At 63.7% G+C, this 53,329-nt stretch carries 52 protein-coding genes, 1 tRNA gene and 2 pseudogenes; 36 read left to right on the plus strand and 19 right to left on the minus strand.

Annotated features, from left to right (window positions below; all coding sequences use genetic code 11):
• A pseudogene (gene rpsI / locus H3V53_RS27625) lies at nt 1-98 on the plus strand (30S ribosomal protein S9); the annotation flags it as partial.
• Nucleotides 99-100: 2 nt separating this feature from the next.
• On the opposite strand, the pseudogene H3V53_RS27630 reads toward rpsI, so the two are convergent.
• Nucleotides 101-703 (minus strand): annotated as a pseudogene (locus H3V53_RS27630) (MFS transporter); the annotation flags it as partial.
• A gap of 137 nt (nt 704-840) precedes the next feature.
• Here H3V53_RS27630 and H3V53_RS27635 point away from each other — a divergent pair.
• From H3V53_RS27635 to H3V53_RS27665, 7 genes are all read left to right on the plus strand, one after another.
• Nucleotides 841-1,734, plus strand: a complete 894-nt coding sequence (locus tag H3V53_RS27635; RefSeq protein WP_336600646.1) for a LysR family transcriptional regulator — start codon at nt 841-843, stop codon at nt 1,732-1,734.
• 445 nt (nt 1,735-2,179) lie between these two features.
• On the plus strand, nt 2,180-2,902 hold the full coding sequence (locus H3V53_RS27640; RefSeq protein WP_336600647.1) for a c-type cytochrome: 723 nt from the start codon (nt 2,180-2,182) through the stop codon (nt 2,900-2,902).
• Nucleotides 2,899-4,272 carry a c-type cytochrome gene (locus tag H3V53_RS27645; protein WP_336600648.1) on the plus strand — a complete coding sequence of 458 codons (1,374 nt, stop codon included), beginning with the start codon at nt 2,899-2,901 and terminating at the stop codon, nt 4,270-4,272. The genes H3V53_RS27640 and H3V53_RS27645 overlap by 4 nt, the downstream gene beginning before the upstream one ends.
• Before the next feature lie 43 nt (nt 4,273-4,315).
• Nucleotides 4,316-4,498 (plus strand): hypothetical protein, encoded by a 183-nt coding sequence (locus H3V53_RS27650; protein WP_336600649.1) that lies wholly within the window; start codon nt 4,316-4,318, stop codon nt 4,496-4,498.
• A gap of 2 nt (nt 4,499-4,500) precedes the next feature.
• The gene (locus H3V53_RS27655; protein WP_336600650.1) at nt 4,501-5,073 is read left to right on the plus strand and encodes a cupredoxin domain-containing protein; all 573 of its coding nucleotides are present in this window, start codon (nt 4,501-4,503) and stop codon (nt 5,071-5,073) included.
• Nucleotides 5,060-6,685: a b(o/a)3-type cytochrome-c oxidase subunit 1 gene (locus H3V53_RS27660; protein WP_336600651.1), complete on the plus strand. Its 1,626-nt coding sequence runs from the start codon at nt 5,060-5,062 to the stop codon at nt 6,683-6,685. Before H3V53_RS27655 ends, H3V53_RS27660 begins: the two co-directional genes overlap by 14 nt.
• On the plus strand, nt 6,682-7,494 hold the full coding sequence (locus H3V53_RS27665; RefSeq protein ID WP_336600652.1) for a c-type cytochrome: 813 nt from the start codon (nt 6,682-6,684) through the stop codon (nt 7,492-7,494). Before H3V53_RS27660 ends, H3V53_RS27665 begins: the two co-directional genes overlap by 4 nt.
• Before the next feature lie 137 nt (nt 7,495-7,631).
• Here the strand turns inward: H3V53_RS27665 and H3V53_RS27670 are convergent, their stop codons facing one another.
• Nucleotides 7,632-9,278 carry a methyl-accepting chemotaxis protein gene (locus tag H3V53_RS27670; RefSeq protein ID WP_336600653.1) on the minus strand — a complete coding sequence of 549 codons (1,647 nt, stop codon included), beginning with the start codon at nt 9,276-9,278 and terminating at the stop codon, nt 7,632-7,634.
• Between H3V53_RS27670 and H3V53_RS27675 the strand changes: the two genes are divergently transcribed.
• Nucleotides 9,277-9,588 carry a hypothetical protein gene (locus H3V53_RS27675; RefSeq protein WP_336600654.1) on the plus strand — a complete coding sequence of 104 codons (312 nt, stop codon included), beginning with the start codon at nt 9,277-9,279 and terminating at the stop codon, nt 9,586-9,588. The two genes, H3V53_RS27670 and H3V53_RS27675, sit on opposite strands and share 2 nt — an antisense overlap.
• Before the next feature lie 28 nt (nt 9,589-9,616).
• The gene (locus tag H3V53_RS27680) at nt 9,617-10,420 is read left to right on the plus strand and encodes a bestrophin-like domain (protein ID WP_336600655.1); all 804 of its coding nucleotides are present in this window, start codon (nt 9,617-9,619) and stop codon (nt 10,418-10,420) included.
• A gap of 7 nt (nt 10,421-10,427) precedes the next feature.
• Here the strand turns inward: H3V53_RS27680 and H3V53_RS27685 are convergent, their stop codons facing one another.
• Nucleotides 10,428-11,333, minus strand: a complete 906-nt coding sequence (locus H3V53_RS27685) for a LysR substrate-binding domain-containing protein (protein ID WP_054917421.1) — start codon at nt 11,331-11,333, stop codon at nt 10,428-10,430.
• A gap of 137 nt (nt 11,334-11,470) precedes the next feature.
• On the opposite strand from H3V53_RS27685, the gene H3V53_RS27690 reads away from it, so the two are divergent.
• On the plus strand, nt 11,471-12,214 hold the full coding sequence (locus tag H3V53_RS27690; protein ID WP_336600656.1) for an SDR family oxidoreductase: 744 nt from the start codon (nt 11,471-11,473) through the stop codon (nt 12,212-12,214).
• A 145-nt stretch (nt 12,215-12,359) separates the two neighbouring features.
• Here H3V53_RS27690 and H3V53_RS27695 read toward each other — a convergent pair whose 3' ends face one another.
• Both H3V53_RS27695 and H3V53_RS27700 read right to left on the minus strand, forming a co-directional pair.
• Nucleotides 12,360-12,890 (minus strand): single-stranded DNA-binding protein, encoded by a 531-nt coding sequence (locus tag H3V53_RS27695; RefSeq protein WP_054917353.1) that lies wholly within the window; start codon nt 12,888-12,890, stop codon nt 12,360-12,362.
• 130 nt (nt 12,891-13,020) lie between these two features.
• Nucleotides 13,021-14,208 carry an MFS transporter gene (locus tag H3V53_RS27700; protein WP_336600657.1) on the minus strand — a complete coding sequence of 396 codons (1,188 nt, stop codon included), beginning with the start codon at nt 14,206-14,208 and terminating at the stop codon, nt 13,021-13,023.
• Between the two features lie 283 nt (nt 14,209-14,491).
• Here H3V53_RS27700 and uvrA point away from each other — a divergent pair, with 283 nt between their 5' ends.
• The 3 genes from uvrA to H3V53_RS27715 all read left to right on the plus strand — a co-directional run bounded on the left by uvrA (nt 14,492) and on the right by H3V53_RS27715 (nt 20,231).
• Nucleotides 14,492-17,665: an excinuclease ABC subunit UvrA gene (gene uvrA / locus H3V53_RS27705; protein WP_336600658.1), complete on the plus strand. Its 3,174-nt coding sequence runs from the start codon at nt 14,492-14,494 to the stop codon at nt 17,663-17,665.
• Nucleotides 17,666-17,686: 21 nt separating this feature from the next.
• Nucleotides 17,687-18,772: an AI-2E family transporter gene (locus tag H3V53_RS27710; RefSeq protein ID WP_336600659.1), complete on the plus strand. Its 1,086-nt coding sequence runs from the start codon at nt 17,687-17,689 to the stop codon at nt 18,770-18,772.
• 217 nt (nt 18,773-18,989) lie between these two features.
• Entirely contained in the window at nt 18,990-20,231 is a 1,242-nt protein-coding gene (locus H3V53_RS27715; RefSeq protein ID WP_336600660.1) for a PepSY-associated TM helix domain-containing protein, read from the plus strand.
• A gap of 67 nt (nt 20,232-20,298) precedes the next feature.
• Here H3V53_RS27715 and purU read toward each other — a convergent pair whose 3' ends face one another.
• From purU to H3V53_RS27740, 5 genes are all read right to left on the minus strand, one after another.
• A complete protein-coding gene (purU, locus tag H3V53_RS27720) occupies nt 20,299-21,162 on the minus strand; it encodes a formyltetrahydrofolate deformylase (RefSeq protein WP_054917361.1) in 864 nt (287 codons plus the stop codon).
• Nucleotides 21,163-21,216: 54 nt separating this feature from the next.
• On the minus strand, nt 21,217-22,065 hold the full coding sequence (locus tag H3V53_RS27725; RefSeq protein WP_336600661.1) for an NUDIX hydrolase: 849 nt from the start codon (nt 22,063-22,065) through the stop codon (nt 21,217-21,219).
• Between the two features lie 39 nt (nt 22,066-22,104).
• The gene (locus H3V53_RS27730) at nt 22,105-22,719 is read right to left on the minus strand and encodes a LysE family translocator (RefSeq protein ID WP_336600662.1); all 615 of its coding nucleotides are present in this window, start codon (nt 22,717-22,719) and stop codon (nt 22,105-22,107) included.
• Nucleotides 22,720-22,741: 22 nt separating this feature from the next.
• Complete coding sequence (locus tag H3V53_RS27735) at nt 22,742-23,308, minus strand: adenine phosphoribosyltransferase (RefSeq protein WP_336600663.1); 567 nt, start codon at nt 23,306-23,308, stop codon at nt 22,742-22,744.
• A gap of 122 nt (nt 23,309-23,430) precedes the next feature.
• Complete coding sequence (locus H3V53_RS27740) at nt 23,431-25,434, minus strand: monovalent cation:proton antiporter family protein (RefSeq protein WP_336600664.1); 2,004 nt, start codon at nt 25,432-25,434, stop codon at nt 23,431-23,433.
• A 160-nt stretch (nt 25,435-25,594) separates the two neighbouring features.
• Between H3V53_RS27740 and kdsD the strand changes: the two genes are divergently transcribed.
• The 11 genes from kdsD (at nt 25,595) to H3V53_RS27795 (ending at nt 35,198) form a co-directional block, all read left to right on the plus strand.
• On the plus strand, nt 25,595-26,578 hold the full coding sequence (gene kdsD, locus H3V53_RS27745) for an arabinose 5-phosphate isomerase KdsD (RefSeq protein ID WP_336600665.1): 984 nt from the start codon (nt 25,595-25,597) through the stop codon (nt 26,576-26,578).
• Entirely contained in the window at nt 26,578-27,141 is a 564-nt protein-coding gene (locus tag H3V53_RS27750) for a KdsC family phosphatase (RefSeq protein WP_336600666.1), read from the plus strand. The genes kdsD and H3V53_RS27750 overlap by 1 nt, the downstream gene beginning before the upstream one ends.
• Complete coding sequence (lptC, locus tag H3V53_RS27755; RefSeq protein WP_054917376.1) at nt 27,138-27,743, plus strand: LPS export ABC transporter periplasmic protein LptC; 606 nt, start codon at nt 27,138-27,140, stop codon at nt 27,741-27,743. Before H3V53_RS27750 ends, lptC begins: the two co-directional genes overlap by 4 nt.
• Nucleotides 27,744-27,764: 21 nt before the next feature.
• Nucleotides 27,765-28,442 (plus strand): lipopolysaccharide transport periplasmic protein LptA, encoded by a 678-nt coding sequence (gene lptA / locus H3V53_RS27760; RefSeq protein ID WP_336600667.1) that lies wholly within the window; start codon nt 27,765-27,767, stop codon nt 28,440-28,442.
• Nucleotides 28,439-29,221: an LPS export ABC transporter ATP-binding protein gene (gene lptB, locus H3V53_RS27765; protein WP_336600668.1), complete on the plus strand. Its 783-nt coding sequence runs from the start codon at nt 28,439-28,441 to the stop codon at nt 29,219-29,221. The genes lptA and lptB overlap by 4 nt, the downstream gene beginning before the upstream one ends.
• Before the next feature lie 208 nt (nt 29,222-29,429).
• Complete coding sequence (locus H3V53_RS27770) at nt 29,430-30,947, plus strand: RNA polymerase factor sigma-54 (protein ID WP_336600669.1); 1,518 nt, start codon at nt 29,430-29,432, stop codon at nt 30,945-30,947.
• A gap of 174 nt (nt 30,948-31,121) precedes the next feature.
• Nucleotides 31,122-31,481, plus strand: coding sequence for a ribosome hibernation-promoting factor, HPF/YfiA family (gene hpf / locus H3V53_RS27775; RefSeq protein WP_054917384.1), 360 nt, complete (start codon nt 31,122-31,124; stop codon nt 31,479-31,481).
• A 375-nt stretch (nt 31,482-31,856) separates the two neighbouring features.
• Nucleotides 31,857-32,312: a PTS sugar transporter subunit IIA gene (locus H3V53_RS27780; RefSeq protein WP_054917385.1), complete on the plus strand. Its 456-nt coding sequence runs from the start codon at nt 31,857-31,859 to the stop codon at nt 32,310-32,312.
• Between the two features lie 228 nt (nt 32,313-32,540).
• Complete coding sequence (gene hprK, locus H3V53_RS27785) at nt 32,541-33,509, plus strand: HPr(Ser) kinase/phosphatase (protein ID WP_007579699.1); 969 nt, start codon at nt 32,541-32,543, stop codon at nt 33,507-33,509.
• Nucleotides 33,510-33,601: 92 nt separating this feature from the next.
• Nucleotides 33,602-34,495 (plus strand): RNase adapter RapZ, encoded by an 894-nt coding sequence (rapZ, locus tag H3V53_RS27790; protein ID WP_336600670.1) that lies wholly within the window; start codon nt 33,602-33,604, stop codon nt 34,493-34,495.
• Between the two features lie 67 nt (nt 34,496-34,562).
• Entirely contained in the window at nt 34,563-35,198 is a 636-nt protein-coding gene (locus tag H3V53_RS27795; protein WP_336600671.1) for an LON peptidase substrate-binding domain-containing protein, read from the plus strand.
• Nucleotides 35,199-35,207: 9 nt separating this feature from the next.
• Here the strand turns inward: H3V53_RS27795 and mutY are convergent, their stop codons facing one another.
• Both mutY and mutM read right to left on the minus strand, forming a co-directional pair.
• Nucleotides 35,208-36,320, minus strand: a complete 1,113-nt coding sequence (mutY, locus tag H3V53_RS27800) for an A/G-specific adenine glycosylase (RefSeq protein ID WP_336600672.1) — start codon at nt 36,318-36,320, stop codon at nt 35,208-35,210.
• Between the two features lie 7 nt (nt 36,321-36,327).
• On the minus strand, nt 36,328-37,158 hold the full coding sequence (gene mutM / locus H3V53_RS27805; protein WP_054917391.1) for a bifunctional DNA-formamidopyrimidine glycosylase/DNA-(apurinic or apyrimidinic site) lyase: 831 nt from the start codon (nt 37,156-37,158) through the stop codon (nt 36,328-36,330).
• 87 nt (nt 37,159-37,245) lie between these two features.
• Between mutM and H3V53_RS27810 the strand changes: the two genes are divergently transcribed.
• The 8 genes from H3V53_RS27810 (at nt 37,246) to hisC (ending at nt 44,362) form a co-directional block, all read left to right on the plus strand.
• A complete protein-coding gene (locus H3V53_RS27810; protein WP_336600673.1) occupies nt 37,246-39,087 on the plus strand; it encodes a tetratricopeptide repeat protein in 1,842 nt (613 codons plus the stop codon).
• On the plus strand, nt 39,087-39,719 hold the full coding sequence (gene lolB, locus H3V53_RS27815) for a lipoprotein insertase outer membrane protein LolB (protein WP_336600674.1): 633 nt from the start codon (nt 39,087-39,089) through the stop codon (nt 39,717-39,719). The genes H3V53_RS27810 and lolB overlap by 1 nt, the downstream gene beginning before the upstream one ends.
• 25 nt (nt 39,720-39,744) lie before the next feature.
• Complete coding sequence (ispE, locus tag H3V53_RS27820; protein ID WP_336600675.1) at nt 39,745-40,626, plus strand: 4-(cytidine 5'-diphospho)-2-C-methyl-D-erythritol kinase; 882 nt, start codon at nt 39,745-39,747, stop codon at nt 40,624-40,626.
• Between the two features lie 51 nt (nt 40,627-40,677).
• A tRNA-Gln gene (locus H3V53_RS27825) sits at nt 40,678-40,754 on the plus strand.
• A gap of 47 nt (nt 40,755-40,801) precedes the next feature.
• Entirely contained in the window at nt 40,802-41,758 is a 957-nt protein-coding gene (locus tag H3V53_RS27830) for a ribose-phosphate diphosphokinase (protein ID WP_054917427.1), read from the plus strand.
• A gap of 155 nt (nt 41,759-41,913) precedes the next feature.
• The gene (locus H3V53_RS27835) at nt 41,914-42,525 is read left to right on the plus strand and encodes a 50S ribosomal protein L25/general stress protein Ctc (protein ID WP_054917431.1); all 612 of its coding nucleotides are present in this window, start codon (nt 41,914-41,916) and stop codon (nt 42,523-42,525) included.
• Nucleotides 42,526-42,645: 120 nt separating this feature from the next.
• Nucleotides 42,646-43,248, plus strand: a complete 603-nt coding sequence (gene pth / locus H3V53_RS27840; RefSeq protein ID WP_054917401.1) for an aminoacyl-tRNA hydrolase — start codon at nt 42,646-42,648, stop codon at nt 43,246-43,248.
• A gap of 34 nt (nt 43,249-43,282) precedes the next feature.
• Entirely contained in the window at nt 43,283-44,362 is a 1,080-nt protein-coding gene (gene hisC / locus H3V53_RS27845; RefSeq protein WP_336600676.1) for a histidinol-phosphate transaminase, read from the plus strand.
• 85 nt (nt 44,363-44,447) lie between these two features.
• Here the strand turns inward: hisC and H3V53_RS27850 are convergent, their stop codons facing one another.
• The 3 genes from H3V53_RS27850 to rsmD all read right to left on the minus strand — a co-directional run bounded on the left by H3V53_RS27850 (nt 44,448) and on the right by rsmD (nt 46,090).
• Nucleotides 44,448-44,705: a YfhL family 4Fe-4S dicluster ferredoxin gene (locus tag H3V53_RS27850; protein WP_054917404.1), complete on the minus strand. Its 258-nt coding sequence runs from the start codon at nt 44,703-44,705 to the stop codon at nt 44,448-44,450.
• Between the two features lie 146 nt (nt 44,706-44,851).
• Nucleotides 44,852-45,358 (minus strand): pantetheine-phosphate adenylyltransferase, encoded by a 507-nt coding sequence (gene coaD, locus H3V53_RS27855; RefSeq protein ID WP_336600677.1) that lies wholly within the window; start codon nt 45,356-45,358, stop codon nt 44,852-44,854.
• Nucleotides 45,359-45,475: 117 nt separating this feature from the next.
• A complete protein-coding gene (rsmD, locus tag H3V53_RS27860; RefSeq protein ID WP_336600678.1) occupies nt 45,476-46,090 on the minus strand; it encodes a 16S rRNA (guanine(966)-N(2))-methyltransferase RsmD in 615 nt (204 codons plus the stop codon).
• Between the two features lie 325 nt (nt 46,091-46,415).
• Here rsmD and ftsY point away from each other — a divergent pair, with 325 nt between their 5' ends.
• Nucleotides 46,416-47,582 carry a signal recognition particle-docking protein FtsY gene (gene ftsY / locus H3V53_RS27865; protein ID WP_336600679.1) on the plus strand — a complete coding sequence of 389 codons (1,167 nt, stop codon included), beginning with the start codon at nt 46,416-46,418 and terminating at the stop codon, nt 47,580-47,582.
• 148 nt (nt 47,583-47,730) lie between these two features.
• Here ftsY and maiA read toward each other — a convergent pair whose 3' ends face one another.
• Both maiA and H3V53_RS27875 read right to left on the minus strand, forming a co-directional pair.
• Nucleotides 47,731-48,375 carry a maleylacetoacetate isomerase gene (maiA, locus tag H3V53_RS27870; protein WP_336600680.1) on the minus strand — a complete coding sequence of 215 codons (645 nt, stop codon included), beginning with the start codon at nt 48,373-48,375 and terminating at the stop codon, nt 47,731-47,733.
• 36 nt (nt 48,376-48,411) lie between these two features.
• On the minus strand, nt 48,412-49,110 hold the full coding sequence (locus H3V53_RS27875; protein ID WP_336600681.1) for a fumarylacetoacetate hydrolase family protein: 699 nt from the start codon (nt 49,108-49,110) through the stop codon (nt 48,412-48,414).
• A gap of 264 nt (nt 49,111-49,374) precedes the next feature.
• On the opposite strand from H3V53_RS27875, the gene ybiB reads away from it, so the two are divergent.
• Both ybiB and leuA read left to right on the plus strand, forming a co-directional pair.
• A complete protein-coding gene (ybiB, locus tag H3V53_RS27880) occupies nt 49,375-50,343 on the plus strand; it encodes a DNA-binding protein YbiB (protein WP_336600682.1) in 969 nt (322 codons plus the stop codon).
• A gap of 543 nt (nt 50,344-50,886) precedes the next feature.
• Nucleotides 50,887-52,545, plus strand: a complete 1,659-nt coding sequence (gene leuA, locus H3V53_RS27885; protein ID WP_336600683.1) for a 2-isopropylmalate synthase — start codon at nt 50,887-50,889, stop codon at nt 52,543-52,545.
• A gap of 131 nt (nt 52,546-52,676) precedes the next feature.
• Here leuA and H3V53_RS27890 read toward each other — a convergent pair whose 3' ends face one another.
• Both H3V53_RS27890 and H3V53_RS27895 read right to left on the minus strand, forming a co-directional pair.
• Nucleotides 52,677-53,060 carry a DUF4440 domain-containing protein gene (locus tag H3V53_RS27890; RefSeq protein WP_054917432.1) on the minus strand — a complete coding sequence of 128 codons (384 nt, stop codon included), beginning with the start codon at nt 53,058-53,060 and terminating at the stop codon, nt 52,677-52,679.
• A gap of 45 nt (nt 53,061-53,105) precedes the next feature.
• A partial coding sequence (locus H3V53_RS27895) for an acyloxyacyl hydrolase (protein WP_336600684.1) occupies nt 53,106-53,329 on the minus strand: 224 nt, incomplete at its 5' end.

Consider the following 53,329-nt stretch of genomic DNA (forward strand, 5'->3'; position numbering starts at 1 on the left):
TGAAGCCGGCGCTGTCGAACGCAGGCTTCGTGACGCGTGACGCACGTGAAGTCGAGCGTAAGAAGGTCGGTTTCCACAAGGCACGTCGCCGCAAGCAGTCGCCGGATGCCGCCGCCTCGGGCGGCTCATGCAGCCAGCGCCACGCGAACCAGGCCGTCGCCGCGCACAGTGCAGCGAGCACGCCATAGACCGCGCCGAAGCCGAAATGCGCGGCAAGCGACGGCAGCGCCATCGCGCCGAGCCCGCCGCCCGCCGGAACGGCCGTCTGCCGGATGCTCATCGCGAGTCCGCGCTCGCCTTCCCGGAACCACGCCATCACCGCGCGTCCGCTCGACCCGTTGACGCTGCCGCCGAGCAGCCCGACGGCCAGCAGACCGAGCGCGAGCGGTACGATGCCCGGCACGTCGCCGCCGCGCGGCACCACGAAGCCCGCCATCGCCGCGAGCGCGCCCGCCGTCGTCAGCAGTCCGAGCAGCAGCACACGCCGGTCGCCCCAACGATCGGTGAGCAGGCCCCACGGCAGCTCGCTGACGGCGATGCCGAGCCCCAGCATGCCCAGCACGAGCCCCAGCCCGCCATTGCCGATGTGATAGCCGTGGCGCAGGAAAACCGCCGTGGTCGGAATGCCGGAGAACGCCGCCGAAAAGCTCGCGTTCGCCGCAAAGCCCACGCCCAGCACCTTCCAGCGATGATTGCCGCGCATCTTGCCCGTCATGTTCGTCCTTTCAAAATTTTGTCCCACGTTTGCCTCCGCAAAAGTCCGCCGAAGCCCATCGTAGGGTTGGACGATCAATCGGAAAAGCGGGAAAATTGGATGCCATCCATCGGGGAATCCGAAACATGAACCAGCGTGCGTTCGACCTCGCCCAATTGCGCACCTTCGTGGCCGTCGCGGAAGCGGGCAGCGTGTCCGCGGGTGCGGAACGGGTGTTCCTGTCGCAGTCGTCGGCCAGCGAGCAGTTGAAGAAACTCGAAGAGCGCGCCGGCCAGCCGCTATTCCTGCGCGGCAAGCTCGGCGTCACGGCGACGCCCGCGGGCGCGAAATTGCTCGATCACGCGCGGCGCATTCTCGCGATGAGCGAAGCCGCGTTCGAAGACCTGCAAGGCCGCTCGCTCGACGGCGAGTTGCGCATCGCGATCACCGACTACTACCGGCCGCACGACATCGCGCGCGTGCTCAAGACGTTCTCGGAGCAGCACCCGCGCCTGCGTCTGCACGTGACGGTGCTGCCGAGCGCGGTGATCGACAGCAGCGCGGAAGACGACGCGACGTTCGACATCGGCCTGTCGCTGCGGATCGTCGCACCGGGCGCGAAGCGCGGCGCCGCGACCAGGCCGGGCGCATCGAGCACCGTCGTGCGACGCGAGAAGCTGCTGTGGGCCATGTCCGCCGACGCCGATCCGCAGCAGATCGTCGAACCGTTTCGTCTGGTGCTGCTGCCTGCGACCTGCCAGTTGCAGCGCTTCGTCGTCAGGTTGCTCGACGAGCGCCGCGTGCCGTATCTGCTGTCGCATTCGGCATCGGGCATGGCGGGGCTGCAGCTGGCATTGAAGGCGGGGCTCGGCATCTCGTGTCTGAACGAGTCGTCGCTGGGTTCGGGCATGGTGCCGTGTCCATCGGCGATCGGCCTGCCGCCGCTGCCGGCCATCGAGTTTCATCTGTTGCCTGCGCGTGCCGGCGAAAGCGCGCACGTCACCAACGCGCGCGCCGCCTTTGCGCGGCTGCTTGCATGACTGCGTGTGCAGTCATTGCACGAGTACTTAGTTGACACGACAAATTCTGCATGTGGCTCGGACCTTCGTTGAAACGCCGCCGATTGCCTCCTATGATGGTTGCAATGTCTGCGTCATTCTGACGCTTTAATGTATGAATGCCCTTGCCGTCATAGCACTGGCAAGTGCGAGGTGCGCGCGCGTCGGCGGGTGTACCGCTGTCCAGGCGCCCCCTCATCTGCACGGCTGCGTCGCGTTGAATAGACTGTCGGCGCGCGGCGCGTTGCACGTATCAGAACAATGGCGGGAAGAGTTCCCGCAGCAGTTGCAATTCGTTGACATAGATCAGACGCGCAAGCGAAGCAACCTGCAGTATCGAAGACTGGCGAAGCGTAGCCGCCAGTTTCTTCCGAGAGTGCAACACAACGATATCTAGAAACGTAACCCACTCCCTACGAGGCCAGTCGTGCATCGCAGAACCGTCGGCTCTTCGATCCAGTTGCTGTTTTACCTCTTGTGCGCGCTATGTTCGATGCCGTCGTTCGCGGCCTCGAACGATGCGCCGACACTCTCGCCGATGGACGAAAAAATGCGCGCGTGCACGAGCTGCCACGGCGTCCAGGGCCAAGGGCTCAACAACGATTACTTCCCGCGCATCGCAGGCAAGCCCGCCGACTATCTCTTCAACCAGTTGACGGCCTTCCGCGACGGCGGCCGCACCTTCCCGCCGATGGGCTATCTGCTCGCGTTCCTGCCCGACGACTATCTGCACAAGATCAGCCAGTACTTCGCGGATCTGCAGCCGCCGTATCCGAATCCCGACAGCAATCCGCTGCCGCAAGCCACACTCGATTACGGCAAGCAGATCGTCATGCGCGGCGATGCGAAGCGCGGCATTCCCGCCTGCGCGGCCTGTCACGGCGATCGTCTGACGGGGCAGCAGCCGGGCATTCCCGGCCTGCTCGGCTTGCACGCGAGCTACATCGCCGGACAGATGGGCACATGGCGCTCGGGCACGCGCCACGCGCTCGCGCCCGACTGCATGCATACGATCGCCGTGAAGCTGAACGACCGGGATATCACCGCCGTGTCGAGCTGGCTCGCGCGCCAGCCGCGCCCCGCCGATCCGCGCCCCGTCGCGCGATTGCCCGGCAAGCTGCCGCTCGCATGTGGGAGCCAACCGGAATGAAGACTCTCGCCCTCAGCTCTGTGCGCTTCGTGCCCTCCGTATCGGCGGCTTCCTCGAATCGCCTGCGCCGCGCCGCGGACCGGACGCGCCGCGCGGCGTCGTCGCTGGTTGCGGGCGCCGCGTTCGCGTTCGCCGCGATGGCGCCGCTTGCTTCATTGATACCGTGCGCGCAGGCGGCGGAAGCGACGGCGCCCGCAGGCGCCGACACGCGCCCCGCGAACGTCGTGCGCGGCGAGTATCTGGCGCGCGCGGGCGACTGCGTCGCGTGTCATACGGCGCCGCGCGGCAAGACGTTCGGCGGCGGCCTCGCGATGGAGACGCCGTTCGGCACGCTCTATACGCCGAACATCAGCCCCGACAACGAATTCGGCATCGGCAAGTGGACGGCCGACGAGTTCTTCAAGATGTTGCGCACGGGCAAGAGCCCGGACGGCAAGCTGATCTATCCGGCCATGCCGATCGCTGCTTACACCAAGGTCACGCGCGAAGACTCCGACGCGATCTTCGCTTACCTGAAGTCGGTGGAACCTGTCCATCAGCCCAATCGCAAGCAGGAGTTGCGCTTCCCGTTCAACCAGCGCGAACTGCTGATCGGCTGGCGTTCGCTGTATTTCCGCGAAGGCGAGTTCCAGCCGAATCCGAGCCGCTCGGTCGAATGGAACCGTGGCGCGTATCTGGTCGAAGGGCTCGGCCACTGCTCGATGTGCCATACGAAGATCAACCTGCTCGGCGGCTCGTCGAAGAGCGAGCAGTTCGCGGGCGGACTGATTCCCGTGCAGAACTGGTACGCGCCGTCGCTCACGTCGGACAAAGACGGCGGTCTCGGCGACTGGAGCATCAAGGACATCGTCGATCTGCTGCAAGCGGGCATCTCCGATCGCGGCGCGGTGTACGGCCCGATGGCGGAAGTCACGTATCACAGCCTGCAATACATGACCGACGACGACGTGAAGGCGATGGCCGTCTATCTGAAGACGCTGCCCGACAACGATCCCGGCCGCAAGACGGGCCCCTCGGCGACGGTGACGCCCGCCGTGTTCGAAAGCGGCCAGCGCATCTACATGCAGAAGTGCTCGATGTGTCACGGCGAGCATGGCGAGGGCAAGCTGCAGCACTATCCGCCCCTCGCGCGCAACCAGTCGATCGAAATGGATTCGGCCGTCAACCCGATCCGCATCGTGCTGAACGGCGGCTTTCCGCCCGGCACGCGGCGCAATCCCGAGCCGTACGGCATGCCGCCGTTCGCGCAGGAACTCAACGACACCGACGCCGCCGCCGTCGTCACGTACATCCGCACGGCGTGGGGCAATCACGGCCAGCCCGTGACGGCCAGACAGGTCAACGAACTGCGCAAGGCGCCGCTGCGCTGATCACCCATTACTGATTCGAACCTTGTCCTCGGAGACTTCGCAGATGGACCCTAACGATCACTCCGGCGACCGCTACGGCAACGCTTCGGACGACGAAGTCGATCGCATCGTCGCGCAAGGGCCGCACGGCGCCATCGCCGTCGCGGGCGTTGCGGCCGTGGTGGTGCTGGCGATCTGGATCGGCTTCTACTTTCTCGTGTTCGTGCCGCGCGGCGTCATTCACTGATCATGTCGAGCCAACCCTCCCACTCCCCTGACAGCAGTCATTCCGTCGCCGAGCGCTCAGAAAAACGCTGGGCCTGGTTCGTCATCGCGCTCGTCGTGTTCATGCTCGTAGTCGTCGTGTATTCGGGCGTGCACTACGCGATGATGCCGCCGTCGCGCGTCGAGACCATCGACCCGTCGCGGCTGCAACTGTCCGGCGAATTCGTCGAGAGCAATCTGGGCAGCGCCGTCGAGCCCGACGGCTCGGTGGTCGTGCGCTTCGTCGCGCAGCAGTATTCGTTCACGCCGCAATGCCTGCTCGTGCCCGCCGACACACCCATCACGTTTCGCACGACGAGCGCCGACGTCGTGCACGGCCTGCTGATCACCGACACGAACATCAACACGATGGTCGTGCCCGGCTACGTCGCGACGTTTTCCTCTTCCTTCGATAAACCCGTCGAGCATCTGATGCCCTGCCACGAATTCTGCGGCTTCGGCCACCAGACGATGTGGGCGCACGTGAAGGTCATCGACAAGGCCGCCTTCTTCGAGCAGGCAAAACAAAACCGGAGGCTCAGCTGTGTTTCACGCTAAGCGACTCGTTCTCGCGCACTTCTGGCTCGCGTTCATCGCGTTCGGAATCGCGCTGCTGCTGGGCGCATGGCAGATGCTCGTGCGCAGCCCGCTCCACCCGTGGATCGGCGAACCGGAGCTGTACTACCGTTCGGTGACGGCGCACGGCACCGTGATGGCCTACGTGTTGCCGACGCTCGTCGCGATGGGCTTCGGCTATGCGATCGTCGAGCTTGCGCTGCAGCAGGCGCTCGTCGGGCTGAAGTGGGCGTGGGGCGCGTTCATCCTGCTGGTGGTAGGCGCGGTGATGGCGATGATTCCTGTCGCGGCGGGCCAGGCGTCCGTGCTCTTCACGTTCTATCCGCCGATGATCGGCAGCCCGTTCTATTACCTCGGCGTGGTGCTCGTCGTGGTCGGCTCGTGGATCTGGGTCGCGCTGATGGGCATCAACCTGCGCATCTGGAAGCGCGCAAATCCCGGCAAACCGGTGCCGCTCGCGATGTACGCGAACGTGGCGGGCGCCTACCTGTGGGCCTGGACGGCCGTGGGCGCGGCGCTCGAAATCCTGTTCCAGATTCTGCCCGTCGCGCTCGGCCTGAAGTCGACCATCGACGCCGGCCTCGCGCGGGTGCTGTTCTCGTGGACGCTGCACGCGATCGTCTACTTCTGGCTGGTGCCGTCGTACATCGCGTACTACACGCTGGTGCCGCGCGCGATCGGCGGACGGCTCTACAGCGACTCGATGGCGCGCGTGTCGTTCATCCTGTTCCTCGTGTTCGCGATGCCGATCGGCATTCACCATCTGTTCGCCGATCCGCAGGTCGGCGCGGGCTTCAAGTTCGTGCACGCGGTGTTCACGGGCATGGTGTCGGTGCCGACGCTGCTGACTGTGTTCACGATCTGCGCATCGGTGGAAATCGCCGGGCGGCTGCGCGGCGGCAAGGGCGCGTTCGGCTGGCTGAAGGCGCTGCCGTGGGACAACCCGATGATGCTCGTGATTGCGTTCTCGTTCATCATGCTCGGCTTCGGCGGTGCGGGCGGGCTCATCAACATGAGCTACCAGCTGAACGAGACCGTCCACAACACGCAGTGGGTGACGGGGCACTTCCACCTGATCTTCGGCGGCGCGATCGTCATCATGTACTTCGCGATTGCGTATGAACTGTGGCCGCAACTGACGGGGCGCGCAATCGGATCGCTGAAGCTGATCCGCTGGCAGTTGTGGCTGTGGTTCATCGGCATGATGGTGGTGACGCTGCCGTGGCATTACGTCGGCCTGCTCGGCGCGCCGCGCCGGATGGCCTACTACGACTACAGTAATCCCGCCATCGCGCCACAGGCGATCTGGGTGGCCGTGTCGGCGTTCGGCGGCCTGATCCTTGTGATCTCCGGTCTGCTCTTTCTCTACATCCTCGCGAAGGCGCAATTCGGCGCGATCGAACAGCCGAAGCAGTTCCGCTTCAGCGCGCCCGTGCATCCCGTCGAGCGCGTGCCCGCTGCGCTGAACAGCTTCGGCCTGTGGGTCGCGCTGATGATCGGCCTCACGGTCATCAACTACAGCGTGCCGATCGCGCAGCTGCTCGGCTTGCAGCAGACGTCGGTGCCGGCTGTATCGGTGGGAGCGCGGTCATGAGCGACGAACGCGTTTTCAGCTTCAGCAACCGGTGGTTCACGACGAGTGTCGGCGGCGTGATCGCGATTGCGATCGTGTCGGGGCTGATTGGTTTTATCTGGCTGCCGTCGAAGCATCCCGACTTCACGCAGCGCGGACTCTGGGCGACGATCTGCAGCGCAGCAGGCGCACCGTCGTCGTGGTTCACGCAAAGCGGCAACATCGCCGGCCGCGCGCCGAGCAATGTGCTCGTGCTGCCGCCTTTGCCGCCGTGGGGACGCGAGCGGCCGAGCGCCGAGTCGATCGGACGCGGCGCGACGCTCGCGCAGAACTGCTCGATGTGCCACGGCGTCGAAAGCCTGATCCAGGTGACGGCGCCCGTGCTCGCCGGCCAATATGCGGATGTGATCTACAAGCAGTTGCGCGATTACCAGAGCGGCGCGCGCATGAACTCGATCATGCCGCCCATCATTGCGCGTCTGAACGACGGCGATCTGCACGATCTCGCGAACTACTACTCGACGCTGCCGCGTCCTCCCGCAGTCGAACAGCCTGCCGCCGAAGATGCCGCGATTCGCAAGCTCGTCAACGAAGGCTCGCCGATGCGCAACATCGCGCCTTGCGCAGCGTGTCACGGCGACCGCGACCGCAAGGGCGCGGCGCCATGGCTCGGCGGACAGTCGTCGGTGTACATGGCGGGACAGTTGAAAGCATTCGCCGACGGCACGCGCCACAACGACATCAATGAACAGATGCGCAACGTCGCGCGCAACATGACGCCGGAGGAGATCGATGGCGTCGCGAAGTATTACGCGCAGAGGCGGCCTTAGACTGCGTTAGACGGTCTTGGGCGGCCTTGGCGATCTCGCGCAGTCCTTGCGAGCTGCATTGAAAGACAAACGGCGGAGAGGCATGCATGCCTCTCCGCCGTTTTCGTTCGTGCCGCGCCGGTTTCGGCGCGCGACGATCAGACCGCTTCCGCCACTTCCAGCTTCAACGGTGCGTCCGCCTTCTGCGCGACACGGCGCGCGGCGGCGCGCGACGAACCCGTCTGGGCGCTATCCGTGCGGAACACCGACACCGCTTCCGTCAGCCGCCGCGCCTGCTCCTCGAGCGAACTCGCGGCAGCCGCCGCCTGCTCGACGAGCGCCGCGTTCTGCTGCGTCACTTCGTCCATCTGCGCGACAGCGAGGTTGACCTGATCGATGCCCGTGCTCTGCTCGGTCGCCGCCTCGGCGATCTCGCCCATGATCGCGCTCACGCGCGCAATCGCATCGACGATCTCCGTCATCGTCGAGCCCGAACGCTGCACGAGATCGGCGCCCGCCGTCACGCGCTCGTTCGATTCGCCGATCAACCCCTTGATCTCCTTCGCGGCCGCCGCGCTGCGCTGCGCAAGCGAGCGCACTTCGCTCGCGACGACAGCAAAGCCGCGCCCCTGCTCGCCCGCGCGCGCCGCCTCGACGGCTGCGTTCAGCGCGAGGATGTTGGTCTGGAACGCGATGCCTTCGATCACGCCGATGATGTCCGAAATGCGTCGCGAGTCGTCGACGATCTGCTGCATCGTGCCGACCACCTGCTGCGTGAGGTCGCCGCCTTGCGCCGCCAGCGTCGATGCGCCCTGCGCCAGCGTGCTGGCCTGCTTGGCGTTGTCGGCCGTCTGCTTGACGGTCGACGTCAACTCTTCGATGCTCGCCGCCGTTTCTTCGAGCGAAGCGGCCTGCTCTTCCGTGCGCTGCGACAGGTTCGTGTTGCCCGCGGCAATTTCGCTGACGCCCGTATCGATCGAATCGGTGCCGTGACGCACGGTGTTCACCGTCGAGATCAGCGAGTCCTGCATCTTGCGCAGCGCCGCCGCGAGACGGCCCATTTCGTTATCGCCGGAAACGTCGATGCGTCCCGTGAGATCGCCGTTGGCGATGCGCTGGAACTGCTCGATGGTGGCATCGACGGGATGCACGATCGCGCGAACCATCAGGACGCGGCCGATCCACGCGAAGATCAGCGTTGCCCCCATGCCGATCGCGACTGCCACGCTGATCGTGTAGAAGAGCTGCTGCGCGTCCTGATAGCGTTGCTCGGCGTGATCGAGCTGCAGCTTTTCGAGCGCCAGCATCGCCTTCTCATAGGCGCTGTAGAGCGGCGACAGCTTGTGGCCCTGCAACTGATGAAATGTCGGCTTGTCGCCTGACTTGAGCGCGGCGAAGGCGGGATCGATGCCTTCGTGCAGCAACGCGTCTCGCTTGTCCTGCATGTCCTTGATGAGGCGCTGTTCTTCGGGATCGTTGCTGGCCTTGCTGATGTAGTGGGCAAGCCGTTCGTTCGACACCTTCAGATAGTTGTCGTAACGCTTGAGCACGGCTTCGGCGCCTTCCTGATCGTTCAGCTCGATCAGCGACGAATACGTCGCCAGCGTGAGACGCAGACGAAGCAATTGCCCGGCGCTGCCTTCGAGATCGGCGACAGCGGGCGTATCGACCGTGTACATCTGCTGCAACGACGCATTGCTTGCACGCAGCGACAACAGCCCGGCCGCCGCGCCGATCAGCAATACGATGCCGAACAGCACGATCATCAACGTGAGGTATGCGCGAATTGAAAGACCTTTGAGCATGAAGCATGTCTCCAATGGCAGCCCGGCTGGAACCTCCGCGTTCCGCGACGGGCTTGCTGCGCCCAGGCCCATAGGCGAGGTCCGCAACTCGATTGAAATTAAGCAAACGCACCACGTTGTAAGTTACGGCCGAATCGCCGAAAACTTTATGGCCCGTGCGCCTGCTGCGCGCCGAAACGCATGCGGATTTGATCTCGCGCATCAGCACGCGCCGTTTGCCCGTTTTCTGTTCTCGCTATGTGGGTTTGACCGCGCCGACTTAACAGTTCGCGCCGGAACTTGCCCGCGCGTCGAAGTTGTTGGACATTAGCGAAGCGACGGCTACGCGGACCACGCTCATGCAGGAAACCTTGTCAGCGCTGGCGGTGTTCATCCTGCTTCTCGCGGGAACGGGCGTCGGCTTTTTCGGCAAGCCTTATCTGCCCGAAGAGCATCGCCGGCACGAAACCCTGCAACTGATCCAGCTCGTGATGACGATGCTCGTGACGTTCGCCGCGCTCGTGCTCGGCCTGCTGACGGCATCGGCGAAGAGCAGCTTCGACACGGTGGGCAACGACTTCCGCGCCTACGCGGCCGAGCTGATCCAGCTCGATACGGCGCTGCGCCAGTACGGCCCCGAAGCGCAACAGCCTCGGAGCTTGCTGCGCGCCTATACGGCGGCCGCGATCGCTGCGACGTGGCCCAGCGAGCGCCCGCCGGCCGGGAATTATCCGCGCTTCACGGCGGATCTGAATCACGACAAGCTCGAAGACGTATCGCTCGGCGATATGCTGAATGCGTCGTTTATCGCGGTGCGCAAGCTGCAGCCCGCCGACAGCTATCAGCAGCACACGCAGGCCGAATGCATCGCGCGTTTCGAGCGTGTGATCCGGGCGCGCTGGAAGCTGATCGAAGAAGCGCATAGCTCGATCTCGAAGCCGTTTCTCACGACGCTCACGTTCTGGCTGATGATCATCTTTTTGGGGTTCGGCATCGTCGCGCCTCGCAACGCGCTCGCGCTGGTGATGATCGTGCTGGGCGCGGTGTCGATCGCTTCGGCCGTCTATGTGATCGTCGATCTCGATACGCCGCTGACGGGTCCCATCGTGTCGTCCAGCCAGCCGATGCGCGACGCGCTCATCCATCTCGACCGCGCGCCGTAGTGCGCATTCAGCCGACCTTCAGTCCGCCTGCAGCATCGAACAGTTCGCGCAGCCATTGCGCGAACACGCGTACGCGCGACGATAACTGGCGGTTTTGCGGATAGAGCACGGTGACGGGCATCGGCGGCGGCGGAAATTGCGGCAGCACGACCACGAGGCTGCCCGCCGCGAGCTCGCTTTGCACGCGGTAGCGCGGCACCTGCACGAGACCGAGCCCGGCAGCGGCCGCGCCCGTATAGAGATCGGTGCCCGTCACGGACACGATCGATTCGAGATTCATCTCGACGACCTGCTCATCGACGGTGAATTCAAGCGGCAACGCGTTGCCCGTCGCGCTCGACACGTAGTTGACGGCGCGATGCGTGCTCAGCGCGGCCAGGTCGCCGGGCGTGCCGTGGCGCTCCAGATAGGCGGGACTTGCGACCGTCACCTGCGCGAGCCGCGCGACGCGCCGCCCGACCATCGACGAATCCTGCAGATTGCCCGCGCGCAGCACGCAATCGACGCCCTCGCGCACCAGATCGACGAGCCGGTCGTCTTCGCCGATATGCAGCTCGATGCCGGGATAACGCGCGAGAAAATCCGGCAGCGCCGGCACGACGAAGTGCCGCGCAAGCGTGCCTTGCAGATTGACGCGCAGAAGGCCTTTCGGCGCCGCGTTGCGAAACGAACCCTCTGCTTCTTCCATGTCCGCGAGCAGGCGCACGCAGCGGCGGTAATACGCTTCGCCGTCGTGCGTGAGGCGCACGGAGCGCGTCGTGCGCTCGAGCAGCCGCGCGCCGAGCCGCTCCTCCAGCCGCTTCATCAGGTTCGTGACGGTGGCGCGCGGGATCTGCAGGTCGTCGGCGGCGCGCGTGAAGCTCTGCCGCTCGGCGATACGGACGAACACTTGCATTTCCTGGAAACGGTCCATGACGGCTCGCCGCGATGAAATTTCGCGCGCCATTGTTAAAGTGAATGGAATGATGATACCAAATTAAGCCTGATTATCTCTGCGTAGATATGTCCGATCATGCTTCTCATCCACTCACCACTTCGAGGAACGGGATCATGAACAACGTGAAAAACGCACAGGTCGCAATCGTCACGGGCGCATCGCGCGGCATCGGCGCGGCTATCGCGCGGCGGCTCGCCAGCGACGGCTTTGCTGTCGTCGTGAATTACACGGCGAGTGCGCAAGAGGCGGAGGCGCTCGTCGCCGGGCTGAAGTCGGAGGGCGCGGCCGCCATTGCGGTGAGGGCGGACGTCTCGAACGCCGACGACGTGCGCCGCCTGTTCGACGCCGCCGAGCAGCAGCTCGGCAAGGTCGACGTGCTCGTGAACAACGCGGGCATCCTGAAGACGGCGCCGCTTGCCGACATCAGCGACGCGCTGTACGCGCAGAGCTTCGACATCAACGTGCGCGGCACCTTCAACACGCTGCGCGAAGCGGCCACGCGTATGAACAGCGGCGGGCGCATCGTCAACTTTTCGAGCACGACGCTCGTGCTGAACATGCCCGGCTACGCGATCTACAACGCGACGAAGGCGGCCGTCGAATCGTTCACGCATGTATTCGCGAAGGAACTGCGCGGCCGCAACATCACCGTGAACGCGGTGGCGCCTGGGCCTGTCGCGACGTCGCTGTTCCTGGACGGCAAGACGGACGAGCAGGTCCAGAACTTCGCGAAGATGGCGCCGCTGCAACGGCTGGGACAGCCGGACGATATTGCCTCTGTTGTCGCGTTTCTCGCCGGGCCGGATGGCGCGTGGATCAACGGGCAGGTTCTGCGCGCGAATGGGGGCGTGGCTTGAGCGTGCGTGTGCGCATGGTCGTCTCAGCACGATCCAGTCGGCAACTTGACGAAACGCTAGCCTGAAACGAAACACCCCGCTCGAAGGCGGGGTGTCTGCTGTGTTCTCGACGCACGGCTTTCGATGCGTCGTGGCGCTGGGGTAGTTAGAAGGGAATATCGTCGTCCATTTCGTCAAACCCGCCGCCGGCCGGCGCGCTCGGACGGCTCTGGCCGCCGCCACCGCCCGACATACGACCGCCACTACTGCCGCCACCGGACATGCGGCCGCCGCCGCCGCGTTCCATCGACTCACCGCGGCTGTAACCGCCTTCATCGCCGCCGCCACCGCCGCCCGCGCCGCCACGGCCGCCGAGCATCTGCATCTGGTCAGCGACGATTTCCGTCGAATAACGATCCGTGCCGTCCTGCGCCTGATACTTGCGCGTGCGAATGCGGCCCTCGATGTACACCGACGAACCCTTCTTCAGGTACTCCGACACGATTTCAGCCAGACGTCCGAAGAACGAAACGCGGTGCCATTCCGTCATTTCCTTGAATTCGCCCGACTGCTTGTCCTTGTAGCGATCGGTCGTGGCAAGGCGGATATTCGCCACGGCGTCGCCGCTCGGCAGATAACGAACTTCCGGGTCGGCGCCCAGATTGCCGACGAGAATGACCTTGTTCACGGATGCCATGAGTTTCTCCTGTTGATTCCGTTTCCGGCGACGCGTCACCGACGGCTCGATACGCCACGGCCGCCTGTGTCAGTGACCGGAAAAGCGCGCCCCGTTTGACCGCCGCCTGTAAATTCGTAACGTTTAAAGCTTATGCCTTGCGCGGCGGTGGCTTCATGTTTGCGGCGATTATAAGCCAGCAAGCCACGAGCCCTGAGCAGGCAAAAAAGACTGCACTCTGACCATCGACTTTCAGCAGCCAGCCGCCGATCACGCCGCCCATTGCGAGGCCGATCGACTGCGTCGTGTTGTAGACGCCCGCCGCCGCGCCCTTGCGGTTGCCCGGCGCCAGCTTCGACACCAGCGAAGGCTGAGAGGCTTCGAGAATATTGAAGCCGAGGAAGTAGACAAACAGAATCGCCGCCACAGACATGATGGTATGCGCAGCGACGCCGAGAAGTAACTGGCCGATCAGGATAAGCGCAATCGCACCCACCAGCACCGCCTTCATCTTGCCGCGCTTTTCTGCGGCGATGATCGCGGGAACCATCATCACGAACGCGAGGCCCATCACGGGCAGGTAAATTTTCCAGTGCGACGCGACGGGCAAGCCGCCCGCTTCGAGAATGCGCGGCACGACGAGGAACAGCGCCGTTTGCGTGGCGTGCAGCACGAGCACGCCGAAGTTCAGGCGCAGCAGCTCCGTGTTGTGCAGCACTTCGTGGAACGGCGCGGGCACGTGCACGGGCTTGGGGGCATCGGGCACGATCCACAGCACGACGCCGATCGCGAGAATCGAAAAGATGCCGACCAGCGTGAACAGGCCGCTCATGCCGAGCCAGTGAAACACGATCGGCGCGCCGACGATCGCCACCGCGAACGACACGCCGATCGAGCCGCCCACCATCGCCATCGCCTTCGTGCGATGTTCTTCGGCCGTCAGGTCCGCGATGAACGCGATCACAGCCGACGACACCGCGCCCATCCCCTGGATCACGCGGCCGACGATGATCCATGTCATGTCGTGCGCAAACGCGGCGACGAAGCTGCCGAGCGCGAAGATCAGCAGGCCCGCGGCAATCACCGGCTTGCGGCCGATCATGTCGGACACCCAGCCGTAGAAGATGTACAGCAGCGATTGCGTCACGCCGTACGCGCCCAGCGCAATGCCGACCAGCAGCACGTTGTCGCCGCCCGGAATCGTCTTCGCGTAGATCGAGAAGACGGGCATGATCATGAACAGGCCCAACATGCGCAGCGCGAAGATCGCGGCAAGCGACACGGTCGCGCGCAGCTCAGGCGCGCTCATGCGTGAAGAGGTGGCGGACGGATTGGACATCGGGAACGATTTTCGAATGAGCGCGCGGCGAATGCATGATGCCCTGCATGGACGGGCATGCGCGGCGTCTGTCGCGCGGAGCCGGCACGGACCGTGCACATGCTGCCTTGCAAACCGCGGAAAATGCCCTCATATGCACCGCATTCACCGCCACGCCAGACCGCAAAAAACGACGCTTTCGCCTTTGTCAGCACGCCGTTTGCGCGCTGTCAGGAAGCCGTAACGGCCGTCTGGAAAAGTCGTTATAGTAGCAGGTTTAGCCTTCTCCTCTTCCCGCCGGTTCATGGAACAAATCCGTATCCGTGGGGCTCGGACCCACAACCTGAAGAACGTCAATCTCGACTTGCCGCGTCACAAGCTCGTCGTGATTACCGGCCTGTCCGGCTCGGGCAAGTCGTCGCTCGCCTTCGACACGCTCTACGCCGAAGGCCAGCGCCGCTATGTGGAGAGCCTGTCCGCGTACGCCCGGCAATTCCTGCAACTGATGGAAAAGCCGGACGTCGATCTGATCGAGGGCCTGTCGCCCGCCATTTCCATCGAGCAGAAAGCGACGTCGCACAACCCGCGCTCGACGGTCGGCACCGTCACCGAAATCCACGACTACCTGCGGCTACTTTACGCACGCGTCGGTACGCCTTACTGCCCGGACCACGAGATTCCGCTGGAGGCACAAAGCGTCTCGCAGATGGTCGACGCCGCGCTCGCGCTGCCCGAAGACACGAAGCTGATGATCCTCGCGCCCGTGGTCGCGAACCGCAAGGGCGAGCACACCGAGCTGTTCGAGGACATGCAGGCGCAAGGTTTCATCCGTTTTCGCGTGCGCTCGGGCGGCGGCACGGCGAATGAAGGCGTCGCGAAGATCTACGAAGTGGATTCGCTGCCGCAGCTGAAAAAGAACGACAAGCATACGATCGACGTGGTCGTCGACCGTCTGAAGGTGCGCGCCGACGCGAAGCAGCGCCTGGCCGAATCGTTCGAAACGGCGCTGCGTCTCGCCGACGGCCGCGCGATCGCGCTCGAAATGGACACGGACAAAGAGCATCTGTTCAGCTCGAAGTTCGCGTGCCCGATCTGCTCGTACTCGCTGCAGGAGCTGGAGCCGCGCCTCTTCTCGTTCAACAACCCGATGGGCGCGTGCCCGGAATGCGACGGCCTCGGCCAGATCACGTTCTTCGATCCGAAACGGGTGGTCGCGCATCCGTCGCTGTCGCTCGCGGCGGGCGCCGTGAAGGGCTGGGACCGGCGCAACCAGTTCTACTTCCAGATGCTGCAAAGCCTCGCGGCGTTCTACGAATTCGATATCGATACCGCGTTCGAAGACCTGCCCGAAAAGGTGCGCAACATCCTGCTGTACGGCTCGGGCAAGCAGACCGTGCCGTTCTCGTACATCAACGAGCGCGGCCGCACGTCGGTGCGCGAGCATGTGTTCGAAGGGATCATTCCGAATCTGGAGCGGCGTTATCGCGAGACGGATTCCGTCGCGGTGCGCGAAGAACTCGCGAAGTATCAGAACAATCAGGCGTGTCCGTCGTGTGAAGGCACGCGTTTGCGCCGCGAAGCGCGTTTCGTGCGGATCGGCGTGGAGAAGGACGCGCGCGGCATCTATGAAATCAGCGGCTGGCCGCTACGCGACACGCTCGGCTATTTTCAGACGCTGCGCCTCGAAGGCGCAAAGCGCGAAATCGCCGACAAGGTGATCAAAGAGATCGTCGCGCGGCTGATGTTCCTGAATAACGTCGGGCTCGATTACCTGTCGCTGGAACGCAGCGCCGAAACGTTGTCGGGCGGCGAAGCGCAGCGCATCCGGCTCGCGTCGCAGATCGGCTCGGGGCTGACGGGCGTGATGTACGTGCTCGACGAGCCGTCCATCGGTCTGCATCAGCGCGACAACGACCGGCTCATCTCCACGCTCAAGCATTTGCGCGATCTCGGCAATTCGGTGATCGTCGTCGAGCACGACGAAGACATGATCCGCATGGCCGATTACGTCGTCGATATGGGGCCGGGCGCGGGCGAGCACGGCGGCATGGTGATCGCCGAAGGCACGCCCACGCAAGTTCAGGCCGATCCCGCTTCGATGACGGGCCAGTATCTGTCGGGCACGCGACGTATCGAATTCCCCGACGACCGCAAGCAGGCCGACGAGCGTCATCTGCGCATCGTCGAGGCGTACGGCAACAACCTGAAGCACGTGACGCTCGATCTGCCCGTCGGTCTCCTGACCTGCGTGACGGGCGTGTCGGGCTCGGGCAAGTCGACGCTGATCAACGACACGCTCTATCACGCCGTCGCGCAACACCTGTACGGTTCATCGACGGAGCCGTCGCCGTTCGAGGCAATCGAAGGCCTCGAGCATTTCGACAAGGTCATCAACGTCGATCAATCGCCGATCGGCCGCACGCCGCGCTCGAATCCCGCCACTTACACGGGCGTGTTCACGCCGATCCGTGAACTGTTCGCGGGCGTGCCCGCCGCGAAAGAACGCGGCTACGATCCGGGCCGCTTCTCGTTCAACGTGAAGGGCGGACGCTGCGAATCGTGCCAGGGCGATGGCGTGCTGAAAGTCGAAATGCACTTTCTGCCCGACGTCTACGTGCCGTGCGATGTGTGTCACGGCAAACGGTACAACCGCGAGACGCTGGATATTCTCTACAAAGGCCAGAACATCAGCGAAGTGCTGGAGATGACGGTCGAGCACGCGTACGACTTCTTCAAGGCAGTGCCCGTCGTCGCGCGCAAGCTGAAGACGCTGCTGGATGTGGGGCTCGGCTATATCCGGCTCGGCCAGTCGGCGACCACGCTGTCGGGCGGCGAGGCGCAGCGCGTGAAGCTGTCGCTGGAGCTGAGCAAGCGCGATACGGGCCGCACGCTGTATATCCTCGACGAACCGACCACGGGCCTGCACTTCCACGACATCGCGCTGCTGCTGGAAGTGATCCACCGGTTGCGCGATCAAGGAAATACGGTGGTCATCATCGAGCATAATCTCGATGTGATAAAAACGGCCGACTGGGTCATCGATCTCGGTCCCGAAGGCGGCGCCGGCGGCGGGCAGATCATCGCGCAAGGCACGCCGGAGCAGATCGCGAAGTCGAAGGCAAGTTTTACCGGCCGCTATCTCGCGCCGCTGTTGCAGCGCGACATGGCGGGCGCGGCGGCAGCGAGCCGGGCGCCGACGGAAAAACGGGCAGACGAAGTAGCCGATGCCACCGTGAGCGAAGCAGCGGAAGAAGCCGCCGAAGAAGCGGCCGAAGAAACGATTGAAGAATCGGCGGCACCTGCCGTCAAACCGGCAAAGGCGAAAAAAGCCGTTGCCGCGGATGCATCCAAACCGGCTTCCAAATCGACGGCGAAGCCAGCGGTAGCGGTCAAAACGGCGGTTAAAACGGCGGTTAAAGCGACGGCCAAAACGACGGCCAGGACGACCAAAGCCGGCAAGCCGAGTGTCAAAACCTGAAGTTGGAGACGATAGAGAGCCATGGCCAAGCGTAATCAGGCCCGCGATGACGGGCAGGTGCAGGATCTGCGCCCTCGCCCGGTCAGGCTGACCAGCGACATGAGCCTGCCGAAGCTGTCGGCGGTCGAAATCGGCAGCTATCTCGTTGCGCTCCTCGCGATGTGGGCGGTGCTCGAACTCAAACTGCTCGGCGCGCTGCTCGCCGGCATGCTGGTGTTCCAGCTCGTCCACGTGCTCGCGCCGCGCATCGAGAAGCACATGTCAGGCGGGCGCGCGCGCTGGCTCTCGGTGGTGATTCTGTCCGTGGTGATCGTCGGCGCCTTGACGGGCTTCACCCTCGCCATCATCGAGCACTTCGAGCAGGACGTGCCCAGCGTGCAAAAGCTGCTCGATCAGGCCATGTCGCTGATCGATCAGGCGCGCGGGCGGCTGCCGCAATTCATCGCGCAGAATCTGCCCGTTTCCACCGAACAGATGAAGGAAAAGGCCGCCGTGCTGATGCAGACGCACGCCAGCACGCTGTCGCAAGGCGGCAAGAATGCCGCGCGCATCTTCACGCATGTGCTGATCGGCATGATCATCGGCGCGATCATCGCGGTCGGCGCGCAAAAGCATATGCAACGGCTGCCGCTGTCGACGGCTTTCATCACGCGCGTCAGCCGTTTCGCCGATGCGTTCCGCCGTATCGTCTTCGCGCAAGTGAAGATCTCCGCGATCAACACCGTGTTCACGGGCATCTTCCTGTTGCTGCTGTTGCCCCTGTTTCATGCGCCACTGCCGATGGCGAAAACGCTCGTCATCATCACGTTCATCGTGGGCCTGCTGCCCGTGATCGGCAATCTGATCTCGAACACGCTGATCGTGGCCGTCGCGCTGTCGGTGAGCTTTCCGGCCGCCGTCACCGCACTGATCTTCCTGATCCTGATCCACAAGCTCGAATACTTCCTGAACGCGCGCATCATCGGCGGACAAATCGAGGCGCGCGCATGGGAACTGCTGATCGCGATGCTCGTGATGGAAGCGGCGTTCGGCATTCCCGGTGTGATTGCCGCGCCCATTTTCTATGCGTACATCAAGCGCGAGCTGATCTATTTGCGGCTCGTGTGATAGGCCGTTACACGCGCGTTTTCCTCTGATCCAACCAGCGGCCGACGTCTGATCGGTTTCCGCACACATTCCCGGCATCCGCCCGGCTTTACGAAACACTTGCGACACACGCGCTCACCCCATAAGATGCGAATAATTCTTATTTGCGAGTGAGTTGCGCTGTCATGTTCGTCATTTTTCCGCCCTCCGTGGCCGCCGCCTTCGACGGGAGCCGCGTATGAGAGCTGTGCTCGTGCGCCTGCATCGCTGGTTTGGCATCGGGACGGCGCTGTTTCTGTTCGTCGCCGGGCTGACGGGCGCGCTGATCGCGTGGGATCACGAACTCGACGCGCTGCTCAACCCGACGTTCTTCTATGCCCGCAGCGACGCGCCGCCGCTGTCTTCGCTGGAACTGGCGCGCCGCGTCGAGGCCAGCGACCCGCGCCTGCAGGTGACGTACCTGCCGATGTCCGTCGAGAAAGGTCACGCGTTGCAAATGATGGTATTGCCGCGCGTCGACCCAAAGACGAACCAGCCGTATCCGCTCGATTTCCATCAGATCGCCGTCGATCCCGCGACGGGCGACATCCAGAGCCGCCGCGAATGGGGCGCGTTGTCAGTGGCGCGGCTGAACCTGATGCCGTTCATCTACAAGCTGCACTACACGCTGTTCCTGCCTTTCGTGGGCGACATCGACATCGGCACGTGGCTGATGGGCATCGTCGGCATCGTGTGGATTTTCGACTGCGTGATTGCGCTCGTGCTGGCGTTTCCGAGCGTGAGGGCATGGAAGAAGTCGTTTGCGTTCCGCGTGCGGCGCGGCGGCTATGCCCTCACGTTCGATCTGCACCGCTCGGGCGGCGTATGGATCTGGGGATTGCTGCTGATGATGGCGGTGACGTCGGTATCGATGAATCTGTCGACGCCCGTCGTACAGCCCATCGTGAAGCTGTTTTCGACGCTCACGCCGACGCCGTTCACCGATCCGTCGCTGCTGCCCACTGCGAAGCCCAATGAAGCGCCCATCGCACGCGAGGACATTCTCAAGAAGGCCGAGCAGGCGCGCGTCGACAGGCATATCGAGGCGCCGCCAGGCGCGATCTACTACGCGCCGATGTTCCATGTGTACGGCATCGGCTACTTCGGTGCCGGCGACGATCACGGCGACGGCGGTCTCGGCAACGCGTGGACTTACTGGAATGCGCAGACGGGCCAACCACTCGGCGCGCAGATTCCCGGCAAAGGGACGGCGGGCGACCTCTTCACGCAGGCGCAATTCCCGCTGCACTCGGGGCGCATTCTCGGCATCGGCGGACGCATTCTGATCAGTTGCGTCGGTGTGCTGGTCGCCGTGCTGAGCGTGACGGGGCTGACGATCTGGCTGAAGAAGCTCAACGGACGACGCGCGGCATCGAGCGCGCGCAAAGCACCGACGCAGCGGGTCGGAACGCAGCAGACGGAACGCGCGGCGTCGCAATGACGCTGCGCCAATAAAAAACCGGCGCGTTCTCTTAGGACACGCGCCTGCTTCGTCGAAGAAAAACGAATCAGCGGAACACGACCGTCTTGCTGCCGTTCAGCACGATCCGATGCTCGACGTGCCACTTCACTGCGCGCGCGAGCGTCACGCATTCCACATCGCGACCGATCGCCGTCAGTTGATCCGGCGTCATGCTGTGATCGACACGCTCCACTTCCTGCTCGATGATCGGGCCTTCGTCGAGATCCGTCGTTACGTAGTGCGCCGTTGCGCCGATCAGCTTCACGCCGCGATCGAACGCCTGGTAATACGGCTTCGCGCCCTTGAAGCTCGGCAGGAACGAGTGGTGAATGTTGATCGCGCGGCCTTCGAGCTTCGCGCACAGCTCCGGCGACAGAATCTGCATGTAGCGCGCGAGCACCACGAGGTCGGCCTTGCATTCGTCGATCACTTCGAGCACACGCGCTTCCTGCTGCGCCTTCGTGTCCTTCGACGTCAGCGGGAAGTGGTGGAACGGAATGTCGTAGCTCGCGGCAAGCTGATAGAACTCCTTGTGGTTCGAGATGATCGCGGGAATCTCGATGTTCAGTTGCCCCGTGCGATAGCGGAACAGCAGATCGTTCAGGCAATGGCCGATCTTCGACACCATGATTACGACGCGCGGCTTCACGTTCGCGTCGTGCAATTCCCAACGCATGCCGAACTGCTCGGCGAGCGTTGCGAACGCGGCGCGCAGCGCATCGAGGCCGGGATCGCCGCCCACTTGCTGGAAGTGGACGCGCATGAAAAATTCACCCGTGTGGCTGTCGCCGAATTGCGCGGAGTCGAGGATGTTGCTGCCGCGCTCGAACAGAAAGCCCGACACGGCGTGAACGATGCCGGGCCGATCGGCGCACGACAGTTTGAGAATAAAGCTGTGTTCGGTCGACATGACCTCGGTGACTCCCTTCTTCAGTGCGTGTTTCGTGATTCGTGGCGTGCGCTTTCAATCGAAGACCGGCGGCGCGAACAATGTGTCGATACCGATGCACGCGTCTTCGTCGATCCAGCGGCGGCGCAGCATGCAATCGAGCGTCGCGAGGCTTGCATCGACGGTCATCGCGCCTTCTTCGATGGCCTGCGCGACATCTTCGATGCGCGCCAGCCGATGTTCGCCGACTTCGCCGTCCTGATTGCGCGGCGCAAAGTCTTCGGGCAGCGCGAGGTCGTAGATGAAAATCTGCTCGGCCTGCGTGCCTTCGGGCAACGATTGCAGCACGTGCGCTGTGCGCCCCGCAACGGCGCGAACGGCAATCGCTTCGGGAATGCCCGCTTCCTCCCAGCATTCCTTGACGATCGTCTCGGCCAGACTGAAACCCCAGCCGATGCCGCCCGCGACCACGTTGTCGAGCATGCCCGGATCGGTTGCCTTCGTGTCGCTGCGGCGCGCGATCCACAATTGCGGCGCGTGATCCGTATATTCTACGACGCCGTTCAGATGCACCGCGTACGTCATCGTGCCGAAGAAGCGCGACGCCGCGCGCTCGATGTACGCGAGCGGCGGCGCATCGAATGCATTGCGGATCGCGTAGGTTTCATCGCGCCAGCCGGGAATGCGGCCTTCGGCAGCGAACGCGCCGATCACCGAGCCGAGCGCCGCGCTGCGCAGTGCGATCGAATTGAAGTGCGGCGCGAGCGCGACCTTGTGCGCATCGATGTCGAACACGTCGGGCCAGCGTTCGAGCAGCGGCACGTCGCCCGCACGAATCCAGCCGACACGCTCGTCGTCGATCATGAACGGCCGATGCTGCGCAGGATCGAAACGGCGCGCGGCGACGATGCAAGGCAAAGACATGTGTGCTCCAGACAGCGCGTGAAAAATAAGGGCGTCGAATCAGTCGCGCAGCGCGACGCGAATGCCGATCGCGATGAACGTCGCGCCCGCCAGCCGGTCGAGCCACACGCCTGCGCGCGGACGACGCTTCAGCCATCCGCCGATCATGCCCGCGCACACGCCGAACAGCGAGAACACGACCACCGTCTGCAGCATGAACAGCGCACCGAGTTCGAGCATCTGCAGCGTGACGCTTTGCGCGCCGTGCGGATCGACGAATTGCGGCAGGAACACGACGAAGAACAGCGTCACCTTCGGGTTCAGCACGTTGCCGATCACGCTCTGACGGAAGATCGACGCGAGCGGCTGCGGCGCGCGCTCGTGCGCCGTCGCGAGGCCTTTGCTGCGAATCGCCTTGATGCCGATCCAGACCAGATACGCGGCGCCCGCGAGCTTGATGAGCTCGAACGCGACGGGCGACGAACGCAGCACGGCCGCAACGCCGAGCGCCGCGAGCGTCGTGTGAAACGAAATGCCTGCCGCGAAGCCGAGCGCCGCGACGAAGCCGGCCGCGCGGCCTTGCGAAATGCCACGCGCGAGCACCTGGAGATTGTCTGGACCGGGCGCGAACGTGATTGCTATCGACGTCGCGAGAAAGAGCAGGAAATTGGGCATTGCGTGTGTCGGTCAGCGAGGATCAGTGGCCAGCGAACGTGGTGACGGTGTAGAGCGGCAAGCCCGCGTCGCGCAGCAGCTTCGAGCCGCCGAGTTCGGGCAGATCGATGATCGCCGCGCCTTCGATCACGGTCGCGCCTAGCCGTTCGAGCAGCTTCTTGCCCGCCATCATCGTGCCGCCCGTCGCGATCAGGTCGTCGACGATCACGATACGGTCGCCGGGCTTGCAGGCGTCCTCGTGGATCTCGACGGTCGCCGTGCCGTATTCGAGTTCGTACGACTCGGACACCGTCTTGTACGGCAGCTTGCCGACCTTGCGGATGGGGATGAAGCCGAGGTTCAGCTCATACGCGAGAATCGGCCCGATGATGAAGCCGCGCGCGTCGAGTCCCGCAATGTAATCGAGCTTCTGGTCGATATAGCGCTGCACGAACAGATCGATCAGCACGCGCAGCGTCTTCGGCTTTTGCAGCAGCGGCGTGATGTCGCGAAACTGCACGCCCGCCTGCGGCCAGTCGGGCACCGTGCGGATCTGGCTGTTGATGTATTCGGCCGGATCGAACGGCTGGTTCGCGGGCGCGTTGGACATGATGACTCCAGACGGGTCGTCGACGACCCAGATAGTTCCAGTGAGTTGCTTGAATGTGGCGCTCATTCGTCAACGGCGTGAGCGCCGCGCGCCGCGTGAAATTTCGTGAACAGCAGCAAGCGTCAGGCCGCCGCCGCGCCGGGGCGCCGATGCTTCGACAGACGCTCTTCCGCTTCTGCCAGCGCTTCGGGCAAGCCGCGCAGCACGACGATGTCGCTCGCGCGCAGCTTGGTCGACGGATCGGGCTCGACGCCGCGAATACCGTGGCGGCGGATCGCCGTCACCTCGACGCCGAGATCGAACAGCCCGAGTTCTTCCAGCGTTCGGCCCACGGCATCCGACTTCTCGTCGACGGGCACCGATTGTAGCCGCACCTGTTCGTGGCCGTCGTCGTCATCGACGTCATCCGCGCCGTGAAAATAACCGCGCAGCAGACTGTAGCGCTCGTCGCGCAGTTCCTCGACGCGCCGTACGACGCGCCGCATCGGCACGCCCATCACGACGAGCGTGTGCGACGCGAGCATCAGACTGCCTTCGACGATCTCCGGAATCACCTCCGTCGCGCCGGCAGCGAGCAATTTTTCGAGATCGCTGTCGTCAACGGTGCGCACGATCACGGGCAGCGTCGGTTCGAGTTCGTGGATGTTGTGCAGCACGCGCAACGCCGACGGCGTGTTCGCATAGGTGATCGCCACCGTCGCCGCACGATGGATGCCCGCCGCGAGCAGCGACTCGCGCCGCCCGGCGTCGCCGAACACCACCGATTCGCCCGCCGCCGCCGCCGCCGCGACGCGGTCGGGATCGAGGTCGAGCGCGACATACGACAACCCTTCGTGCTCCAGCATGCGCGCGAGGTTCTGCCCGGCGCGCCCATAGCCGCAGATGATCACGTGGCCGCTTTGCTTCAGGCTTTGCGTCGCGATGCGCGTCATCTGCAACGACTGCATCATCCATTCAGTCGACGACAGCCGCAGCACGATCCGGTCCGCGTTCTGGATCAGGAATGGCGCAGCAAGCATCGACAGCAGCATGGCGGCGAGGATCGCCTGGAGCAAAGTGGCGTCGACCAAGTGTTTATCGAGAATCAGGTTCAACAGCACGAAGCCGAATTCGCCCGCTTGCGCCAGCCCGATGCCCGTGCGCATCGCCACGCCGGGCGTCGCGCCGAACAGGCGCGCGAGGCCCGTGATCATCACGGCCTTCAGCAGCACCGGGCCAATCAGGAACGCGAGCACGATCAGCGGATGCTGCCAGATCACCATCGGATTGAGCAGCATGCCCGTCGTCACGAAGAAGAGGCCGAGCAGCACGTCGCGAAACGGCTTGATGTCCTCTTCCACCTGATGGCGGTACGGCGTCTCCGCGATCAGCATGCCCGCGATGAACGCGCCCAGCGCGAGCGACAGGCCGAATTTGTCCGTGATGAACGCCGCGCCGAGCGTGACGAGCAGCAGGTTCAGGACGAACAGTTCCTGCGAGCGGCGCCGCGCGACCACGTTGAACCAGCGCGTCATGAACTTCTGCCCGACGATCAGCAGCAGCGCCAGCGCGATCACGATCTTGATCGACGCGATGCCGAGCGATTTCACCAGATCGTCCGAACTGCCGCCCAGCGCCGAAATGATGATCAACAGCGGCACGACGGCCAGATCCTGGAACAGCAGCACGCCAAAGATATTGCGGCCATGCTCGGTCTCGATTTCGAGCCGCTCCGCCAGCAGCTTGCTGACGATGGCCGTCGACGACATCGCGAGCGCGCCGCCCAGCGCGATGCTCGCCTGCCACGAAATATGCACCCAGCGCTCCAGCACGAAACCGAGCGACACGGCGACGGCAATCGTGCCGAGCACCTGCAGCAGCCCCATGCCGAACACGAGCCGGCGCATCGCGCGCAACTTCGCCAGCGAGAACTCCAGCCCGATCGAGAACATCAGGAACACGACGCCGAATTCGGCGAGATTCTGCGCACCGACCGAGTCCGGCACGATGCCGAACGCGTGCGGCCCGACGACGATGCCGACCGACAGATAGCCGAGCATCGGCGGCAGGTTCAGATAGCGGAACACGACGACGCCCACCACCGAAGCCAGCAGCAGGAACAGCGTCATTTCGAGCGGGGAAATCATCGGCAAAAGCGCATCGGAGCGAGCGTCCTGGTTCGTCGGCAAAGCGGCGCGAAACGCCCGCGCGGCAAGTTTGAGAGACCCGGTTGAGAACCGGCGACGGCAATGTCCGGAAAGGTCAGTCCCGGCGCGGCGAGCAAGCGCCTTTTGCTATACTCCCCGGATGATAGCGAAAATCAATGGCGATCGGGCACTTGCGCTCGCTCGCGACGTGCTCGACATCGAAGCGGACGCCGTGCGCTCCCTTCGCGACCATCTCGACGACGCCTTCGTCGAAGCGATCGACTTCATTCTCGGCTGCCGTGGACGCGTGGTCGTGTCGGGCATCGGCAAGTCCGGCCATATCGCGCGCAAGCTGGCGGCGACGCTTGCCAGCACGGGCACGCCCGCGTTCTTCGTGCATCCCGCCGAAGCCAGCCACGGCGATCTCGGCATGGTGACGGCCGACGACGTGTTCATCGGCATGTCGAATTCCGGCGAATCGGAAGAACTCGTCGCGATTCTGCCGCTCGTCAAGCGCCTCGGCGCGAAGATGATCGCGATGACGGGCCGCCCCGGTTCAAGCCTCGCCAGGATCGCCGACGTCCATCTATATTGCGGCGTCGAAAAAGAAGCATGTCCGAACAATCTCGCGCCGACGGCTAGCACGACGGCCGCGCTCGCGCTCGGCGACGCGCTCGCCGTGGCCGTACTCGAAGCGCGCGGCTTCGGCGCCGACGACTTCGCGCGCTCGCATCCGGGCGGCGCGCTCGGCCGGCGCCTGCTCACCTACGTACGCGATGTGATGCGCACGGGCGACCAGGTTCCGAAGGTGCTGGTGGACTCCACCGTGCGCGATGCGCTGTTCCAGCTGACGGCCAAGCGCATGGGCATGACGGCCATCGTCGACGAAAACGAACGCGTCAAAGGCATTTTCACCGACGGCGACCTGCGCCGCGTGCTCGAACGCGACGGCGATTTCCGCACGCTGTCGATCAGTTCCGTGATGACACATGGGCCGCGCACCATCGGCCCCGACCGGCTCGCCGTCGAAGCCGTGGAACTGATGGAGCGCCACCGGATCAATCAGATGCTCGTCGTCGATGAAGCAGGCAAGCTGATCGGCGCGCTCAACATGCACGATCTGTTTTCCAAGAAGGTGATCTGATGGCCCCTGCCGCCTTGACCGCGGCCGAACGCGCGAGCCGCGTGAAGCTGATGATTTTCGACGTCGACGGCGTGCTCACCGACGGCAGCCTGCTGTTTACGGCCGAAGGCGACACCATGAAGGCGTTCAACTCGATGGACGGTCACGGCGCCAAGCTGCTGCGCGAAGCGGGCATCGACACGGCGATCATCACGGGGCGCAAGTCGGAGATCGTCGCGAAGCGCGCGGAAAATCTGCGCATCACGCATGTGTATCAGGGCGTCGAACACAAGCTTGAGGCATTCGCGCAGTTGCTGAAGGAAACAGGCCGCACACCTGACGAATGCGGCTACATGGGCGACGACTGGGTCGATCTCGCCGTGATGCTGAAAGTCGGCTTCGCGGCCGCGCCGGCCAACTCGCATCCCGAAGTGATCGCGCGCGCCCATTGGGTCAGCGAAGCACGCGGCGGCCACGGCGCCGTGCGCGAAGTCTGCGACGCGCTGCTGCGCGCGCAAGGCCGTTATGACGCGCTGCTCGCGGCCGCATGCAGCGGCGAGACGCCGCGAGGCCTCGTCGGATGAACCAGTTTCGCTGGACTTCGCTGATACCCCTCGTTGCGATGGCGGCGCTCGCCGGCATCACGTACTGGCTGCTGCAGGCCACGCTGCCGCGCAAGGACGAGGGCCTCGTCAAGCCGAAGCAACATACGCCCGACTATTTCGCTGACAATTTCTCGGTGTCCGAACTCGACCAGTCGGGCTCGACGCAGTACCGGTTGACCGCGCAGAAGCTCGTTCACTATGAGGACAATGAAGTCAGTGACCTGACCATGCCCGCCATCCGCGCGTTCCAGCCGGGCAAGCCGACCGTGACGGCAACGGGCGACCGCGGCACGGTGAACGCCGATGCGTCGATCGTCGATCTGTACGACAACGCGCGCATCGTGCGCGATGCCGGCGGCGGCGATCCGCGCATGCAGGCCGACTCGTCGCATTTTCGCGTGCTCGTGAACGACGATGTGATCGAGACGGAAAAGCCGGTTAAACTGCTGCGCGGCCAGTCGATCATGACGGCCAACGGCATGAACTACAACAACGTGACCCGGGTCATGCAGCTCTTCGGCAACGTGCGTGGCGCAATCGCCCCCGTCGACTCCGGCGGCTCCCAGAAGCAACCCGGGTAATCCAAATTCCAGCGTGACTGCATGAACGAATCGTTCCCCCGTTTTGTATCCGGCCGCCTGCGCGCGCTTTGCGCGAGCCGCGCCGGGCTTGCGGCCCTGTTGATCGCATTGCCGCTCGCCGGTGTCGCGCCGCTCGCGCACGCCGAACGTGCCGACAAGGACAAGCCGCTCAATATCGAAGCGGACAACATGACTTACGACGACCTCAAGCAGGTCAACGTCTTCACCGGCCACGTGGTCGCGACCAAAGGCACGATCGTCATCAAGGCGGATCGCGTCGAAGTGACGCAGGACCCGCAGGGCTACCAGTATGCAACGGGCACGTCGACGGGCAAGAACCTCGCGTATTTCCGCCAGAAGCGCGATGGCGTCGACGAATATATCGACGGCGATGCCGAACGCATCGACTACGACGGCAAACAGGATCTGACCACGCTGACCACGCGCGCGACGGTGCGCCGCCTGCAAGGCCTGTCCACGGTAATGGACGAGGTGCACGGCAGCGTCATCACGTACGACGGCCAGAACGACTTCTACACGGCCAAGGCTGGCAAGGACGTCGCGGGTCCCGGCAATCCGGGCGGCCGGGTGCGCGCGATGCTGTCGCCGCGCAACGGCGGCGCGGCACCGCTCAGCGGGCCGCCCGCGACGCTGCAACCCTCCACGCAATTCCAGGGACAAGGAACGACGAAGCCGTGAGCGCCCCTGCCCTTCCCAACCGCAAGCCCGCCGGCACCAGCAGTTCGCTGGTCGTCCGCAATCTGAAAAAGCGCTATGGCTCGCGCACGGTCGTCAAGGACGTGTCGCTCGACGTCAAAAGCGGCGAAGTGGTCGGCCTGCTCGGCCCGAACGGCGCCGGCAAGACCACGTCGTTCTACATGATCGTCGGCCTCGTGCCGCTCGACGCCGGCGAGATCGACCTGGACGGCAAGTCGATCAGTCTGCTGCCCATCCACAAGCGCGCGTCGCTCGGCCTGTCGTATCTGCCGCAGGAAGCGTCCGTATTTCGCAAGCTCTCGGTCGAGCAGAACATTCGCGCGGTGCTCGAGCTGCAGGTCAGCGACGACGGCAAGCGCCTGTCGAAAGACGCCATCGCGTCGCGCACGGAAGCGCTGCTCGACGAACTGCAGATCGCCCATTTGCGCGAGAATCCGGCGCTGTCGCTGTCGGGTGGCGAGCGCCGCCGCGTCGAAATCGCGCGCGCGCTGGCCACCAATCCGAGCTTCATTCTGCTCGACGAGCCGTTCGCGGGCGTCGATCCCATCGCCGTGCTGGAAATTCAGAAGATCGTGAAATTTCTGAAACAGCGCAACATCGGCGTGCTCATCACGGATCACAACGTCCGGGAGACGCTCGGTATCTGCGATCACGCATATATCATCAGCGACGGCAGCGTGCTCGCGGCCGGCGCGCCCGGCGACATCATTGAGAACGAGAGTGTACGCCGCGTCTATCTGGGCGAACACTTCCGCATGTAACACGCGCACGCGGCGCGTGGACGCCGCGTGCCGCCCGCCCCTTCGGCCAGACATCTTTTGGCCGTGTCAAACAGGTTCAGTAATTTTGACGGGCTACGCTGCCGCGTGGTAGGGCCTGTCCGCGCCAAAATCTCGGCCCACGCGTTTTTGCGGGTGTCGCAAGGTATCGCGGTCGTGGCAAACTCTCTACAATGAATCACAACTTGCCATGAAAGCCAGCCTCCAACTCCGCCTGTCGCAGCATCTTGCGCTGACACCACAACTGCAGCAGTCAATCCGGCTGCTGCAGCTGTCTACGCTTGAACTGCAACAGGAAGTCTCGATGGCGATCTCCCAGAATCCGCTGCTCGAAGCGGAGGACGACTGGATCGCGAGTCCGTTGCGCGTTGCCGCCGACGGGACTGTCATCGCGCAGACGTCGCAGAATGCCGCGCCGGAGGAAATGTCGAGCGCGCCGCCGTCGTCGTCGTCCGCTTCGTCGGGCGAAAGCAGCGAAAGCGGCGAGCCGCAGGGCGTCGACGAATACAACGGCCTGGGCGCGGACGCGAATGCCGATTCGAACCAGTGGAATCTCGACGATTACGGCCGTTCGGGCAATGCATCGGACGACGACGATCTGCCGCCGCTGCAAATCCACGAATCGACCACAACGCTGCGCGATCACCTGACGGCACAACTGCGCGTGACGCAGGCCAGCCCGCGCGACCGTGCGCTCGTCACGTTCCTGATCGAATCGCTCGACGACGATGGTTATCTGACGGCCACATTCGACGAAATTCTCGCCGATCTGCCCGAAGAACTCGAAGTCGACACGGATGAACTGAACGCGGCGCTCGCGCTGCTGCATAGCTTCGATCCCGCGGGCGTTGGCGCGCGCTCGGCATCGGAATGCCTGCGCCTGCAACTTTGCCGGCTCGATCCTTCGCCCACGCGCACGCTCGCGCTGGATATCGTCGCGCATCATCTCGAACTGCTGGCCGCGCGCGACTTTACGCGCCTGCGCAAATACCTGAAGGCCAGCGACGACGATCTTCGCGAAGCCCATGCGCTGATCCGCTCGCTCGAACCGTTTCCCGGTGCGTCGTACGGCAAGGCGGAAGCGGACTATGTGGTGCCCGACATCATGGTGCGCAAAACGGCACAGGGATGGCTCGCCGAACTGAATCCCGAAGTCGTGCCGAAGCTGCGGATCAACCATCTGTACGCGAACATCCTGCGCAACAATCGCGGCGATCCGGGCAGCGGCTCGCTGCGCCAGCAACTGCAGGAAGCGCGTTGGCTGATCAAGAATATCCAGCAGCGTTTCGAGACGATCCTGCGTGTGGCGCAGGCAATTGTCGAGCGTCAAAAGAACTTTTTCGCCCACGGCGAAATTGCCATGCGCCCCTTGGTTTTGCGGGAAATAGCTGATACGCTGGGTTTACATGAGTCGACGGTCTCGCGTGTGACAACCGGCAAGTACATGCTCACCCCATTCGGGACGCTTGAATTTAAGTACTTCTTCGGATCGCACGTCTCCACCGACACCGGGGGCGCGGCCTCTTCAACGGCCATTCGCGCGCTCATCAAGCAACTGATAGGAGCAGAAGACACCAAATCTCCTCTTTCAGACAGCCGCATTGCCGAACTGCTGGCCGAACAGGGTTTCGTCGTCGCGCGCCGTACAGTTGCGAAATACCGCGAAGCACTGAAAATTCCGGCAGTCAATCTGCGCAAGTCTCTTTAGCCCGCTGCGTCCCGTGGCGGGTATTTTCCGGCCGCGCCGCTGTTTGGCGGAGCAGGCTGGCCGATGCGACCTGCCAGTAGCCTGTCAAACGGGGGACAGCGTGGCAGATCGAGCGATCGACCGGCGCTCGCGCGATTCATGCGGACCAAGCGGCCACTAGCTTGGAGAAGCACTATGAATCTGAAGATCAGTGGACACCATCTCGAAGTAACGCCAGCGTTGCGCGAATACGTGATCACCAAACTTGACAGGGTGCTAAGACATTTCGATCAGGTGATCGATGGCAGTGTGGTCCTCTCGGTCGACAACCACAAGGAAAAGGAAAAGAGACAAAAGGTTGAAATCAACCTGCATCTGAAGGGCAAGGACATTTTCGTCGAAAGCTGTGACGGCGACCTCTACGCCGCGATCGACCTGATGGTCGACAAGCTTGACCGGCAAGTCATTCGTCACAAGGATCGCCTGCAGGGCCATCAGCACGAAGCGATCAAGTATCAGCCGCTAGCGGCGCAGCCTGAAGTGCCACCGCAATAAGCGCGTTTAGAGGCTTTCCCCTTCCCCGCAAAACCGCCCTCCAAAAGGGCGGTTTTTGTTTTGTGCACACGTTGGCGCGCCGGGCGCCGCGACATCGCACGATATGCAAGGCACGCGCACGGTATGGGGCTGCTCGCACACCGGCTCATGGCGCGGCGCACCATACGCCGTAACCCTGTTCTATAATAAATCGGTTACCTTCGGGGTTTTTGTCCAGCCCGAGTCCTGCCCAAAGGGATCACGCGGCGATCATCTGCGGGTTTCAGAAGCAGGGCTCATTGCGCATCGCTGGGTTCGCCATGAGCAGTTGCCAGGCATGGAACGCTTTTAAACGCCACAGCGAGGAGAATCCAGGCGACCTTTGCGCCTGTCAACATGAATCGTTTAGCCAAATATCTTCCCCTCGAAAACGTCGTCGTCGGTCTATCGGTTACCAGCAAGAAGCGCGTATTCGAGCAAGCGGGCCTGATCTTCGAAAACCAGAACGGCATCGCCCGCAGCACAGTGACTGACAATCTGTTCGCGCGCGAGCGTCTCGGTTCAACGGGACTCGGCGAAGGCGTGGCGATACCGCACGGCCGCATCAAAGGCCTCAAGCAGCCGCTTGCCGCGTTCGTGCGCCTCGCTGATCCGATCCCGTTCGAGTCGCCGGACGGCCAGCCCGTTTCGCTGCTGATCTTCCTGCTCGTGCCCGAACAGGCGACGCAACAGCACCTCGAGATCCTGTCGGAGATCGCCCAACTGTTGTCGGATCGCGAAGCACGCGAACGGTTGCACACGGAAGAGGACCGCGAGGCGTTGCATCGTCTGCTGACTCAGTGGCAACCTTGATGTATCGGCGTAGCGCTTCGTGCCGGGAAAGCCGGAGCGAAGCGCCGCGTTAGACGGCTGCCGCGATGTCCGTCGAGCGGACGTCGTCGCGGGTCGAACAGATCGTGCACGCGGCGCCGCGCGGCGGACGACAGCATCGCGGCGCCACGGCCGCGGGTTAGCGGCACGACAGCAGCAGCACATGAGCGGCACACAGCGGCACATACGAGGTCAGGGAGTCAGGCATTCATGGATACGTCCAGCATCAACGCCCAAAGCATTTTCGACGACAACGCCGCCGCGCTGAAACTCAGCTGGCTGACGGGGCATGAGGGCTGGGAACGCGGCTTCTCGGCGGAGACGGTTGCGACTGCAACGTCCAGCGCCGACCTCGTCGGCCACCTCAACCTGATTCACCCGAACCGGATTCAGGTGCTCGGCGAGGCCGAGACCAACTACTACCAGCGTCAATCGGACGAAGACCGCTCGCGCCACATGGCCGAGCTGATCGCGCTGGAGCCGCCATTCCTCGTCGTGGCGGGCGGTGTCGCCGCGCCGCCGGAACTGGTCCTGCGCTGCACGCGCTCGTCCACGCCCCTCTTCACCACGCCGATGTCGCCCGCTGCCGTGATCGACAGCCTGCGTCTGTACATGTCGCGCATCCTTGCACCGCGCGCAACACTGCACGGCGTGTTTCTCGACATTCTTGGCATGGGCGTGCTGCTGACGGGCGATTCGGGCCTGGGAAAGAGCGAACTCGGCCTCGAACTGATTTCGCGCGGCCACGGCCTCGTCGCCGACGATGCCGTCGACTTCGTCCGCCTCGGCCCCGACTTCGTCGAAGGACGCTGCCCGCCTCTGCTGCAAAACCTGCTTGAAGTGCGCGGCCTCGGCCTGCTCGACATCAAGACGATCTTCGGTGAAACGGCCGTGCGCCGGAAAATGAAGCTGAAGCTGATCGTGCAGCTGGTGCGCCGCCCGGACGGCGAATTCCAGCGCCTGCCGCTAGAAAGCCAGACCGTCGACGTGCTCGGCCTGCCCATCAGCAAGGTCACGATCCAGGTGGCGGCCGGCCGAAACCTCGCGGTGCTCGTCGAGGCGGCGGTGCGCAACACGATCCTGCAACTGCGCGGCATCGACACGTTGCGCGATTTCATGGATCGCCAGCGTCTCGCGATGCAGGACCCCGACAGCCAGTTTCCCGGCAAGCTGATCTGACGCGAGGCGTGTGAGATCGCGGTACCACGGCGCGCGGTGCCACGGCGGGCTGCACCGGATGCTATGATGAACCGAACGGATTCCACGACTCCATGCGCATTATCCTGATCACCGGCATTTCCGGCTCCGGCAAGTCTGTCGCGTTGAACGCGCTCGAAGACGCGGGCTACTACTGCGTCGACAATCTGCCGCCGCGCTTTCTGCCCGAACTCGCCGCCTACGTCGCGAGCGACGGGCAGGACCGGCTCGCCGTCGCGATCGACGCGCGCTCGGGCGCCTCGCTCGACGAGATGCCGGAAATGATCCGCGGCCTGTCGGGCCAGCACGACGTCCGCGTGCTGTTCCTGAACGCCAGCACGCAGGCCCTGATCCAACGTTTTTCCGAAACACGCCGCCGCCACCCGCTGTCGGGCTCGCCCGCGCACGATGCCGACGTCGGCCTGCTGACCTCGCTCGCCGAAGCGATCGAGCGCGAGCGCGAACTCGTCGCGGGGCTGGCCGAATTCGGCCATCAGATCGATACCAGCAACTTGCGGGCAAACGTTTTGCGCGCGTGGGTCAAGCGCTTCATCGAGCAGGAGCACACGGGCATCGCGCTGATGTTCGAATCGTTCGGATTCAAGCGCGGCGTGCCGCTCGACGCCGATTTCGTATTCGACGTGCGCGCGCTGCCCAATCCGTACTACGACCGCGAACTGCGGCCGCTAACAGGGCTCGACAAGCCCGTGATCGATTTCCTCGATGCATTGCCCGTCGTCCAGCAGATGATCGGCGACATCGAGTCGTTCCTGCAGAAATGGCTGCCGCATTTCCGCGACGACAACCGCAGTTATCTGACCGTTGCAATCGGTTGTACGGGCGGGCAGCACCGCTCGGTATTCATCGCCGAAACGCTGGCCGCGCGTTTCGCGAGTGAAGGGAACGTGATAGTGCGGCATCGCGATGCGCCGATCAACGTCGACGAGTCATCGAAACTGGTCGCCTGAGGCTTCCGATGGCGGCTTGAACGGTCGCCACTCAAAGCGGCGGCGGCCCTAACCGAAGCGTTGCGCCATGTCCTCTACACCGTCCGTGCTTGCCGATGTGCCGCTGTTTCCATTGCACACCGTCCTCTTTCCCGATGGACTACTGCCGCTGAAAATCTTCGAGGCCCGCTATCTCGACATGGCGCGCGACTGTCTGCGCGACGGCACGCCATTCGGCGTGTGCCTGCTGAAAAGCGGCGCCGAAGTCGCGCAGCCCGATGAGCCCGCGGTACCCGAAAGCGTCGGCTGTCTCGCGCAAATCGACGTATGCGACGTCGACGAATTCGGCATGCTGCTGATCCGCGCGCGCGGCACCGAGCGCTTTCGTCTGCTGTCGCATCGCGTCGAATCGGGCGGGCTGCTGGTCGGCATGGCCGAACTCGTCGGCAGCGACGTGCCGCTCGAAGGCACCGCGCACATGGAAAAATTCGGCGCGTGCGCGGAAGTGCTCGAACGGATCATCGCGACGATCCGCGACCGTGATCCCGAGAGCCTGCCGTTCATCGAACCGTTCAGACTCGACGATCCCACGTGGGTATCGAACCGTCTCGCCGAAGTGCTGCCGATCCCGCTGAAGGCACGCCAAAAGCTGATGGAACTGCAGGACGCCGGCGCGCGCATCGACGTCGTGCATCACTACATGCAGCAACATCAATTGCTGTAGCGCCTGCGTTCAGATCAGCGAGCCCTGCAGACCTTCGAGCAGTTTGCGCACGGGCGCGGGCACGCCGTACGCGTCCAGTTCGTTCAGCGACATCCATACGGTGTCCGCATCGCGCGCACTCGCACACTTCGAAGAACGATCGAATTCGGCGATACGCGGCTCGATGTCGAGTCTGAAGTGCGTGAACACGTGAGTGAGCGGCGCGAGCGGCGACATCTGAGCGCGCGCGCCGAACGCACGCGCGCGCTGTGCGAGCGATGCTTCGTCGGCGGCTTCCGGCAGACTCCACAAGCCGCCCCAGATGCCCGACGGCGGGCGCTTCTCGAGCATCACGGTGTCGCCGTCGCGCAGCAGCAGCATCCAGGTGCGGCGCGTCGGCACCGTCTTTTTCGGGCGCGCGGCCGGTAACTCGCGCTGACGTCCCGTCACGTTCGCCACGCAATCGACAGCGAACGGACAACGCGCGCAATCGGGCTTGCCGCGCGCGCACAGCGTCGCGCCGAAATCCATCAGACCTTGCGTGTAGGCGCTGATGTCGTCCTCGGTTGCATTCACGGGCAGCAGCGATTCCGCCAGCAGCCACATGCCGTTCTCGACTTTCTTCTCGCCCGGAAATCCTTCGACGCCGAACACCCGCGCAAGCACGCGCTTCACGTTGCCATCGAGGATCGTCGCGCGCGCGCCGAAGGCAAACGATGCAATGGCAGCCGCCGTCGACCGGCCGATGCCGGGCAGTTCCGCGAGCGCTTCGACCGATTGCGGAAAGCGGCCGCCATGCCGTTCGACCACCACCTGCGCGCAGCGATGCAGATTGCGCGCGCGCGTGTAGTAGCCGAGGCCCGCCCATAACGTCATGACGTCGTCGGCGGGCGCGGCGGCGAGCGCGGCCACGTCGGGAAAACGCGCGAGAAAGCGCGCGTAGTACGGAATCACCGTCGACACCTGCGTCTGCTGCAACATGATTTCCGACAGCCAGATGCGATAGGGATCGCGTGTGTTCTGCCACGGCAGGTCGTGACGGCCATGCTCGCGCTGCCATGCGATCAGCCGCACAGAGAAATCGGCCAGCGCGGGTATGGTGGAGGGAGCGGCTGAAGCGGCGGAAGCGGCGGAAGCGGACATGAGTGAATCAGCGCTGACAGGTCGGACAGAAATAGGTGGAGCGTTGCCCCTGCACGATCTGTTTGATCGGCGTGCCGCATACGCGGCATGGCAGACCGGCGCGATCATAGACGAAATAATCGAGCTGGAAATAGCCGCTCTCACCGTTACTGCCGACGAAATCGCGCAATGTGCTGCCGCCCTTCTCGATTGCAGCGGCGAGCGTCGCGCGCACGGCGTCTGCAAGCAGATCGTAACGAACGAGTGAAATGCGGCCTGCGGGCGTGGTCGGCCGGATGCCGGCGCGAAACAGGCTTTCGGACGCGTAAATGTTCCCCACGCCGACGACGATGTCGCCCGCGAGCAGCGCCTGCTTCACCGACACCTTGCGTCCGCGCGTCCTACGATGCAGCAGGGCGCCGGAGAAAGACGGCGCAAACGGCTCGACGCCGAGGTCCGCCAGCAGCGGATGATCGAGAACGTCGCCTGCCGAGCGCGGGTGCCATAAGACAGCGCCGAAGCGGCGCGGGTCGCGAAAGCGCAGAATGAAGTCGTCGAAGATCCAGTCGACGTGATCGTGTTTCGCCGCCGCGGGAAGATGCGGCACGTTGCGTAGAACACGGAGCGTCCCCGTCATGCCGAGATGCACGATGAACCAGCCCTCGTCGATCTCGAACAGCAGGTATTTGCCGCGCCGTTCCACTTTGTGGACCAGCCGGCCGTGCAGCAGGCGAGCAAAACCGGTCGGGATCGGCCAGCGCAGCATTGGCGTGCGAACCTCGACGCGTTCGACGCGGCGTCCGGCGACGTACGGTTCGATCCCGCGTCGGGTAACCTCAACTTCTGGCAACTCTGGCATATCTAACTGGTCTGCAACTTGCGTCCATGGTTATGCGCGTATTGTAGCGAGCGCGTTACAATCGTCCGAAACATTGAACGGATCTGTATGAACCTGTCCTTCGTCAAGCTGTTTTTCAAGCGCCGGACCGGTGCGAACAGCGTGCCGCACGCTGTTTCCGCACGCCGGCTGCTGGGTGTGGCCGCTCTCGCCGTGTGGGCGCTCGCCGCATTGCCCGCGCATGCGCAGGACCCGTCGCCCGATTCGGATGACAACTCCGTCTCCGTGCAAGACGCCTTCGGTCCCGATTCCGCCGAAGAAAAGAACAATCTGCCCAACGTGGCGCTGTCGAGCCAGATCGTCTTTCAGGTGCTCGCGGCTGAAGTCGCGCTGCAACGCAATCAGCCGGCGCCAGCGTATCAAACCTATCTCTCGCTCGCTCGCGACACGCACGACCCGCGCATGGCACAGCGAGCGACGGAAATCGCGCTGGCGGCGCAAAGCCCTTCTGACGCGCTAACAGCCGCGCAACTGTGGCAACAGTACGCGCCGCAGTCGGAACGCGCCGCGCAACTGGATGCATCGCTGCTGGTGCTGTCGGGCAAGCCCGACGACGCGAAGCCCATGCTCGCGAAGGAACTCGCCAAGATCCCGCCCGAAAACCGCGGCAACGGCATTCTCGCGCTGCAACTGCTGATTTCGCGCGGGCCGAACCGCGTCGGCGGTCTGCATGTGCTGCAGGATCTGCTCGCGAACGACATGAACCGCCCAGAAGCGCAGTTTGCGATCGCGCGCCAGCAGCTTATCGCCGACGACGCGCCAGGCGCGCGCAAGTCGCTCGAGCAGGCGCTCAAGCTCAAGCCCGACTATCTGCCCGCCGCGATGATGCTGTCGCAGATGGGACCGGAGGAACGCAAGGAAGGGATCGCGTCGCTCGAAAAATACGTCCAGGCCAATCCGAAGTCGCACGAAGCACGGCTTGCGCTCGCGCAGATGTATCTGGCCAGCGATCGTCTCGACGACGCGCAGAAGCAGTTCGAGTACATGCAGAAGGACAACCCGAACGATCTGACGCCGCTGATGGCGCTTGCGCTCATCAGGATCCAGCAGAAAAATCTGCCGGAAGCGCAGAACTATCTGCAGCAATACGCGCAGAAGGCCGAGAAGACGCCGGGCGCCGACCCGGGCCAGGCGTATATCTATCTCGCGCAACTGTCGCTCGAACAGAAAGACGACGCGGGCGCGAATCGCTGGCTCGACAAGATTCCTCCCACCAGTTCGCAGTACCTGCCCGCGCAGATCACGCGCGCGCAACTGCTGCAACGGCAAGGCAAGGTCGACGACGCCCGCAGGCTGCTCGCGGGCATCCGCGCGCAAGACCCGCGCGACCAGGCGCTGATCGCGCGCACGGACGCGGCGATCCTGTTCGACGCGAAGCGCTATCCGGAAGCCGAGGCGCGCCTTGCGCAAGCCACCACCGATTTCCCCGACGACCCCGACCTCACGTACGACTACGCGATGGCCGCCGAGAAAAACGGCCATTTCGACGTGATGGAAACGCAGTTGCGCAAGCTCATGCGTACGCAACCCGATAACGCGCAGGCCTACAACGCGCTCGGCTATTCGCTCGCCGATCGCAACCAGCGTCTGCAGGAAGCCGACAAGCTGGTCGAGAAGGCGCTGTCGCTCGCACCGAACGATGCGTTCATCATGGACAGCGTCGGCTGGGTCAAGTACCGGCTCGGCGACACAACCGATGCGATCCGCGTGCTGCGCAAGGCCTACGATCTGCAGCCGAACGCCGAAATCGGCGCGCATCTCGGCGAAGTGCTGTGGAAGAGCGGGGATCAGGATCAGGCGCGCGCGGCATGGCGCGATGCCCGCAAGCTCGAACCCGACAACGATACGCTCGTCAAAACGCTCAAACGTTTTCAGGTGAACGATCTCTGATGCACTTTTCCCTTCCCGTGTTTGCCTTTCCAGCGCCGCGCCGCGCGGCGCTGGGTCTCGCAGCCGCAGCCATCGTCGCCTTGTCTGGCTGCGCGTCCGTCAAGCCGCAAGGTCCGTCGACGTCGAATGCCGCAACGGCCGTCACCGCGCAGACAAGCCGCGCGTATCACGGCCGCTTCGCGGTTCAGTACGTCGACCAGAACGGCCAGCAGCGCAACGCGTACGGCAATTTCGACTGGCAGGAACGTGGCGATACCGTCACGGTGCAATTGCGCAATCCGCTCGGCCAGACCATGGCGATTGTCACGTCTTCGCCGTCGGCCGCGACGCTCGAACTGCCGAACCGCCAGCCGCTCACGGCCGATAACGTCTCCACACTGATGCAGAACGCGCTTGGTTTTGCGCTGCCCGTCGAAGGGTTGCGCTATTGGCTGCAGCCATCGGTGGCGCCGACATCGAAAGCGACGACGGAGAATGATCCGCAACAGGCAACGCATCTGAAGCAGATCCAGCAGGACGGCTGGACGATCGACTATCTCGCCTATGCCGATGCGCCTGCAACGGGTGTGAAGCGCGTCAATCTCGAACGCGCCGAACCGCCGCTCGACATCAAGCTCGTGCTCGACCAGTAATCGCACGCGCATCCATTAAAGACTCATGATCGAAACGAACGACTCGCTGCGCGACTGTCTCGCTCCAGCGAAGCTGAACCTCTTCCTGCACATCACCGGCCGTTTGCCGAATGGCTATCACGCGCTGCAGACGGTATTCCAGTTGCTCGACTGGGGCGACACGCTGCATTTCACGCGTCGTGACGACGGCGCGATCACGCGCGGCACCGAAATCGCCGATGTGCCCGCCGACACCGACCTCACCGTACGCGCCGCAAGACTCCTGAAGGAGCACACAGGCACGGGCCAGGGCGTGAACATCGAGATCGACAAGCGGCTGCCGATGGGCGCGGGCCTTGGGGGCGGCAGTTCCGACGCGGCGACGACGCTGCTCGCGCTGAACCGTCTATGGAAGCTGGACTTGCCGCGCGCGGAACTGCAGGCGCTTGCGCTGAAACTCGGTGCCGACGTGCCGTTTTTCGTGTTTGGAAAAAATGCGTTCGCAGAGGGTGTCGGAGAAGCACTTGAGCATGTACAATTGCCGCCGCGCCACTTTCTGGTGGTGACACCGAGGGTTCACGTTCCAACCTCAGCGATTTTCTCAGAAAAAACGTTGACAAGAGATACGAAAGCCCTCACAATAGCAGACTTTCTTGCACAGCATAGTTGCAGCGCAGAATGGCCAGACAGTTTCGGTCGTAATGACATGCAGCAGGTAGTCGCAGGGAAATACGCGGAAGTAGCGCGGGTGCTTCGATGGTTTGACAACATCGCGCCGGCGCGGATGACAGGATCAGGCGCAAGCGTTTTTGCAGCGTTCCGTAGTAAAGATGAAGCAGTGGCGGCGCAAGCCAAACTGCCAGTCGAATGGAATAGTGCAGTTGCGGCAAGCCTGGATACGCATCCACTCTTCGCTTTCGCGGCATAAGTTTCGCGGCACTGAGTGACCTACACATTCAGTGAAGCTCAAAGTTAGTGTAGGGGAGTCGCCAAGTTGGTTAAGGCACCGGATTTTGATTCCGGCATGCGAGGGTTCGAGTCCTTCCTCCCCTGCCAAAATTTCTCGCAGTTCCTCGCCTCCCACAGCCTGAAGCAGGTGCATGATGAGCAGCCATGACGGCCTGATGGTTTTTACTGGCAACGCAAATCCCGCGCTTGCACAGGAAGTCGTCAAAATCCTCGGTATTCCCCTCGGTAAAGCAATGGTCTCCCGGTTCTCGGACGGTGAGATTCAGGTCGAGATCCAGGAAAACGTGCGTGGCAAGGACGTCTTCGTCCTCCAGTCCACCTGCGCGCCGACCAACGACAATCTGATGGAACTGATGATCATGGTCGATGCGCTCAAGCGTGCATCGGCAGGTCGGATCACTGCAGCCATCCCCTACTTCGGCTATGCCCGTCAGGATCGCCGCCCGCGTTCGGCGCGTGTGGCAATCTCGGCGAAGGTCGTGGCGAACATGCTGGAAATCGCCGGCGTCGAGCGGATCATCACGATGGATCTGCACGCCGACCAGATTCAAGGTTTCTTCGACATCCCCGTCGACAACATCTACGCAACGCCCGTTCTGCTCGGCGATCTGCGCAAGCAGAATCACGAGAACCTGATGGTCGTGTCGCCGGACGTCGGCGGCGTGGTGCGTGCGCGTGCACTGGCCAAGCAGCTCAATTGCGATCTGGCCATCATCGACAAGCGTCGTCCGAAGGCGAATGTCGCCGAAGTGATGAACATCATCGGTGAAGTCGAAGGCCGCACCTGCGTGATCATGGACGACATGGTCGATACGGCGGGAACGCTCTGCAAGGCAGCGCAAGTGCTGAAGGCGCGCGGCGCGATCAAGGTGTTCGCCTATGCGACGCACCCGGTCCTGTCAGGCGGCGCTGGCGAGCGTATCGCGGCATCGGCACTCGACGAACTCGTTGTCACCGACACGATTCCGCTCGGCGAAGAAGCCCGCTCGTGCCCGAAGATCCGCTCGCTGACGAGCGCAGGTCTGCTGGCCGAAACGTTCTCGCGTATCCGTCGCGGCGACTCGGTGATGTCGCTGTTTGCGGAAAGCTGAAAATTTGCGAAGGCGCCGCATGTCGAATGCGGCGTTTTTGCATATCGGTGTGGACGGACGAAGGTTCACGCCGTTTTGTCTGGGGCCGTCAGCCAGCCAACGTTGAGCGTGGCCCCGTTTTACTGCCTGGTCGCGGGCAGCTAATGGAGAATCAAATGAAAGTCGTCGCTTTCGAGCGCAATCTGCAAGGTACGGGTGCGAGCCGCCGCCTGCGTAACTCGGGCAAGACCCCGGGCATCGTGTACGGCGCTGGCGAACCGCAACTGATCGAACTCGATCACAACGCGCTGTTTCACGCACTGAAGAAAGAAGCATTCCACTCGTCGATCCTCGATCTGGAAGTGGCAGGCAAGTCGCAACAGGTTCTGCTGCGCGACGTGCAATACCACCCGTTCCGTCAGATCATCCTGCACGTGGACTTCCAGCGCGTCGACGCGAAGAAGAAGCTGCACACGAAGGTGCCGCTGCACTTCATGAACCAGGAAACCAACCCGGCTGTGAAGCTGGGCGGCGCGATCATCTCGCACGTCATCAACGAAATCGAAATCGAATGCCTGCCGGCCGCTCTGCCGGAGTTCATCGAAGTCGATCTGGCAAAGATCGAAGCCGGTCAGTCGCTGCACGCAACGGACATCGTTTTGCCCGCTGGCGTCGCGCTAGTTGCGCACCTCGCGTCGGAAAACCCGGTGATCGTCTCGGCGCCGATTCCTGCTGGTGCCCAGTCGGAAGAAGCGTCGGCTGAAGGCCAGGCGCCGGCTGCCGAATAAAGCCGCTATCCTCTCGATCCGTTTCAATGGAACGGTCGACGTAACCCGCCGCGGTTCGCCCCGGCGGGTTTTTTTTCGTTTCTCCAAAGCCGTGTCGCATACCGCGCGGCTCACTCGAACATGATCAAGCTGATCGTCGGGCTCGGCAATCCGGGCGCCGAATACACCGCGACCCGCCATAACGCCGGCTTCTGGCTCGTCGACCAACTCGCGCGCGAAGCCGGCGCGACGTTGCGCGACGAGCGGCGCTTCCACGGCTTCTATGCGAAAGCGCGTCTGTACGGCGAAGAAGTGCATCTGCTCGAACCGATGACGTACATGAATCGCTCGGGCCAGGCGGTCGTCTCGCTCGCGCATTTCTTCAAGATCCTGCCCGACCAGATTCTCGTCGCGCACGACGAACTCGATCTGCCGCCGGGCACCGTCAAGCTCAAGCTCGGTGGCGGCAGCGGCGGACACAATGGGCTGAAGGACATCTCCGCGCATCTTTCGACACAGCAATACTGGCGCCTGCGCATCGGCATCGGTCATCCGCGCGATCTGATTCCCGAAAGCGCGCGCGCGGGCGCGAAGCCCGACGTCGCGAACTTCGTGCTGAAGCCGCCGCGCAAGGAAGAGCAGGACGTGATCGATGCATCGATCGAGCGCGCGCTCGCCGTCATGCCGACCGTCGTCAAGGGCGAACTCGAACGCGCAATGATGCAGTTGCATCGCAATCCCTAACGATTAACGGGCATCGCACAGATAGGAGAGAAGCTTGAGCCGCTACTGGAGCGACATCGTTCGCCGCTTGACGCCGTACGTGCCGGGCGAACAGCCCGCGCTCGCGCATCCCGTGAAGCTGAACACCAACGAGAATCCGTACCCGCCGTCGCCCGCTGTCGTCAGCGTGATCCGCGCCGAACTCGGCGAGCACGGCGAAGCGCTGCGCCGCTATCCCGATCCGACGGCCCGCGCGTTGCGCGAAGCCGTCGCCGCGCATCATGGGCTGAACGCGGACCAGGTGTTCGCCGGCAACGGTTCGGACGAAGTGCTGGCCATCGTGTTTCAGGCACTTCTGAAGCACGACCAGCCAATTCTCTTTCCCGACATCACCTACAGCTTCTATCCGACGTATGCGCGTCTCTATGACGTTGCGTATCGGACGATTCCTCTCGACGCTGCGTTCCAGATCCGCATCGACGACTATCGGCAAGTGAATGGCGGCATTATCTTCCCCAATCCGAATGCGCCGACGGGTCATGCGTTGCCGCTTTCGGACATCGAACGGCTTGTCGCATCGAATCCTGATTCAGTCGTCGTAATCGATGAGGCGTACGTGGACTTCGGCGCCGAATCCGCGATTAATCTGATCCGGCAATATTCGAATCTGCTCGTCGTCCATACGACTTCGAAATCGCGCTCGCTCGCCGGCATGCGCGTAGGCTTCGCGTTCGGCGATGCTGCGCTGATCGACGCATTGAACCGCGTGAAGGACAGCTTCAACTCGTATCCGCTCGACCGTCTGGCGCAAGCAGCTGCGAAAGCCGCCTACGAAGACGACGCGTGGTTCCGGGACTGCACCGCGAAAGTCGTCGCGAGCCGCGAGCGGCTGACGGCGCGACTGATTGCGCTGGGCTTCGAAGTCGTGCCGTCGTCGGCCAATTTCGTGTTCGCGCGTCACCAAGCGTTCGACGCGGCTACGCTCGCGGCGCGGCTGCGCGAAAAGGAAATCTTCGTGCGGCATTTCAAGCTGCCGCGCATCGACCAGCATCTGCGGATTTCGGTCGGCACGGATGCCGAGTGCGACGCGCTGCTGGATTCGCTGAAGGTCCTGATGGACGGCCACCTCGCCTAGACGCGGCGCATTCGCCAGGTACAGGACAAACGGCGCGCTGCCCGTCCAACAGGCAGCGCGCCGTTTCCAGAAAAGATCACGCGGATCAGGCGTTCTTTGCCGCCTGCAGCCCGTTGTACTTCGTCAGCAACTGCTCCCGCGTTTCCACATGCTCCGGGTTGCGCGGAATACATTCGACGGGGCATACCTGCACGCATTGCGGCTCATCGAAATGGCCAACGCATTCCGTGCACTTCTTCGGGTCGATCACGTAGATTTCCGGGCCCATCGAAATTGCGTCGTTCGGGCACTCGGGCTCGCAGACGTCGCAATTGATGCACTCGTCGGTAATCATCAGGGCCATGCTGTTCTCACTTCATGCCGGCACGCGTCCTGTGCGCGCCGGCTAACGTTCCGTAATCCGCAATTTTACGCCGGCCGGATAGACCACACACGGCGTCCGGTTATCGACGCAATGCACACCGCGCTGCGACCGCGCGCACTGACGGATCATGGCTGCGCGTTGCGCGCCTGCTCGAGGGCCGCGACCTTGTCGTTGAGCCGCTTTTCCACCGACGGAAACACGAATTTGCTCACGTCGCCGCCCAGTTGCGCGATCTCGCGGACGATCGTGCCCGAGATGAACTGGTATTGATCCGACGGCGTCATGAACATAGTCTCGACGTCGGGCAGCAGATAGCGGTTCATGCCTGCCATCTGAAATTCGTACTCGAAATCCGACACGGCGCGCAGCCCGCGCACGATCACGCGCGCGTTGTTGACGCGCACGAAGTCCTTCAATAGCCCCTTGAAGCTCATCACCTGGACATTCGGATAGTGACCGAGCACTTCGTTCGCGATCTCCAGGCGCTCCTCGAGGTTAAAGAATGGCCGCTTGTTGCGGCTATCCGCCACTCCCACCACCAGCGTGTCGAAAATGCTCGACGCGCGACGCACGAGGTCTTCGTGACCGCGCGTGAGCGGATCGAACGTACCCGGATACACGGCGACAACCATGGGATTTCTCCTCTCTACAGACTAGAAGGCGTGCCGGAACACGCCTCGCAGGACTCGTCTCGCGACGATACCGCGCACGTGACGAAAAGCCGTCCGGCGCTTGTTATGGAACGCGCATTATTCCTCATTTTCGCGTTGCAGCAAATGATAGTGGACAGCGCCTGCCTTGCCCTGCCGGACCACGGACCAGGCTTCGAGCGCGGGGTTGGCGGCGGCATCGAGCGATTCTCCGGATTCGACGTAGAGAAAGCCATCCGGGGCGACCAGCGGCACGGCCAGTTCGAGCGCGCGGCCAAGCAGATCCTCGCCGAACGGCGGATCGAGAAACACGACATCGAACGAGCCGGGCGCGAGACTCGCTGCCAGGCGCAGCGCGTCGGCTTCCGCGACTTCGATCGCGCTCGCCGCGAGCTTCGCCTGATTTGCCCTTAGCTGCGCGGCCGCGCGCGCGTGACGCTCGACCATCAGCACGCGCGATGCGCCACGCGACGCCGCCTCGAAGCCCAGCGCGCCGCTGCCTGCGAACAGGTCGAGGCAGCGCTGGCCGTCGAGCCGCTGGCCGAGCCAGTTGAAGAGCGTTTCGCGAACGCGATCGGGCGTCGGGCGCAGGCCGTCCAGATCGATCACGGGCAGCGGCGTGCGTTTCCAGTCGCCGCCGATGATGCGAATGGTGTGTGTCTGGCCGCGGCTGGAAGTCGCGCTCTTCGCGCGCGCAGGAGAAGGTCGGGGCATGCGGTTTGTCAGTTGAGCGTGCGCTCGCCAGGTCGGTTGCGTCGAGGGGCCGTCTCGCAGTGTTGGGCAGTGTCGGGCGAGCCGGAGCGCCCACGTTACCACACGCGCGCCGCGCCCCCTGCGAAGTTCACCACCGCGGTGCATTGCGGCTGCCAACGCCGCCGGCATTCACGACGCCGTTTAGCGCGCCTGATAAAATGGCGGGCTTCCAGCGCCATGTTTACCGCACTGCGATCGGTCCGCCGCCGGCCGGCGCCCCACCGTCCACGCAGAACGGCGCCGAGCCGAAAGCAGCCTCCGGCGCAATCTCATTCCAGCTCAGACCATGTTCAGCTTTTTCAAACGATTCAAGGGTTCCAAGGCGCCCGACGACACGCCTGAAGCGTCGCAAACCGAGTCCGGCGCCGACGTCGACACACGGGATGAGGCTGAAACGGAGGCGCCCGCCGCTGCGCGCGCGCAAACGACACCGGATTCCGCCGACGCGCCCGAGTTCGATCCGAACTACGTGCCCAATCCTGCCGACTTCGAAGACGTCGACGAAGCCGACGAACTGGTCGAAATCGTCCCGCCGCCGCAGCCCGAAGCCGCCGCCCGGCGCTCATGGCTGACCCGCCTGAAGAGCGGGCTGTCGAAGACCAGTTCGAGCATCACGGGCATCTTCGTCGGCGCAAAGATCGACGAGGATCTGTACGAAGAACTCGAAACAGCGCTGCTGATGTCCGACGCGGGCGTCGACGCGACGGAATATCTGCTCGAAGCGCTGCGCGAGAAAGTGCGCGCCGAGCGGCTCACCGATCCACAGCAGGTCAAGGCCGCGCTGCGCACATTGCTCGTCGATCTGCTCAAGCCGCTCGAAAAGTCGCTCACGCTCGGCCACTACCACCCGACCGTGATGATGATCGCGGGCGTCAACGGCGCGGGCAAGACCACGAGCATCGGCAAGCTGGCCAAGCACATGCAGCGCTTCAACCAGTCGGTGCTGCTCGCGGCCGGCGACACGTTCCGCGCCGCTGCGCGCGAACAGCTCGCGATCTGGGGCGAGCGCAACAACGTGACCGTCGTGCAGCAGGAAAGCGGCGACCCGGCTGCCGTGATCTTCGATGCGGTTGGCGCGGCGCGCGCACGCAAGATCAATGTCGTGATGGCGGACACGGCCGGTCGTCTGCCGACGCAGCTTCATCTGATGGAAGAACTGCGCAAGGTGAAGCGCGTGATCGGCAAGGCGATGGACGGCGCGCCGCACGAAGTGCTGCTCGTCATCGACGCCAACACCGGCCAGAATGCCTTGGCGCAAGTAAAGGCCTTCGACGACGCGCTCGGCCTCACGGGTCTGATCGTGACCAAGCTCGACGGCACGGCGAAGGGCGGCATTCTCGCCGCGATCGCGCGTCAGCGGCCTGTGCCCGTGTATTTCATCGGCGTCGGCGAAAAGGTCGAAGATTTGCAGCCGTTCAGCGCTGAAGAGTTCTCGGATGCGTTACTTGGCTGATCTCACCGCTCGTTGACGATTGGACGGACGGAACGCGAAGGGCGTCATGCACAGTTGGCATGACGCCCTTTTTCGTTGCTACCGGTTCATCGCCGATTCGGGCTCGGGCGGCTCGAAGTCACGCAGCGTCATGCCGCGTCGGCCTGCGTCATTCCGCGTCAGGCTGCGCGCCCGGCTCCGCGCGCGCGAACGCATCGAGCGTGTTCGCGTATTCGCAGATGCGCCGAATGGTCGGATACGGATTCAGATCGACGTTGAAGCGCATCGCGTTGAACACCTGCGGTACGAGACAGATATCGGCAGCCGACGGCGTGTCGCCAAAGCACAGCTTGCCCGCTCGCCCGTCCGCGACGAGATATTCTTCGAGCGCCGCAAACCCCGAACTGATCCAGTGGTGATACCAGGCGTCCTTCACGTCGTCGGACACGCCCACCGTGCGTTTCAGATACTTCAGCACGCGCAGGTTGTTCAACGGATGAATTTCGCACGCGAGTTGCTGGACGATCGAGCGAACGTACGCGCGATCGGCTGGCTTGGCGGGCAAGAGCGGCGGCTGCGGATGCGTCTCTTCCAGGTACTCGATAATCGCGAGCGACTGTGTAATCACGTTGTCGCCGTCGATGAGCGTCGGCACGACGGCGTCGTGATTGAGCTTGCGATACTCGGGCTTGAACTGCTCGCCGCCGTCGCGCAGCAAATGCACGGGGATGTACTCGTACGGCAGGTTCTTCAGGTTCAGCGCGATCCGCACGCGATACGACGCCGAGCTACGAAAGTAGCTGTATAGCTTCATTGTGTTGTCCTCCCTGCTGACTTCATGTCAGCAACATCACACGACGCGCACGCTGAACTCGCCGAGCCCGTCGACACCGCCCTTCATCAGATCGCCCTGTACGATCGCGCCGACGCCCTCGGGCGTGCCCGTGAAAATCAGATCGCCGGGCTGCAGTTCGAAGAAGCCCGACAGATACGCGATCGTCTCCGCCACCGACCAGATCAGTTGCGATACGTCCGAGCGCTGCTTCTCATCGCCATTGACGGCGAGCCAGATCGCGCCCTTGCCGATATGCCCAACCTTCGAGACGGGGTGAATCGGTCCGAGCGGCGCCGAATGATCGAAACCCTTCGCCGTGTCCCACGGACGGCCGAGCTTCTTGGCTTCCGCCTGCAGGTCGCGGCGCGTCATGTCGAGGCCGAGCGCGTAGCCGTAGACGTGGTCGAGCGCGTTCTCCGTGGCGATGTTCTTGCCCGCCTTGCCGATTGCCGCGACGAGTTCCATCTCGTAGTGGACGTTCTTCGACTGCGCCGGATACGGGAACTCGCCCGTCGCGCCCGGTGCGACGTACAGCACGGCATCCGCGGGTTTGGCGAAGAAAAACGGCGGTTCGCGGTCGGGATCGTGGCCCATTTCGCGGGCATGCGCTTCGTAATTGCGACCGACGCAGTAGATGCGGCGCACCGCGAATTGATCATCCGATCCGACGACCGGCACAGCCGTCACCGGCGCTGGCGCAAACACGTAACCCATTCCGTTCTCCGTCTTCTGATTGAACCGCCTCGATGCGGCAAGGCATTGAGTGTAACGCGACGCCGTCGCGCGCGTAGCCTGGCCGATCGGCCAGGTGGCGCGCGCCGTCGCCGTCCCGTAAGGTTCACGGCAGGCCGCGAATTTGCTCGAACTCAGAAGCCGCTCACGGCGTGCGATACTCGAACGATCCGCAGCAAACCACCGCCACGCCGGCCGCTACACGCAAGCGTCATTGCCCGCTGCCTCACGATACCGATTTGCCCCATGACCGATCTCACCAATACCGCCCCGTTCCCCTGCGCCCGATTCATCAAGGAAATCGGCCGTGGCCCCAATGGCGCGCGCGCGCTCACGCCTGACGACACGCACGCCTTGTACGCGGCGATGCTCGACGGCCGTGTCGACGACCTCGAATTGGGCGCGATCCTGCTGGCGTATCGCGTAAAAGGCGAATCCGCCGACGAACTGGCAGCGATGCTCGCGGCGGCGCACGCCTCGTTTTCGCCGGTGCGCGTCAGGCACGGCGCGTATCAGGCCGTATCGATTCCGAGCTACAACGGCGCGCGCAAGCAACCCAATCTCGTGCCGCTGCTCGCGCAGCTGCTCGCACGCGAAGGCGTGCCCGTGCTGGTGCACGGCGTCACGGAAGACCCCGGCCGCGTGACCAGCGCTGAAATCTTCTCGCATCTGAACGTGTCACCCGCGCAGACGCACGACGAAATCGAGGCGAATCTCGCAAGCCAGCGCGTCGCGTTCGCGCCCATCCAGACACTCGCGCCAAAGCTTGCGCGCCTGCTGTCGTTGCGTCGGCGCATGGGCGTGCGCAATTCCACGCATACGCTCGTCAAGATTCTCCAGCCCTTCGCGCCGGCCGGTTTGCGGCTCGTGAACTACACGCATCCGCCTTATCGCGAAAGTCTGACGCAGCTTTTCGTGTCGCATCCCGATGCGGCTCTCGGCGGCGCGCTGCTTGCGCGCGGCACCGAGGGCGAAGCCGTCGCCGATACGCGCCGCCAAGTGCAGATCGACTGGCTGCACAACGGCATCTGCGAAACGCGTGTCGCGGCAGAGCGCTCGTCGCCCGATGCGCCCGAGGTCGAGCTGCCCGAAGGACGCGACGCGCCGACAACGGCCGCCTGGATCGACGCGGTACTACGCGGCGACGCGCCCGTGCCTGTCGCGATCGCGCGCCAGGTGGAACTGATCGTCGATATCGCGCGAAAGGCCGCCTGAAGCGGGCCGACGCTCAAGCAGCGCAGCACGGGACGTGAGAAAACAGCCGACCCGAACAACTGGCGAAACACGTCAAAGCGGATTTGCGGGTTGACAGTCCCTTGCTGCGTCGCTTATCTTCTAGCGATGCGTTCCATTCCGAACACCCTCCGAATTACCCTCGGCCGCCTAGCGCGGCCCCTATCGCTACGCCTAGCGTAAGTCAGGCGTAGCGCCGCACGCAGTCGCCACAGCGGCTAGCGGCGGTCCTCCAGAGCAGTTCCGCAGTTTCTGTTTCACCCCAGTCCGTAGTTCCTTCAAAACCTGTAGTCGTCCGTATTCGTCCGTTTATCGCGCGGGCGGATCGCGAGGGTCAAATGCACGTTGCATGGGCATCCGTTTCGATCGTTTCGGTCGTCGTCGTTCCGATGACGTTCTTCATTCGCGCCCGTTCGTTGCTCCCGCTAGCGCCCGGCTTGCGGGTCGTGCATCTGTGGCAGCCCGCCAGCCGCTCGACGCCACATCACCCAGCACACGACTAGACGAAACGAACGAGGCCTTACCATGATGCGCAACCCTGCCGAGAAATACCGCCCTTTCCCCACCGTCCGCTTGACCGGCCGCAAGTGGCCCACCCGCACGATCGACCGCGCGCCCGTCTGGATGAGCACCGACCTGCGCGACGGCAACCAGTCGCTGATCGAGCCGATGAGCATCGCGCAGAAGACCGAGTTCTTCGAGATGCTCGTCGCCATCGGTTTTAAGGAAATCGAAGTCGGCTTTCCGTCGGCGTCGCAAACCGACTTCGATTTCGTGCGCAAGCTGATCGACGAAAAGCGCATTCCCGACGACGTGACCATCGAAGTGCTCGTGCAGTCGCGCGCCGACCTGATCGCGCGCACGTTCGAGGCGCTCGACGGCGTGCCGCGCGCGATCGTCCATCTGTACAACGCGATCTGCCCGTCGTTCCGCAAGATCGTGTTCGGCCAGTCGAAGGACGAGGTGAAGGCGCTCGCAGTGGAAGGCACGCGCATCATCCGCGAACACGCGGACGCGCGCCCGCAGACGCACTGGATGTACCAGTATTCGCCCGAAACGTTCAGCATGACCGAGCTGCCGTTTGCGCGCGAAGTCTGCGACGCCGTCGCGCAGACCTGGCGCCCGACGCGCGATCACAAGATGATCGTCAATCTGCCCGCCACCGTCGAAGCCGCGACGCCGAACGTGTACGCCGATCAGATCGAATGGATGGACCGCAACCTCGGCTATCGCGACAGCATCGTGTTGTCGGTACATCCGCACAACGACCGCGGCACGGCCGTCGCCGCGGCGGAATTGGCGCTGATGGCGGGCGCGGACCGCATCGAAGGCTGCCTGTTCGGCAACGGCGAGCGCACGGGCAACGTCGATATCGTGACGCTCGCGATGAACCTCTACACACAGGGCATCGATCCCGGCCTCGACTTTTCGGACATTGACGCCGTGCGGCGCGTCGTCGAGCGCTGCAACCAGATTCCCGTGCATCCGCGCCATCCGTACGCGGGCGACCTCGTGTACACGGCTTTTTCGGGCTCGCATCAGGACGCGATCCGCAAAGGCTTCGCGCAGCAGAAATCCGACGCTGCCTGGGAAGTGCCCTATCTGCCCATCGATCCCGCAGATGTCGGCCGCAGCTACGACGCCGTGATCCGCGTGAACAGCCAGTCGGGCAAGGGCGGCGCGACGTATCTGCTCGAGCGCGGCATCGGCTTCGCGCCGCCTCGCCGCGTGCAGATCGAATTCAGCCACGCGGTGCAGGCCGTGGCGGATCAATCCGGCGAAGAAGTGACGGGCGACGCGATCTGCGCGCTGTTCGCGCGCGAATACTTCGAGGCGCACGGGCCGGCGCAGCGCGTGAACGGCTCGACACTGCGCTGGAACAAGCGCGAAATCAGCGTGCCCGCCGCGGCGGCCGCGAGCGTCGACGGACACGAGGCATATGCGAAGGCCGTCGCGCGGGAAATGGCGGCGGCCGCGACGCAGCCGGTCGAGATCACATCGTTCGAAACGATGCGCACCACGGATGGCCGCACGGCCGTGTTCGTCGGCTGCCGCGTCGGCGAGCAGCCGATGCGGCACGGCGTGGGCGTCGCGGAGGATGAAATGACGGCCGTCGTCGATGCCGTGGTCAGCGGCGTCAATCGCGCCAGCGCGACGACGATCGACCGGCGCGCGGCCGCCTGACGAACAGATCTATTAAGGAGCCGATTCGAGCTTCAACGCATAGGCGGCAGCGCCAGCGGTTCGACTCGCCGCGGCGCGCGGCGCGCTCACAAGGCGACGCCCGTCAGAACGGAGTGACCGCGTGATCCGCGTCACTCGATCGCGCAGCGCGTTGCCTGCCACGCAATCAGGCGCCACTTGCCGTTTTCTTGCGCCTGAATCGCCGTATAGGCAATCGGAAACAGCAGCGCGCCGTTGTTCGCTTCCATCTCGATCAGCGCGCGTCCTGTGACCACGCAGGTCTCGCTCCCGACGGGCAGCACATCCTGCGACTGGATTTCGATCTGGCGGTAGCGGCGGCGCCCGGCCGTGATGGCGTCGATGAACTGCTGCTTCGACTCGCGCTTGCCGTTGGTGTGGACGTAAATGACGCTATCGGACAGCAGCGCGTCGAGTTGCTGCCCGTTGCCTTCGACCATCGCGCGAAAGCGCTCACGCTCCAGGCCGCGAATCGCTTCGATCATTTTTGCCGCCATCGCGCTCGCCCCTATCGACGACAGCACCGCCAGCGGCAACCGTCGTCAGAAGTTGTACTGCACGTAAATCTGGTGGAAATTTATACCAGGATTCGGCTCTTTGATACTCGCGTTCGAGATGTGCTGAAAGCGGTAGCCGACCTGATACTGCTGACGACCGCCGAACTGCGCGCCGACGCCGACCATGTCGGCGAACTGGAACGCGGAGCTGAGCGTATAGGTCGAAGAAATGCGCGGATGAGTCAGCAGGCGCACGCCTACGCCTGCCT

It is taken from the genome of Paraburkholderia bengalensis (assembly GCF_037126505.1).
Taxonomy (GTDB): domain Bacteria; phylum Pseudomonadota; class Gammaproteobacteria; order Burkholderiales; family Burkholderiaceae; genus Paraburkholderia; species Paraburkholderia bengalensis.

Bases quoted from the DNA above. Each gene is read 5' to 3' on its own strand.
- mutM (WP_054917391.1), bottom strand. From the start codon at position 37,158: ATGCCAGAGTTGCCAGAAGTTGAGGTTACCCGACGCGGGATCGAACCG.
- H3V53_RS27725 (WP_336600661.1), bottom strand. From the start codon at position 22,065: ATGTCTTTGCCTTGCATCGTCGCCGCGCGCCGTTTCGATCCTGCGCAG.
- H3V53_RS27770 (WP_336600669.1), top strand. From the start codon at position 29,430: ATGAAAGCCAGCCTCCAACTCCGCCTGTCGCAGCATCTTGCGCTGACA.
- H3V53_RS27675 (WP_336600654.1), top strand. From the start codon at position 9,277: ATGAAGCATGTCTCCAATGGCAGCCCGGCTGGAACCTCCGCGTTCCGC.
- H3V53_RS27735 (WP_336600663.1), bottom strand. From the start codon at position 23,308: ATGTCCAACGCGCCCGCGAACCAGCCGTTCGATCCGGCCGAATACATC.
- H3V53_RS27830 (WP_054917427.1), top strand. From the start codon at position 40,802: ATGAGCAGCCATGACGGCCTGATGGTTTTTACTGGCAACGCAAATCCC.
- H3V53_RS27780 (WP_054917385.1), top strand. From the start codon at position 31,857: ATGAATCGTTTAGCCAAATATCTTCCCCTCGAAAACGTCGTCGTCGGT.
- H3V53_RS27710 (WP_336600659.1), top strand. From the start codon at position 17,687: ATGGCCAAGCGTAATCAGGCCCGCGATGACGGGCAGGTGCAGGATCTG.
- leuA (WP_336600683.1), top strand. From the start codon at position 50,887: ATGATGCGCAACCCTGCCGAGAAATACCGCCCTTTCCCCACCGTCCGC.
- lptA (WP_336600667.1), top strand. From the start codon at position 27,765: ATGAACGAATCGTTCCCCCGTTTTGTATCCGGCCGCCTGCGCGCGCTT.
- H3V53_RS27700 (WP_336600657.1), bottom strand. From the start codon at position 14,208: ATGTCCAATCCGTCCGCCACCTCTTCACGCATGAGCGCGCCTGAGCTG.
- lolB (WP_336600674.1), top strand. From the start codon at position 39,087: ATGCACTTTTCCCTTCCCGTGTTTGCCTTTCCAGCGCCGCGCCGCGCG.
- mutY (WP_336600672.1), bottom strand. From the start codon at position 36,320: ATGTCCGCTTCCGCCGCTTCCGCCGCTTCAGCCGCTCCCTCCACCATA.
- rapZ (WP_336600670.1), top strand. From the start codon at position 33,602: ATGCGCATTATCCTGATCACCGGCATTTCCGGCTCCGGCAAGTCTGTC.
- H3V53_RS27750 (WP_336600666.1), top strand. From the start codon at position 26,578: ATGGCCCCTGCCGCCTTGACCGCGGCCGAACGCGCGAGCCGCGTGAAG.
- purU (WP_054917361.1), bottom strand. From the start codon at position 21,162: ATGTCGACCGAACACAGCTTTATTCTCAAACTGTCGTGCGCCGATCGG.
- lptC (WP_054917376.1), top strand. From the start codon at position 27,138: ATGAACCAGTTTCGCTGGACTTCGCTGATACCCCTCGTTGCGATGGCG.
- H3V53_RS27730 (WP_336600662.1), bottom strand. From the start codon at position 22,719: ATGCCCAATTTCCTGCTCTTTCTCGCGACGTCGATAGCAATCACGTTC.
- H3V53_RS27810 (WP_336600673.1), top strand. From the start codon at position 37,246: ATGAACCTGTCCTTCGTCAAGCTGTTTTTCAAGCGCCGGACCGGTGCG.
- uvrA (WP_336600658.1), top strand. From the start codon at position 14,492: ATGGAACAAATCCGTATCCGTGGGGCTCGGACCCACAACCTGAAGAAC.
- H3V53_RS27740 (WP_336600664.1), bottom strand. From the start codon at position 25,434: ATGATTTCCCCGCTCGAAATGACGCTGTTCCTGCTGCTGGCTTCGGTG.
- H3V53_RS27835 (WP_054917431.1), top strand. From the start codon at position 41,914: ATGAAAGTCGTCGCTTTCGAGCGCAATCTGCAAGGTACGGGTGCGAGC.
- H3V53_RS27875 (WP_336600681.1), bottom strand. From the start codon at position 49,110: ATGGGTTACGTGTTTGCGCCAGCGCCGGTGACGGCTGTGCCGGTCGTC.
- ybiB (WP_336600682.1), top strand. From the start codon at position 49,375: ATGACCGATCTCACCAATACCGCCCCGTTCCCCTGCGCCCGATTCATC.
- H3V53_RS27850 (WP_054917404.1), bottom strand. From the start codon at position 44,705: ATGGCCCTGATGATTACCGACGAGTGCATCAATTGCGACGTCTGCGAG.
- H3V53_RS27890 (WP_054917432.1), bottom strand. From the start codon at position 53,060: ATGGCGGCAAAAATGATCGAAGCGATTCGCGGCCTGGAGCGTGAGCGC.
- hpf (WP_054917384.1), top strand. From the start codon at position 31,122: ATGAATCTGAAGATCAGTGGACACCATCTCGAAGTAACGCCAGCGTTG.
- ispE (WP_336600675.1), top strand. From the start codon at position 39,745: ATGATCGAAACGAACGACTCGCTGCGCGACTGTCTCGCTCCAGCGAAG.
- H3V53_RS27695 (WP_054917353.1), bottom strand. From the start codon at position 12,890: ATGGCATCCGTGAACAAGGTCATTCTCGTCGGCAATCTGGGCGCCGAC.
- H3V53_RS27650 (WP_336600649.1), top strand. From the start codon at position 4,316: ATGGACCCTAACGATCACTCCGGCGACCGCTACGGCAACGCTTCGGAC.
- H3V53_RS27665 (WP_336600652.1), top strand. From the start codon at position 6,682: ATGAGCGACGAACGCGTTTTCAGCTTCAGCAACCGGTGGTTCACGACG.
- H3V53_RS27655 (WP_336600650.1), top strand. From the start codon at position 4,501: ATGTCGAGCCAACCCTCCCACTCCCCTGACAGCAGTCATTCCGTCGCC.
- rsmD (WP_336600678.1), bottom strand. From the start codon at position 46,090: ATGCCCCGACCTTCTCCTGCGCGCGCGAAGAGCGCGACTTCCAGCCGC.
- H3V53_RS27680 (WP_336600655.1), top strand. From the start codon at position 9,617: ATGCAGGAAACCTTGTCAGCGCTGGCGGTGTTCATCCTGCTTCTCGCG.
- H3V53_RS27795 (WP_336600671.1), top strand. From the start codon at position 34,563: ATGTCCTCTACACCGTCCGTGCTTGCCGATGTGCCGCTGTTTCCATTG.
- ftsY (WP_336600679.1), top strand. From the start codon at position 46,416: ATGTTCAGCTTTTTCAAACGATTCAAGGGTTCCAAGGCGCCCGACGAC.
- maiA (WP_336600680.1), bottom strand. From the start codon at position 48,375: ATGAAGCTATACAGCTACTTTCGTAGCTCGGCGTCGTATCGCGTGCGG.
- H3V53_RS27685 (WP_054917421.1), bottom strand. From the start codon at position 11,333: ATGGACCGTTTCCAGGAAATGCAAGTGTTCGTCCGTATCGCCGAGCGG.
- H3V53_RS27670 (WP_336600653.1), bottom strand. From the start codon at position 9,278: ATGCTCAAAGGTCTTTCAATTCGCGCATACCTCACGTTGATGATCGTG.
- H3V53_RS27635 (WP_336600646.1), top strand. From the start codon at position 841: ATGAACCAGCGTGCGTTCGACCTCGCCCAATTGCGCACCTTCGTGGCC.
- H3V53_RS27645 (WP_336600648.1), top strand. From the start codon at position 2,899: ATGAAGACTCTCGCCCTCAGCTCTGTGCGCTTCGTGCCCTCCGTATCG.
- hprK (WP_007579699.1), top strand. From the start codon at position 32,541: ATGGATACGTCCAGCATCAACGCCCAAAGCATTTTCGACGACAACGCC.
- H3V53_RS27715 (WP_336600660.1), top strand. From the start codon at position 18,990: ATGAGAGCTGTGCTCGTGCGCCTGCATCGCTGGTTTGGCATCGGGACG.
- pth (WP_054917401.1), top strand. From the start codon at position 42,646: ATGATCAAGCTGATCGTCGGGCTCGGCAATCCGGGCGCCGAATACACC.
- H3V53_RS27690 (WP_336600656.1), top strand. From the start codon at position 11,471: ATGAACAACGTGAAAAACGCACAGGTCGCAATCGTCACGGGCGCATCG.
- coaD (WP_336600677.1), bottom strand. From the start codon at position 45,358: ATGGTTGTCGCCGTGTATCCGGGTACGTTCGATCCGCTCACGCGCGGT.
- kdsD (WP_336600665.1), top strand. From the start codon at position 25,595: ATGATAGCGAAAATCAATGGCGATCGGGCACTTGCGCTCGCTCGCGAC.